The organism is Tsukamurella strandjordii, assembly GCF_039525985.1.
In the GTDB taxonomy this organism is placed as follows: domain Bacteria; phylum Actinomycetota; class Actinomycetes; order Mycobacteriales; family Mycobacteriaceae; genus Tsukamurella; species Tsukamurella strandjordii.
On the sequence record NZ_BAAAII010000006.1, the window covers coordinates 575,963 to 632,519 of the forward strand.

General features: G+C 70.0%; 52 protein-coding genes (1 of these 52 only partly in view). 29 read left to right on the forward strand and 23 right to left on the reverse strand.

Going from position 1 to position 56,557, the window contains the following annotated elements; all coding sequences use genetic code 11:
- Positions 1-174: 174 nt before the first annotated feature.
- A complete protein-coding gene (locus ABD108_RS13935; protein ID WP_343930576.1) occupies positions 175-819 on the forward strand; it encodes a LysM peptidoglycan-binding domain-containing protein in 645 nt (214 codons plus the stop codon).
- Between the two features lie 233 nt (positions 820-1,052).
- Complete coding sequence (nrdR, locus tag ABD108_RS13940; RefSeq protein ID WP_220659623.1) at positions 1,053-1,523, forward strand: transcriptional regulator NrdR; 471 nt, start codon at positions 1,053-1,055, stop codon at positions 1,521-1,523.
- Positions 1,524-1,535: 12 nt separating this feature from the next.
- Here nrdR and hrpA read toward each other — a convergent pair whose 3' ends face one another.
- Entirely contained in the window at positions 1,536-5,483 is a 3,948-nt protein-coding gene (hrpA, locus tag ABD108_RS13945; protein ID WP_343930578.1) for an ATP-dependent RNA helicase HrpA, read from the reverse strand.
- A gap of 19 nt (positions 5,484-5,502) precedes the next feature.
- Between hrpA and ABD108_RS13950 the strand changes: the two genes are divergently transcribed.
- From ABD108_RS13950 to ABD108_RS13960, 3 genes are all read left to right on the forward strand, one after another.
- Positions 5,503-6,756 (forward strand): aminotransferase family protein, encoded by a 1,254-nt coding sequence (locus ABD108_RS13950; protein ID WP_343930579.1) that lies wholly within the window; start codon positions 5,503-5,505, stop codon positions 6,754-6,756.
- Between the two features lie 87 nt (positions 6,757-6,843).
- The gene (locus tag ABD108_RS13955; protein WP_220659141.1) at positions 6,844-7,191 is read left to right on the forward strand and encodes a DUF485 domain-containing protein; all 348 of its coding nucleotides are present in this window, start codon (positions 6,844-6,846) and stop codon (positions 7,189-7,191) included.
- A gap of 29 nt (positions 7,192-7,220) precedes the next feature.
- Positions 7,221-8,825, forward strand: a complete 1,605-nt coding sequence (locus tag ABD108_RS13960) for a solute symporter family protein (protein ID WP_374758747.1) — start codon at positions 7,221-7,223, stop codon at positions 8,823-8,825.
- A gap of 72 nt (positions 8,826-8,897) precedes the next feature.
- On the opposite strand, the gene ABD108_RS13965 is transcribed toward ABD108_RS13960, so the two are convergent.
- A complete protein-coding gene (locus ABD108_RS13965) occupies positions 8,898-9,566 on the reverse strand; it encodes a hypothetical protein (protein WP_343930580.1) in 669 nt (222 codons plus the stop codon).
- Between the two features lie 82 nt (positions 9,567-9,648).
- On the opposite strand from ABD108_RS13965, the gene ABD108_RS13970 reads away from it, so the two are divergent.
- Together ABD108_RS13970 and ABD108_RS13975 are read left to right on the forward strand one after the other, a co-directional pair.
- On the forward strand, positions 9,649-10,566 hold the full coding sequence (locus ABD108_RS13970) for a hydrogen peroxide-inducible genes activator (protein ID WP_220659138.1): 918 nt from the start codon (positions 9,649-9,651) through the stop codon (positions 10,564-10,566).
- A gap of 23 nt (positions 10,567-10,589) precedes the next feature.
- Entirely contained in the window at positions 10,590-11,159 is a 570-nt protein-coding gene (locus ABD108_RS13975) for a cysteine hydrolase family protein (RefSeq protein ID WP_220659137.1), read from the forward strand.
- On the opposite strand, the gene ABD108_RS13980 is transcribed toward ABD108_RS13975, so the two are convergent.
- Entirely contained in the window at positions 11,125-11,868 is a 744-nt protein-coding gene (locus ABD108_RS13980; protein ID WP_343930581.1) for a LysR family substrate-binding domain-containing protein, read from the reverse strand. The two genes, ABD108_RS13975 and ABD108_RS13980, sit on opposite strands and share 35 nt — an antisense overlap.
- Positions 11,869-11,897: 29 nt before the next feature.
- Here ABD108_RS13980 and ABD108_RS13985 point away from each other — a divergent pair, with 29 nt between their 5' ends.
- Positions 11,898-12,284 (forward strand): DUF5997 family protein, encoded by a 387-nt coding sequence (locus ABD108_RS13985; RefSeq protein WP_220659135.1) that lies wholly within the window; start codon positions 11,898-11,900, stop codon positions 12,282-12,284.
- A gap of 45 nt (positions 12,285-12,329) precedes the next feature.
- On the forward strand, positions 12,330-12,791 hold the full coding sequence (locus tag ABD108_RS13990; protein ID WP_220659134.1) for an SRPBCC family protein: 462 nt from the start codon (positions 12,330-12,332) through the stop codon (positions 12,789-12,791).
- A gap of 1 nt (position 12,792) precedes the next feature.
- On the opposite strand, the gene ABD108_RS13995 is transcribed toward ABD108_RS13990, so the two are convergent.
- The 5 genes from ABD108_RS13995 to ABD108_RS14015 all read right to left on the reverse strand — a co-directional run bounded on the left by ABD108_RS13995 (position 12,793) and on the right by ABD108_RS14015 (position 18,773).
- The gene (locus tag ABD108_RS13995; RefSeq protein WP_343930582.1) at positions 12,793-15,288 is read right to left on the reverse strand and encodes a DEAD/DEAH box helicase; all 2,496 of its coding nucleotides are present in this window, start codon (positions 15,286-15,288) and stop codon (positions 12,793-12,795) included.
- A gap of 48 nt (positions 15,289-15,336) precedes the next feature.
- Positions 15,337-16,311 (reverse strand): alpha/beta fold hydrolase, encoded by a 975-nt coding sequence (locus ABD108_RS14000; protein WP_305110806.1) that lies wholly within the window; start codon positions 16,309-16,311, stop codon positions 15,337-15,339.
- Positions 16,312-16,382: 71 nt separating this feature from the next.
- Positions 16,383-17,312 carry an alpha/beta fold hydrolase gene (locus ABD108_RS14005; RefSeq protein ID WP_343930583.1) on the reverse strand — a complete coding sequence of 310 codons (930 nt, stop codon included), beginning with the start codon at positions 17,310-17,312 and terminating at the stop codon, positions 16,383-16,385.
- Entirely contained in the window at positions 17,309-18,244 is a 936-nt protein-coding gene (locus tag ABD108_RS14010; RefSeq protein ID WP_220659130.1) for a proteasome assembly chaperone family protein, read from the reverse strand. Before ABD108_RS14010 ends, ABD108_RS14005 begins: the two co-directional genes overlap by 4 nt.
- A 103-nt stretch (positions 18,245-18,347) precedes the next feature.
- Positions 18,348-18,773: a MarR family winged helix-turn-helix transcriptional regulator gene (locus ABD108_RS14015; RefSeq protein ID WP_220659129.1), complete on the reverse strand. Its 426-nt coding sequence runs from the start codon at positions 18,771-18,773 to the stop codon at positions 18,348-18,350.
- A gap of 58 nt (positions 18,774-18,831) precedes the next feature.
- Between ABD108_RS14015 and ABD108_RS14020 the strand changes: the two genes are divergently transcribed.
- Positions 18,832-19,635 (forward strand): alpha/beta fold hydrolase, encoded by an 804-nt coding sequence (locus ABD108_RS14020; protein ID WP_343930584.1) that lies wholly within the window; start codon positions 18,832-18,834, stop codon positions 19,633-19,635.
- A 1-nt stretch (position 19,636) separates the two neighbouring features.
- Here the strand turns inward: ABD108_RS14020 and ABD108_RS14025 are convergent, their stop codons facing one another.
- The gene (locus ABD108_RS14025; RefSeq protein ID WP_255585887.1) at positions 19,637-21,526 is read right to left on the reverse strand and encodes an APC family permease; all 1,890 of its coding nucleotides are present in this window, start codon (positions 21,524-21,526) and stop codon (positions 19,637-19,639) included.
- A 252-nt stretch (positions 21,527-21,778) separates the two neighbouring features.
- Between ABD108_RS14025 and ABD108_RS14030 the strand changes: the two genes are divergently transcribed.
- Positions 21,779-22,828: a DUF4192 domain-containing protein gene (locus ABD108_RS14030; RefSeq protein ID WP_343930585.1), complete on the forward strand. Its 1,050-nt coding sequence runs from the start codon at positions 21,779-21,781 to the stop codon at positions 22,826-22,828.
- Between the two features lie 19 nt (positions 22,829-22,847).
- Here the strand turns inward: ABD108_RS14030 and galE are convergent, their stop codons facing one another.
- Both galE and ABD108_RS14040 read right to left on the reverse strand, forming a co-directional pair.
- Entirely contained in the window at positions 22,848-23,831 is a 984-nt protein-coding gene (gene galE, locus ABD108_RS14035) for a UDP-glucose 4-epimerase GalE (protein WP_343930586.1), read from the reverse strand.
- Positions 23,832-23,838: 7 nt separating this feature from the next.
- Positions 23,839-24,522 carry an iron-dependent transcriptional repressor DtxR gene (locus tag ABD108_RS14040; RefSeq protein WP_220659124.1) on the reverse strand — a complete coding sequence of 228 codons (684 nt, stop codon included), beginning with the start codon at positions 24,520-24,522 and terminating at the stop codon, positions 23,839-23,841.
- Between the two features lie 199 nt (positions 24,523-24,721).
- Here ABD108_RS14040 and ABD108_RS14045 point away from each other — a divergent pair, with 199 nt between their 5' ends.
- Positions 24,722-25,954: an acetoin utilization protein AcuC gene (locus tag ABD108_RS14045; protein WP_343930587.1), complete on the forward strand. Its 1,233-nt coding sequence runs from the start codon at positions 24,722-24,724 to the stop codon at positions 25,952-25,954.
- Positions 25,923-28,679 carry a bifunctional acetate--CoA ligase family protein/GNAT family N-acetyltransferase gene (locus ABD108_RS14050; RefSeq protein ID WP_305110801.1) on the forward strand — a complete coding sequence of 919 codons (2,757 nt, stop codon included), beginning with the start codon at positions 25,923-25,925 and terminating at the stop codon, positions 28,677-28,679. Before ABD108_RS14045 ends, ABD108_RS14050 begins: the two co-directional genes overlap by 32 nt.
- 55 nt (positions 28,680-28,734) lie before the next feature.
- Here ABD108_RS14050 and ABD108_RS14055 read toward each other — a convergent pair whose 3' ends face one another.
- The 3 genes from ABD108_RS14055 to ABD108_RS14065 all read right to left on the reverse strand — a co-directional run bounded on the left by ABD108_RS14055 (position 28,735) and on the right by ABD108_RS14065 (position 31,696).
- A complete protein-coding gene (locus tag ABD108_RS14055; protein ID WP_220659121.1) occupies positions 28,735-29,727 on the reverse strand; it encodes a sigma-70 family RNA polymerase sigma factor in 993 nt (330 codons plus the stop codon).
- A 111-nt stretch (positions 29,728-29,838) separates the two neighbouring features.
- A complete protein-coding gene (locus ABD108_RS14060) occupies positions 29,839-31,323 on the reverse strand; it encodes a DUF7782 domain-containing protein (protein ID WP_344185247.1) in 1,485 nt (494 codons plus the stop codon).
- Positions 31,324-31,339: 16 nt separating this feature from the next.
- Complete coding sequence (locus ABD108_RS14065; RefSeq protein WP_220659120.1) at positions 31,340-31,696, reverse strand: DUF3099 domain-containing protein; 357 nt, start codon at positions 31,694-31,696, stop codon at positions 31,340-31,342.
- A gap of 38 nt (positions 31,697-31,734) precedes the next feature.
- Between ABD108_RS14065 and ABD108_RS14070 the strand changes: the two genes are divergently transcribed.
- Positions 31,735-31,971 carry a DUF3039 domain-containing protein gene (locus tag ABD108_RS14070; protein ID WP_220659119.1) on the forward strand — a complete coding sequence of 79 codons (237 nt, stop codon included), beginning with the start codon at positions 31,735-31,737 and terminating at the stop codon, positions 31,969-31,971.
- On the opposite strand, the gene ABD108_RS14075 is transcribed toward ABD108_RS14070, so the two are convergent.
- The gene (locus ABD108_RS14075) at positions 31,972-33,180 is read right to left on the reverse strand and encodes a YihY/virulence factor BrkB family protein (protein ID WP_343930589.1); all 1,209 of its coding nucleotides are present in this window, start codon (positions 33,178-33,180) and stop codon (positions 31,972-31,974) included.
- Positions 33,181-33,312: 132 nt separating this feature from the next.
- On the opposite strand from ABD108_RS14075, the gene ABD108_RS14080 reads away from it, so the two are divergent.
- Positions 33,313-35,004 carry a DEAD/DEAH box helicase gene (locus tag ABD108_RS14080; protein ID WP_220659117.1) on the forward strand — a complete coding sequence of 564 codons (1,692 nt, stop codon included), beginning with the start codon at positions 33,313-33,315 and terminating at the stop codon, positions 35,002-35,004.
- 76 nt (positions 35,005-35,080) lie between these two features.
- Here ABD108_RS14080 and ABD108_RS14085 read toward each other — a convergent pair whose 3' ends face one another.
- Complete coding sequence (locus ABD108_RS14085) at positions 35,081-35,290, reverse strand: DUF7455 domain-containing protein (protein ID WP_220659116.1); 210 nt, start codon at positions 35,288-35,290, stop codon at positions 35,081-35,083.
- 152 nt (positions 35,291-35,442) lie between these two features.
- On the opposite strand from ABD108_RS14085, the gene ABD108_RS14090 reads away from it, so the two are divergent.
- On the forward strand, positions 35,443-36,327 hold the full coding sequence (locus ABD108_RS14090) for an EamA family transporter (protein WP_343930590.1): 885 nt from the start codon (positions 35,443-35,445) through the stop codon (positions 36,325-36,327).
- On the opposite strand, the gene ABD108_RS14095 is transcribed toward ABD108_RS14090, so the two are convergent.
- A complete protein-coding gene (locus tag ABD108_RS14095) occupies positions 36,280-37,065 on the reverse strand; it encodes a rhomboid-like protein (protein ID WP_343930591.1) in 786 nt (261 codons plus the stop codon). The two genes, ABD108_RS14090 and ABD108_RS14095, sit on opposite strands and share 48 nt — an antisense overlap.
- 43 nt (positions 37,066-37,108) lie before the next feature.
- Between ABD108_RS14095 and ABD108_RS14100 the strand changes: the two genes are divergently transcribed.
- The gene (locus tag ABD108_RS14100; RefSeq protein WP_343930592.1) at positions 37,109-39,307 is read left to right on the forward strand and encodes a M13 family metallopeptidase; all 2,199 of its coding nucleotides are present in this window, start codon (positions 37,109-37,111) and stop codon (positions 39,305-39,307) included.
- On the opposite strand, the gene eutC is transcribed toward ABD108_RS14100, so the two are convergent.
- From eutC to ABD108_RS14130, 6 genes are all read right to left on the reverse strand, one after another.
- Positions 39,308-40,093 (reverse strand): ethanolamine ammonia-lyase subunit EutC, encoded by a 786-nt coding sequence (eutC, locus tag ABD108_RS14105; protein ID WP_343930593.1) that lies wholly within the window; start codon positions 40,091-40,093, stop codon positions 39,308-39,310.
- Positions 40,090-41,505: an ethanolamine ammonia-lyase subunit EutB gene (locus ABD108_RS14110; RefSeq protein ID WP_343930594.1), complete on the reverse strand. Its 1,416-nt coding sequence runs from the start codon at positions 41,503-41,505 to the stop codon at positions 40,090-40,092. Before ABD108_RS14110 ends, eutC begins: the two co-directional genes overlap by 4 nt.
- A gap of 164 nt (positions 41,506-41,669) precedes the next feature.
- Complete coding sequence (eat, locus tag ABD108_RS14115; RefSeq protein WP_344186198.1) at positions 41,670-43,109, reverse strand: ethanolamine permease; 1,440 nt, start codon at positions 43,107-43,109, stop codon at positions 41,670-41,672.
- A gap of 148 nt (positions 43,110-43,257) precedes the next feature.
- A complete protein-coding gene (locus ABD108_RS14120) occupies positions 43,258-43,428 on the reverse strand; it encodes a hypothetical protein (RefSeq protein ID WP_343930595.1) in 171 nt (56 codons plus the stop codon).
- 79 nt (positions 43,429-43,507) lie between these two features.
- Positions 43,508-44,665 carry an acyl-CoA dehydrogenase family protein gene (locus ABD108_RS14125; protein WP_343930596.1) on the reverse strand — a complete coding sequence of 386 codons (1,158 nt, stop codon included), beginning with the start codon at positions 44,663-44,665 and terminating at the stop codon, positions 43,508-43,510.
- Positions 44,666-44,704: 39 nt separating this feature from the next.
- Positions 44,705-45,319: a TetR/AcrR family transcriptional regulator gene (locus ABD108_RS14130; RefSeq protein WP_220659109.1), complete on the reverse strand. Its 615-nt coding sequence runs from the start codon at positions 45,317-45,319 to the stop codon at positions 44,705-44,707.
- Positions 45,320-45,492: 173 nt separating this feature from the next.
- Between ABD108_RS14130 and ABD108_RS14135 the strand changes: the two genes are divergently transcribed.
- The 12 genes in view from ABD108_RS14135 to ABD108_RS14190 are tightly spaced (at most 26 nt apart) and all read left to right on the forward strand, a layout consistent with a single transcriptional unit that may run on beyond the window.
- The gene (locus ABD108_RS14135) at positions 45,493-46,710 is read left to right on the forward strand and encodes an acetyl-CoA C-acetyltransferase (protein WP_343930597.1); all 1,218 of its coding nucleotides are present in this window, start codon (positions 45,493-45,495) and stop codon (positions 46,708-46,710) included.
- A complete protein-coding gene (locus ABD108_RS14140) occupies positions 46,710-47,465 on the forward strand; it encodes an SDR family oxidoreductase (RefSeq protein ID WP_343930598.1) in 756 nt (251 codons plus the stop codon). The genes ABD108_RS14135 and ABD108_RS14140 overlap by 1 nt, the downstream gene beginning before the upstream one ends.
- A 4-nt stretch (positions 47,466-47,469) precedes the next feature.
- Positions 47,470-48,273, forward strand: a complete 804-nt coding sequence (locus ABD108_RS14145; protein ID WP_343930599.1) for an SDR family NAD(P)-dependent oxidoreductase — start codon at positions 47,470-47,472, stop codon at positions 48,271-48,273.
- The gene (locus ABD108_RS14150; protein ID WP_220659105.1) at positions 48,273-49,262 is read left to right on the forward strand and encodes an NADPH:quinone oxidoreductase family protein; all 990 of its coding nucleotides are present in this window, start codon (positions 48,273-48,275) and stop codon (positions 49,260-49,262) included. The genes ABD108_RS14145 and ABD108_RS14150 overlap by 1 nt, the downstream gene beginning before the upstream one ends.
- A complete protein-coding gene (locus ABD108_RS14155; RefSeq protein WP_220659104.1) occupies positions 49,259-49,933 on the forward strand; it encodes an HAD family hydrolase in 675 nt (224 codons plus the stop codon). Before ABD108_RS14150 ends, ABD108_RS14155 begins: the two co-directional genes overlap by 4 nt.
- Entirely contained in the window at positions 49,930-50,685 is a 756-nt protein-coding gene (gene fabG, locus ABD108_RS14160) for a 3-oxoacyl-ACP reductase FabG (RefSeq protein ID WP_220659103.1), read from the forward strand. The genes ABD108_RS14155 and fabG overlap by 4 nt, the downstream gene beginning before the upstream one ends.
- A gap of 23 nt (positions 50,686-50,708) precedes the next feature.
- Positions 50,709-51,161 carry a MaoC family dehydratase gene (locus ABD108_RS14165; RefSeq protein ID WP_220659102.1) on the forward strand — a complete coding sequence of 151 codons (453 nt, stop codon included), beginning with the start codon at positions 50,709-50,711 and terminating at the stop codon, positions 51,159-51,161.
- Positions 51,161-52,177: a phosphotransferase family protein gene (locus ABD108_RS14170; protein WP_343930600.1), complete on the forward strand. Its 1,017-nt coding sequence runs from the start codon at positions 51,161-51,163 to the stop codon at positions 52,175-52,177. Before ABD108_RS14165 ends, ABD108_RS14170 begins: the two co-directional genes overlap by 1 nt.
- A gap of 1 nt (position 52,178) precedes the next feature.
- Positions 52,179-53,402 (forward strand): acyl-CoA dehydrogenase family protein, encoded by a 1,224-nt coding sequence (locus ABD108_RS14175; RefSeq protein WP_343930601.1) that lies wholly within the window; start codon positions 52,179-52,181, stop codon positions 53,400-53,402.
- Entirely contained in the window at positions 53,399-54,586 is a 1,188-nt protein-coding gene (locus ABD108_RS14180) for an acyl-CoA dehydrogenase family protein (protein WP_220659099.1), read from the forward strand. The genes ABD108_RS14175 and ABD108_RS14180 overlap by 4 nt, the downstream gene beginning before the upstream one ends.
- The gene (locus tag ABD108_RS14185) at positions 54,583-55,668 is read left to right on the forward strand and encodes an acyl-CoA dehydrogenase family protein (RefSeq protein WP_343930602.1); all 1,086 of its coding nucleotides are present in this window, start codon (positions 54,583-54,585) and stop codon (positions 55,666-55,668) included. Before ABD108_RS14180 ends, ABD108_RS14185 begins: the two co-directional genes overlap by 4 nt.
- 26 nt (positions 55,669-55,694) lie before the next feature.
- A protein-coding gene (locus ABD108_RS14190) for a phosphotriesterase family protein (RefSeq protein WP_343930603.1) crosses the window boundary here: on the forward strand, positions 55,695-56,557 show its 5' portion. 112 nt of this gene lie beyond the right edge of the window; 863 of the gene's 975 nt are visible here — the first part of the coding sequence; its start codon is at positions 55,695-55,697; its stop codon lies off the right edge, out of view.

The window sequence follows — 56,557 nt, forward strand, 5'->3', positions numbered from 1 at the left end:
CGGCGGCGTGTCTTCCCATCGATCATCGGCTGTGATAGAAATCGAACAGAGGTTCTTTCGAACGTTTGCACGCATTCTGGTGTGACTGGTGGGGCTGGATTGAAAACTTGTCAGTCCCCCTCGGTAGACCAGTGAGTGAGCAGACGCCAGTCAGTCGCCAACAGAGGAGTAATCATGACCGCGATCATCGATCGGGAGATCATCGAGGCAGGCCGCAGCGCATCGGAGCGCCCCGGGTTGGTGGGCCACGGTACGGCCGCGAGTCCGCGCCGTCGCGGTGCCGCGCAGTCGCGCGGTGTCTCCCCGCGCCTCGCGCGCAGTCGCTCGTCCGAGGCCGTGGCTGACTCGACCACCGTGTCGAACGCGCCGCGTTCGGTGGATGTTCGAACGGAGCCGGAGGCGCCGTCGGCGATCCGCGTCGTGGGTGCCCGCGGCGCCGGAAATCGCTCCATCGAACGCGTTCGCGTGCGTCGGGCGCCGTCGCGCCCCCGCGGCTCCTCGCAGGCCGACGGCTGCGCCCGGCGCACCGCCCGTCCCACCGTGCTGGCCTGCCTGCTGGCCGCGGCGGGCACCTTCGTCGGTGTCCTGCTGCTGTTCGGCGGCACCACCGCGGCGCCGGAGGCCGCGCCCGTCGCAACGGGCACCCCCGCGGTCACCTCGATCGTCACGGTCCGCTCGGGGCAGACGCTCGAGCAGATCGCCCGGGAGATCGCGCCCGAGCGCCCGGCCGCCTCCGTGGTCGCCGAGGTCTCCCGGATCAACGGCATCACCGACGGGCGGGTCCGGGCCGGGCAGACCCTCGTGACCCCGCGCTACTGACCACCGAAACTGCCCGGAACCACCACTTTTCCCTCGAAAGGCGAGAGATGACCACCATCACGGCGATGTCCGGATCCGAGCGAAGCGCGCGGGTGGTGCACCTCGACAACGTGGTGCGCCTGCCCCGGCGAGTATCCTCGAAGGCAACAACGCGGGGTGTGCCCGTGGTCGAGGCCACGGTGCTGCAATTGCCCCAGCGGTATGCCGATGTCTGGGCCGAGGGTGGTGAACCGATGCATTGTCCGTTCTGCAAGAACGAGGACACCCGCGTGGTGGACTCGCGCGTCTTCGACGACGGGCAGGGCATCCGCCGCCGCCGCTCCTGCAACGAGTGCGGCCGCCGTTTCACCACCGTGGAGAGCGCCGTGCTGGCCGTGGTCAAGCGCAACGGCGTCACCGAGCCCTTCAGCCGCGAGAAGGTCATGAAGGGCGTGCGCCGCGCTTGCCAGGGCCGTGCCGTCGCGGAAGACGATCTGCAGAAACTGGCGCAGCAGGTGGAGGACGCCGTCCGCGCCTCGGGCGTCGCCGAGGTGCCCTCCAACGAGGTCGGTCTGGCCATCCTGGGCCCCCTGCGCGACCTCGACGAGGTGGCCTATCTCCGGTTCGCCTCGGTGTACCAGGGCTTCACCTCGATCGATGACTTCGAGAGCGCCATCCGCGATCTGCGCACCCGCGCCGCGGCCGGGCCCACCGACGCCGCCTGACGGTCCGTCCCCTCAGCTCAGCGCCGCGATCGCGGCGAGCACCTTCTTCTCCGAGACCGATCCGGCGGTGCCCAGCGCCTGCGCGAACAGGCTCACGCGCAGTTCCTCGATCTGCCAGCTCACCCGGTCCAGTGCGGCATCGCGCCGGTGCTCGGGCAGCGTCTCCAGTTTCGCGGTGAGAGCGCCGTACACACGGTCGAGAGTCGTCAGCCCCCTATCGTCCCGATCGATCGACGCGGGCAGCGCCGCCCATCGCGCCGCGGCACCCGCGATGTAGCGCGGCAGGTGCTGCAGATGGTCGCCGGAGGTCGCTGCGATGAAGCCGGGGAACAGCAGCGCATCGAGCTGCTCCGCGATGTCGTCCGCGGCGTCCCGCAGTGCCGACGGCGGATTGGCGACCGCCCCGCGCACCTCGGTGGCGGTGGACACCGCCTGGGCGACCCACGCGAGGTACTGCTGCTGCGTCTCGCCGAGCCGTCCCCGCACTGTAGCGCTGAGCGCGGCGAATTCGTCCGGGGTCCATGCCGTGCCGGCCTGCGCCCGCAGATCCGAGATCGCCCTGCGCCGGCAGTCCTCCAGCAGCGCCATCGGCGTCTCGTACGGGCTCTGCGACAGTGCCATCCGCTCGCGTTGCGTGAGCCCCTGCAGGGCCGATTTGTGGGCCGGGGGAAGGGCGTTCGCGAGCAGCACATCCAGGCCGGCCGCCATCAGGCGGCTCTGCTCCGCCTCGTCGGCCACCACGCGCACGCCCGCCCGGTCACCGTCGGGATACAGCGAACCGAACCCGGACACCCGGCTGCCCCGTACCTCGGTGTCGATGCGCCGCGGCACGTCCCCGAGGGTGTCGGACGTCCACTCGCGTGCGGGGGCGCGTTCGTACGCGCCCGCGCGACTCGACAGATCCTCCTGGACGGCCGTGCCGAGCCGGCGCTTGAGCGCCTCCAGGTCTTTCCCCGAACCGAGTACGGCACCGTCGTCGCCGACCACCACGAAGGTCACCCGGAGGTGGTCGGGCAGCTGTTCGGGGGAGAAGTCGCCGGGCCGGATCACCGTGCCGGACAGCTGCGTCAGCTCCCGGGCCAATCCCTCGGTGAGGGGTTCGGCGCGCGGTGTGAGCCGTGCCAGGGCGGCAGCCGCGAAATCGGGCGCGGGCACCACCTCGCGCCGCAACTGCTTCGGCAGCGTCTTGATCAGCGCGGTCGCCAGCTCATCGCGCATCGCGGGCACCAGCCACTCGAAGCCGTCCGCGCGGACCGTCGCCAGATCCTTGACCTCGATCCGCGCGGTCACACCGTCGTCCGCGGCGCCCGGTTCGAAGCGGTACTTCAGCGGCACCTCGATCCGGCCCTGCAGCCACGCCGTGGGGTAGGCGTCCGCGGTGATGCCCGCGGTGCCGTCCACCAGCAGATCGTCCTCGGTGAAGTCGAGGAGATCGGGGTCCTCGCGGGAGGCCTTCTTCCACCAGGAGTCGAAGTGGCGCGAGGAGACGATGCCCTCGGGCACCCGCCGGTCGTAGAAGTCGAACAGCGCGTCCTCGTCGACCACGATGTCCCGGCGGCGGGCCTTGTCCTCCAGGTACGAGGCGTCGTCCAGCAGCGCGCGGTTGCGGGCGAAGAAGCCGTGCCGGGTACGCCACTCGCCCTGGACCAGGGCGTGGCGCAGGAAGATCTCGCGCGCCGCGACCGGATCGACCGTGCCGAAGCTCACCGTGCGGTCCGCGACCAGCGGCACGCCGAACAGGGTGACCCGCTCCTTGGCGAGGACCGCCTCGCGTTTGGTGGACCAATGCGGCTCGGAGTACTGATGTTTGGCCAGCGGGCCCGCCAGCTTCTCGGCCCATTCCGGCTCGATCTTCGCGACGGTGCGCGCGAACAACCGGGAGGTCTCCACCAGTTCACCGGCCATCACGAATCGCGGTGGCTTCTTGTACAGCGCCGAGGCGGGGAAGATCAGGAACTTCGCGTTCCGGGCGCCCAGGAACTCCTTGCCGTCGGTCTCCCGCAGTCCGATCTGCGAGAGCAGGCCGGACAGCAGCGCCTGATGGATCAGGTCCGGAGAGGGGGCCGGCTCCCGCCCGATCGACTCCAGCTTCCAGCCGAGGTCGCGGCAGATCTGCCGGAGCTGCCCGTGCAGGTCCTGCCACTCGCGAATCCGCACATAGTGCAGGAACTCCCGCTGGCACTCGCGCCGGAAGGCGCTGGAACTCAATTCGGTGCGGCGATCGCCCAGGTGCCGCCACAGGTTCAGGTACGACAGGAAATCGGAGGTGGGATCGGCGAACCGGGCGTGCTTCTCGTCCGCAGCCTGACGGTGCTCGGCCGGTCGCTCGCGCACGTCCTGGATCGACATGCCCGCCACGATCACCAGTACCTCGGGGAGCACACCGAATTCGCGCGCCGCCACCAGCATCCGTGCCATCCGCGGGTCCACGGGGAGATCGGCCAACTGCCGGCCCGTGGGGGTGAGGCGCTTGTGGCCCTCGTGCGAATCCTGCAGCGCGCCGAGTTCTTCGAGCAGGGCCACGCCGTCGCGTACGGCCCGCTCGTCCGGCGGCTGCACGAACGGGAAGGCCGAGACCTCGCCGAGGTCGAGCGCCGTCATCGACAGCACCACCGACGCGAGGTTGGTGCGCAGGATCTCCGGATCGGTGAACATCGGGCGGGCGTCGAAATCGTCCTCGGCGTAGAGCCGGATGGCGATGCCGTCCGAGGTACGGCCGCAGCGGCCGGAGCGCTGCTGGGCCGAGGCCTGGGAGATCGGTTCGATCGGCAGGCGCTGCACCTTCGTGCGTAGCGAGTACCGGGAGATGCGCGCGGTGCCGGTGTCCACCACGTACTTGATGCCGGGCACCGTGAGCGAGGTCTCGGCGACGTTGGTGGACAGCACGATCCGGCGGCCGCTGTGCGGCGCGAAGACGCGGTGCTGTTCGGCGGCCGACAGGCGCGCGTAGAGGGGCAGGATCTCGGTGCCGGGCGGCACGTGCGCGCTCAGCGCCTCCGCGGCGTCCCGGATCTCGCGCTCGCCGGAGAGGAAGACGAGCACGTCGCCCGACGATTCTTTGGCCAGCTCGTCGACCGCGTGCACGATGCCGGTCACCTGATCGGCCGGGTCCTCGCCGTCGCCGGTCATCTCGTCGAGCGGGCGGTACCGGACCTCCACGGGGTACGTGCGTCCGCTCACCTCGATCACCGGGGCGGGTGCACCGTCGGGCGTGGCGAAGTGGGCCGCGAACCGCTCGGGCTCGATGGTGGCCGAGGTGACGATCACCTTGAGATCGGGCCGCCGCGGCAGGATCTGCTTGAGGTAGCCGAGGATGAAGTCGATGTTGAGGCTGCGCTCGTGCGCCTCGTCGATGATGAGGGTGTCGTAGTCGCGCAGCAGCCGATCGCGGGTGAGCTCGCGCAGCAGGATGCCGTCGGTCATCAGTTTGACCGAGGTGGCGGGGGACACCTTGTCGGTGAAGCGGACCGCGTAACCCACCGCCTCGCCGAGCTCGGTGGCGGTCTCCTCCGCGATGCGCTCGGCCACGCTGCGGGCCGCGAGCCGCCGCGGCTGAGTGTGGCCGATCATGCCCCGCACGCCGCGGCCCAGCTCGAGGCAGATCTTCGGCAGCTGCGTGGTCTTACCCGAACCGGTCTCGCCGGCCAGGATGATCACCTGGTTCTCGGCGATGGCCTTGGCGATCTCCTCGCGCCGGGCGCTCACCGGGAGGTCTGCGGGGTAGACGATCGCCGGGACCGCGGCTCTGCGCGTCTCGTAACGCGCCCGGGCGGTGTCGATGTCGCGGGCGATCCGCGGCAGGTCGGCGGGCTTCGAACGCTTGAGTTTCGCCCGCAGCCGGGTCTCGTCACGCAGCGTCACGGCCGGTTCCGTTTCGGTGCCGAGAGCGGCGTACAGGTCGCGCTTGGTAGGGGTGTCGGTCGGCGTTCCCCCGCCCGTGCCTGGAGCCTGCGTCGTCATTTGCTCTAGTTTATCCACTATGATCGGACAGGGACCCACGACCTCATCGGCACTCTGGCACGGCTTCGCGGACATGGGCGCCGTGGAGCGCGACGGCGCCTTCGTCTTCGCCCGCGGCGACGGCGCGTACGTCTACGACACCGCGGGGAACCAGTACCTCGACGCGACCGCCGGGCTGTGGTTCGCGAACGTCGGGCACGGCCGCGCGGAGGTCGCGGACGCCGTCCGCGACCAGCTCCTCAAGGTGGCGCACGTGACCGGATTCGGTGACGCCGCGACCGACACCACGGTGGCCCTCGCCGAACGCCTGCAGGGCATCGCGCCGGTGCCCGACAGCAAGATCTTCTTCACCTCCGGCGGCTCCGATTCGGTGGACTCGGCGATCAAGCTGGCCCGCCGCTACTGGCAGGAGAAGGGCAAGCCCACCAAGAAGCTCATCGTCGGCCGGTCCAACGCGTATCACGGCATGCACGTGGGCGGAACGAGTCTCGGCGGCATCCCCGCCAACGCCGAGGGCTACGGCGGCGTCCTGTTCGATGACACCGCGACGGTGGCCTGGGACGATGCGAAGGAGCTCCTGGGGCTCATCGAGCGGGTCGGCGCCGACAGCATCGCGGCCTTCGTCGCCGAGCCCGTGATCGGCGCCGGCGGCCTGCTGCCCCCGCCCGAGGGGTACCTGCGCGAGGTCCGCGACATCTGCCGCGAGCACGACGTGTTGTTCATCGCCGACGAGGTGATCACCGGCTTCGGGCGCATCGGCGGGGCCTGGTTCGCCTCGAGCCGGTTCGATCTGCAGCCCGATCTGATGACCACCGCAAAGGGCCTCACCAGCGGTTACGTGCCGATGGGTGCGCTGTTCGTGGCGCCGAACGTGGCGGAGCCCTTCTTCTCCGGCGGCGTGTGGTGGCGGCACGGCTACACCTACGGCGGGCACGCCGCGGCCGCCGCCGCCGCGATGGCGGTCCTCGACATCATGGAGCGGGAGAACCTGGTGGCCGAGGCCTTGCGCCTGCAGGACACGCTGCTCCGCGAGCTCGCACCGCTGGCGGACCACCCGAAGGTCAAGGACGTGCGCGGCGGTGTGGGCGCGGTGGCGGGTGTGCAGCTCAACGATCCCGCCGAGGCGATGGCGATGGTGAAGAAGCTACGCGCGCAGGGCGTCTCGGGGCGTGCCGCAGGCCTGGGAACGTTGCAGTACTCGCCGTCCTTCGTCACCACCGACCAGCAGGTGGCCGAGATCGCCGCCGCCACGCGGAGGGCGCTCGACGCCTGATCCGGGCGGGGTTGCACGGGGTTGCGGGTTGACGAATTGTTGACCAATCAATCCCCTGTGGTTTGTGAGCCGTGACACACTGCGGTCGTGAACGAAGAGGACACGGCCGCTGTCTATCAGCGCGCATACGACAGTCAGGAATTCCACGACCTCCGCCGCCGCCTGGCGCGGTTCGTCATCCCGGTGTCGGTGGCGTTCCTGACCTGGTACCTGGCGTACGTGCTGTTGGCGACCTACGCGCACGACTTCATGAGCCAGAAGCTGTGGGGCAACATCAACGTGGCGTTGGTGATCGGGCTCGCGCAGTTCGTGACCACCTTCGGCATCACGTGGGCGTACGTGCGCTTCGCGAACAACGAGGTCGACCCGCCCGCCACCAAGCTGCGCGAGGAGATCGAGGCGGAGCTCAAGGCCGTGGGCGGTGACGACGCGTGACCGGATTCCTCGCGTACGAGCCGCAGACCATCGAACCCGGTCAGCAGATCGGCTCGACCACGCTCAACATCATCATCTTCCTGCTGTTCATCGGCGTCACGATGGGGCTGGTGATCAAGGCCAGCCGCACCACGCAGAAGGCCACCGACTTCTACACCGGTGGCGCCTCCTTCTCGGGGCCGCAGAACGGCTTCGCGATCGCGGGTGACTACCTGTCCGCCGCGAGCTTCCTGGGCATCTGCGGCGCGATCGCCACCAGCGGATACGACGGCTTCCTCTACTCGATCGGCTTCCTGGTGGCCTGGCTCGTGGCCCTGCTCCTGGTGGCCGAACGCCTGCGCAACACCGGCAAGTTCACCATGGCCGACGTGCTGAGCTTCCGCTTGCGGCAGCGCCCCGTGCGCATGGCCGCGGCGCTCGCGACCCTGGCGGTCTCGCTGTTCTACCTGATCGCGCAGATGGCGGGCGCCGGCGGCCTGGTCTCGCTGCTGCTCAACATCAAGGGCACCACCGGGCAGGCGATCGTGGTCGCGGTCGTGGGTGTGCTGATGATCCTCTACGTGCTGGTGGGCGGCATGAAGGGCACCACCTACGTGCAGATGGTCAAGGCGGTGCTGCTCATCGCCGGCGCGCTGGTCATGTCGCTGCTGGTGCTGGCCGCCGTGAAGGGCAACTTCTCCGACCTGCTCGCGAAGGCGATCGAGGGCAGCCCCAAGGCGGGGGAGAAGCTCATCGAACCCGGGCTCAAGTACGGCAAGACGGAGACCACCAAGCTCGACTTCATCTCCCTCGCACTGGCACTCGTGCTCGGCACCGCGGGCCTGCCGCACGTGCTCATGCGCTTCTACACCGTGCCCACCGCCAAGGAGGCCCGCCGCTCGGTGACCTGGGCCATCGGCCTGATCGGCGCCTTCTACATCTTCACCCTGATCCTGGGCTTCGGTGCCGCCGCCTACGTGGGCCCCGACGTGATCGCCGCGGCTCCCGGCGGCGTGAACTCCGCCGCGCCGATGCTCGCCTTCGCCCTCGGTGGCGAGATCCTCATGGGCGTGATCTCCGCGGTCGCCTTCGCCACCATCCTCGCCGTGGTCGCGGGCCTGGCGATCACCGCGTCGGCGAGCCTCGCCCACGACATCTACAACGGCGTGATCAAGCACGGCCAGGCCACGCCGGAGGCGCAGGTGCGGGTCTCGCGGATCACCGTGGTGGTGATCGGCATCGTCTCGATCATCCTCGGCATCGGCGCGATGGGGCAGAACATCGCCTTCCTGGTGGCGCTCGCCTTCGCGGTCGCGGCCTCGGCCAACCTGCCGACGATCCTGTTCTCGCTGTTCTGGCGGAAGTTCAACACCACCGGTGCGCTGCTGTCGATGTACGGCGGCCTGATCTCGGCGATCGGCCTGATCATCTTCTCGCCGGCGGTGTCCGGGAAGTCCACGTCGATGTTCAAGAACGCCGACTTCGCGTGGTTCCCGCTGGAGAATCCCGGCCTGGTCTCCATCCCGATCGGCTTCGGGCTGGCGATCCTCGGCACCGTCTTCGGCAAGCCCGACACCGATCTCGCGCCGAAGGCGGTCGAGATGGAGGTGCGCTCGCTCACCGGAGTCGGCGTCGAGAAGGCCATCGACCACTGACGCAGCCCTGCAGTGAAGGCGGTGCCCGTCCCCTCTCGGGGCGGGCACCGTCGTCGGTGTGGAGCGGTGCCGTCAGGCCAGGAGTGAGTTGATCGCCCACCCGACGGCGGCGGCGAGCATCGCCGCGCCCAGGCCGGTGAGTATCGAAACGAGGCAGCCCTGCGGGCCGGTCCACCGCGGGCCCGGCGGATCCTCGCCCTCGGGTACCGGCACGGGCTCCTCACCGCAGACCGCTCGCCACAGCGGAATCGGTTCGAGAATCAGGTAGAGCGGCGCGCCCACCTGCCCGATCGTGAACAACCAGAACCACGCCCACCGGTTGCCGTAGCGGGGGCGCGAGGCGAGCATCGTCAGGAAGATCAGCGCCCACACCGTCGCCACGAGCACGCCGAACCACGTGGGGATACCGAAGGGCCACTGGATCCAGGAGTCCCGGTCCGGCGTCTCGACCTCGACGCCGCGGTCGGACATCTGCGCGCGGAAGTCCGCGGCGGGGGTCCTGCCGTCCTCGGTGACCTGCCCGGAGCGCCACTGGAACGGCCCCGTCGACCAGTCGGCCGTCGAGACGGTCCCGTCGGACCACCGGTCGGGGACCACCTGAACGACCTCGCCGCGGTCGAGGGCCGCCGCGAAATCGGCGTACGTCGCATCACGCGGGGTTCCCGCGGTGGCGGCGGCGAGTCCGCCCACCAGCAGGATCAGTAGTCCCGCGATGCGGAACACCAGTCGTGCAGTCGTCATCGGATTTTCCTCCCGTTCCCCGGGAGGGACCCTACCGCGCCGGCCTCAGGCGCAGGCGATCAAACACACTAGACTCATAGGTATGTCCGATCAGCCGTACCAGCCCACCCTCGCGCAGCTGCGCGCCTTCGTGGCCGTGGCGCGCTCGCGCCACTTCGGTACCGCGGCCGCGAAACTCGGTGTGAGCCAGCCCTCGCTGTCCCAGGCGCTGTCCTCGCTGGAGTCGGGCCTCGGGGTCCAGCTCGTGGAGCGCAGCACCCGCAAGGTGCTCATCACCGAGGCCGGAATGTCGCTGCTGGAGCAGGCTTCCGGCATCGTCTCCTCCGCGGCCGAGCTGGTGAGCTCCGCCGCCGGACTCACGGGTGAGCTGCGGGGCACCCTGCGCCTGGGCCTGATCCCCACCGTGGCGCCGTACCGGCTGCCCGCGTTGTTGCCGAAGCTGCGAGCGGAGGTCGAGGACCTCACCGTCACGGTGGTCGAGGACCAGACGGCCAGGCTGCTCGAATCCCTGCGCGCGGGCCGCATCGATGCGGCGATCCTCGCGTTGCCCGCGCTCACCTCGGGCCTGGCGGAGATCCCGCTCTACGACGAGGAATTCGTGCTCGTCGTCCCGCCGGACCATCCGCTCGCCGGCCGCACCGACCTCACCCCCGACGATCTCACCGGCCTCCCGCTGCTGCTGCTCGACGAGGGGCACTGCCTGCGCGACCAGGCGCTCGACCTGTGCCGGCAGGCCGAATCCGGCGTGGGCGTGATCGGTGACACCCGTGCGGCTTCGCTCGCCACCATCGTCCAATGCGTCTCCGGCGGGCTCGGAGTCACGCTGCTGCCCGAGCCCGCCGTGTGCGTCGAGCTGCGTGGGACCGACCTCGCCATCGCCCGGTTCGCGGCTCCCGCGCCCGGCCGCCGGATCGGGCTGGTGTACCGGGCGTCCACAGCGAAGACCGAGGGTTTCGCCAAGCTCGCGGAGATCGCGCGCACCGCCACCACGACGGGGTGACGCAGCGGCACTACCCTGGCGGCATGGCATTCGAACGTCCGGTACTGCTCCTGATGGACTTCCAGCGCGGCATCGTCGACGGTGCGGAACGCGCCGGCGGACTCGCCCTGGGACAGGCGGAACGTGCGCTGAGCGCGGCCCGTGACCACGGGATGCCCGTGGTGCACGTGCGCGTCGCGTTCCGGCCCGACTATCCGGAGATCTCGCCCGCCAACCGGGCTTTCGCGCCGATCGTGCAGACCGGCGACTCCATGACGGAGGCCTCGCCGCTCACCGCGATCGTCACCGAGGTCGCGCCCCTGCCCGGCGAGCCCGTGGTCACCAAGCGGCGGTTCGGTGCGTTCAGCGGCAGCGATCTGGACGCCGTCCTGCGTGGTCTGCGCGCCGATCAGTTGGTGCTCGCGGGGATCAGCACCAGCGGCGTCGTCCTGTCCACGGTGCGCTACGCCGCCGATCTGGACTACGGCCTCGTCGTGCTGTTCGACGCCTGCGCCGACCACGACCCCGAGGTGCACCGGGTGCTGATGCGCAAGGTCTTCCCCCGGCAGGCCGAGGTGATCACCGTCGACGAGTGGATCGACGCTCTCGGCTGACACCGCCCTTGCCGCCGGACTTGCCCGGGTTCGCCTTCTTCCCGGCCGCGGCCCGCGCCGCCTGTTTGGCGAGCGTCTTCTCCCGCGCGGTGCGTTTGGGAGCGGGCTCGTCCCGGCCCCGCGACGACGACGCCCGGCGGCCGCGCACGATGCCGATGAAGTCGGCGACCGGCTCGGGCTGCTCGCCCTCCGCGACGGCGAGCGCGACCGGTGCGGGCGGCGCATCCGTGATCGGCCGGTAGGTGAGGTCCTTGCGGTGGTGCAGCCGGGCCAGCGATTGCGGGACCACGAGGGCCCCGAGCCCGGCGGCCACGAGTTCGATCGCCTCGGCGGTGGTGGCCGGCCGGTGCTCGACAGGGGCGCCCGGTGCATCGGGCCAGGCGAGCGTGTCGTCGTGGGGGAGCAGCACGGGTTCGCCGTGCAGATCCTGCAGCGCGATCTCGTCGACCGCCGTGATCACGTGATCCTTGGGGACCACCGCCACCGTCGCTTCCTCGTACAGCGGGATCACCGCGAGCCCCGCGACGTCCGTCGGCAGGCGCAGGAGGGCGAGGTCGACGGTGCCGGACCGCACCGCCTCGGCGGCGTCGGCCGCGTCGACCGCAACCAGTTCCAGCGGCGCGTCCGGGTGCCGTTCACCCCAGATGCGCACCCATTTGGCGGGGGTGGCGCCGGGCACATAGCCCACGCGCAGCGATGGCGAGGTCACGGATGTCAGGCTACCGATAGGCTGTGCACATGAGCAGGCCCAACGCGCAGTCCATGAAACCCGCCACCGCGGCGAAGAAGCTGGACGTGTACCTGCCGGCCACACCCGCCGAGTTCCAGGAGGGCACGCTGACCCGCGAGCAGTTGGCCGCGCTGCAGGCCGATCCTCCGGCGTGGCTGCAGGATCTGCGCAAGAACGGACCGCACCCGAAGAACCTGGTGGCCGCGAAGCTCGGTGTCTCGATCTCCGGCCTCGCGCGCGGCGGGATCGAGGAGGCGCTCACCACGGAGGAGATCGAGGCGCTGCTGGCGGAGAAGCCGGAGTGGCTGGTCGCCGAGCGGGATACGTACCAGAAGGTGCTCCGGGAGGAGCGCCGGGTGAAGTCCCTGCACGCGGAGCGCGCCCGCGAGCGGTAGTGCCGAACGGCCACGCAACCCGTCGCGCATGTCTACGGTGTGAACATGGAACGCTTCGTCGCCTCACGCACCATCCCGTCCGCCCCCGGCCAGGTCTTCGCGGTCCTCACCGACCCGGACCGGCATCAGTACACCGAGCCCGGGAGCTGGGTTCGCGGCGCCGTCGATGCGACGCCGATCGACCATGTGGGCCAGATGTTCTCGGTGAACATGTACCTGGAGCAGGCGGGCGGTGACTACGTCATGGAGAACAAGGTCACCGACTTCGAGCCCGACCGCACCATCGGGTGGCTCCCCGGCACCACACAGGACGGCCGGTGGCAGCCGGGCGGCTGGTGGTGGCGCTACGACCTCGCACCGTCGGGTGAGGGCACCGAGGTCACACTGACCTACGACTGGACCGACACCCCGCAGGCCTTCCGCGATCAGATCGGTGGCATGCCGCCCTTCCCGCCGGAGTTCCTCGACGAGTCACTCGCGGCGCTGGACCGACACCTGCAGTCCTGAGTCAGCCCGAGACCACGGCGACGTCCACCAGCACCACATCGCCGCGGTCGTCGGAGGCCGGCAGGTCGACGGTCGCGGTGATCGCCCATCCGTGATCGCCGTCGGGGTCGGCGATCGTCTGTCGTACCTTCCAGGCGCGGGGGAGCGCGGTGTCAAGCGAGAACAACTGCGGGCCACGGGCGTCCGGGCCCGTGTCGATGTCGTCGTACTCCTCGTAGTAGTCGTCGAAGGCCGCGTACCAGTCGACACCCGGGTCCATCTCGTCGAGCAGGTCGTACTCCTCCTCGGCCACCAACTGCACCCGCCGGAACATCGCATTGCGCACCATCACCGTGAACGCCCGCTCGTCCGCGGTGAGCGAGACCGACCGGGTGAGCTCCGGCGCCTCGACGTGCGCCCTCAGCGGATCCGGGGAGGTCATCTCCTCCCACTCGTCCACGAGCGAGCTGTCCACGTACCGCACCAGGGCGCCGAGCCAGGCGATGTAGTCCTCGAGCTCGGGCGTGCGCGCCGATTCGGGGACGGTGTGCCGCAGCGTGCGGAAGGCGTCGGAGAGGTAGCGCAGCACGGCCCCCTCGGACCGGCCGAGCTGGTACCGCGAGACGAAGTCGTTGAAGGTCATCGCACGCTCGATCATCTCCCGCACCACGGACTTCGGTGAGAGCTCGAACTGCGTCACCCAGGCGTGCCCGGCGGCGTACGTCGCGAAGGCGGGGACCAGCAGATCCTCCAGCGGCTTCGGGTAGGTGACGTCCTCCAGGAGCGCCATCCGCTCGTCGTAATCGATGCCGTCGGCCTTCATCTCGGCCACGGCCGCGCCGCGCGCCGCGTTCTGCTGTGCGCGCAGCACCGTCCGGGGATCGTCGAGCACCGATTCGATCACCGAGATCACGTCGAGCGCGTACTCGGGGGACTCCGGATCCAGCAGTTCGAGTGCGGCGAGCGCGAACGGCGCCAGGGGCTGATTCAGCGCGAAGTCCGGTTGCAGGTCGACGGTGAGCCGCACGTGCCGCCCGAACTCATCGGGTTCGTCGAGCCGCTCCACGACACCGCCGGCCTCCAGGCCCCGGAACAGCGTGATCGCGGTGCGGATGTGGCGCAGCTGGTTGCGTCGCGTCTCGTGGTTGTCCTCCAGGAGGTGGCGCATCGACTCGAAGCAGGGCTGCGGTCGCGCGATCACGTTGAGCAGCATCGAATTCGTCACCGAGAAGCGCGAGACCAGTGGCTCCGGCGCCGCGGCGACCAGCTTCTCGAAGGTGGGCTGGCCCCAAGAGACGAACCCTTCAGCGGGCTTCTTGCGCTGGATCCGCTTGAGCTTCTTCGGGTCTCCGGCGGCCTTCGCCTCCAGCCGTGCGTTCTCGATCTCGTGTTCGGGCGCGGCCACCACCACGGTGCCCATGGTGTCGAAGCCGGCGCGGCCCGCGCGGCCGGCGATCTGGTGGAACTCCCGCGCGCGCAGGTGCCGGGTCCGCGTCCCGTCGTACTTGGTGAGCCCGGTGAGGTAGACGGTGCGGATCGGAACGTTGATCCCGACGCCGAGGGTGTCGGTCCCGCAGATCACCTTGAGCAGGCCTTCCTGCGCCAGCTTCTCCACCAGACGCCGGTACCTCGGCAGCATCCCGGCGTGGTGAACCCCGACGCCGGCGCGGATCAACCGCGAGAGCGTCTTGCCGAATCCTGTGGTGAACTGGAAATCGCCGAGCGCGTTCGCGATCGCGGCCTTCTCCTCCTTGCTGCACAGCGGCAGTGACATGAGCGCCTGCGCGCGCTCGGCCGCGGCCTGCTGGGTGAAGTGCACCACGTACACCGGCGCCTGGTGGGTGGTGACGAGTTCGACGATCTGATCCTGGATCGGCATCGTGGAGTACGAGAAATGCAGGGGCACGGGCCGTTCGGCACCGGCCACCAACACGGTCTCGCGGCCGGTGCGGCGGGTGAGGTCCTCCTCGAAGAAGGTGGTGTCGCCGAGCGTGGCCGACATGAGCACGAACTGCGCGCGCGGCAGCTCGATCAGCGGCACCTGCCACGCCCAGCCCCGGTCGGGCTCGGAGTAAAAGTGGAACTCGTCCATCACCACCTGGGCGATATCGGAGTCAGCACCCTGGCGGAGCGCCAGATTGGCCACGATCTCAGCGGTCGCGCACACGATCGGGGCATCGGGGTTCACGGCGGCATCGCCGGTCACCATGCCCACGTTGGCGGTGCCGAAGACCTCGCACAGCGCGAAGAACTTCTCGCTGACGAGAGCCTTGATCGGCGCCGTGTAATAGGTACGGCGGCCCTGCGCGAGGGCGGCGAACTGCGCACCCATGGCCACCAGCGACTTACCGGAACCGGTGGGGGTCGCGACGATCACGTTCGCGTCCGAGCAGGCCGCGATCAGCGCCTCCTCCTGCGCCGGGTACAGCTCGATGCTCTTTCCATCGGTCCACTCGGTGAACGCCTCGAAGCACGCGTCCGCCGTCGGATCGGCGGGAAGGAGATCGGAGAGGTTCACTCCCGCAACTCTACGGGGCGGCGATCCCGGATCTCCGGGGTGCCGCAATCAGGTCGCGGCACTCACCCGGGTGGGCTCGGTGAGCGTGACCCCCGCGGCGGTACGGAGCCCGTCGCGCAGGTGCGTGCGCGCCAGCCGCGCCGGTTCGGTGGTGGCGAGGAAGTCCGTGAGCACGGCCAGGAACCGATCGGGCGCCTCGACCATCGGGAAGTGCCCGACGCCCTCGAACAGCTCGATGCGCGCATCCGGCAGCGTCCGGCTGAGCACCTCGGCGTGCGCCACCGGGATGATGGAGTCGTCGCTGCCCCAGGCGATGAGGGAGGGCACTCGCGCGGTCAGATAACAGCGATCGCGCATCGTCACCACCTGTCCGCGCAGGTCCACCACCGACCGCAGCGTGCGAGCGAAGGCATTCGGTGCGTGCGTGTTCGGCATCCGGTCGAGCGCCAGGCGCAGCTGCGCGGCGTCGGACCGCGCGCTCGTCGGCAAGGCCGAGGCCAGGTCGAGGGCGAGTCCGAGCACCTGTTTCGCTCCGGGCAGCGCGGTGAGCGCGACCACCTGCTCGGACAGGGGCAGCGACAGCATCCGCAGGAGCGGCGAGACATCGTGATCCACCCCGCCCGGCGCCACGAACACCAGCCGTTCCACCATGTCCGGGAACTGATAGGCGAACTGTCCGGCCACCCCGCCTCCCAGGGAGTGCCCGATCACCGATGCCCGTTCGATCCCCAAGTAGCACAGCAGATCACGCATGCCGTTCGCGAAGGCGGCCACCGAATAATCGGCGCGCGGATGGTCGGACAGGCCGTGTCCGAGCAGGTCGGGCGCGATCACCGTGTAGCGATCGGTGAGCTGCGCCATCACCGGATCCCAGACCAGCGAGTTGTCCGCGATGCCGTGCAGCAGGAGCAGCACGGGCCCGCTGCCGCCCATGCGGTACGCCCGCCGATGGCCGTGGATCATGGCGAATCTCAGCTCGGGCGCGTACGGCCGCGAGCGGAAGGGCAGCACATCCGGACTCATCTCCGCCTCCTCGTCGCTGACTTCTCCAGGTCAGTGTCCGAGCGCGGAGTTACCGGCGTGGTCGCTGTGCGTTACGTGGTGGTTTCGATCTCGGCGTCCCACTCACGGTCGCGGCGCAGGGCCGCCTGCAGGTGGTCGCGGGACAGGTGAGCGGGCTCGGTGGACTCGAGGAAGTCGAGCAGGGTGGCCACGAAGCGGTCCGGATCGGCTCGGAACGGGAAGTGCCCGGCACCGTCGAAGATCTCCAGGCGCGAGGCCGGCAGTGTGGCGTGCAGCAGGTGCGCGTGTTCGACGGGGATGATCGGATCGTCGGAGCCCCACACGATGAGCGCGGGAACATCGGCGCCCAGATAACTGCGATCGAGCATGGTGACCACCTGGCCCCGCGGGTCGACCACGGCGCGCAGTGTGCGGGCGAAGGCCCGCGGTGTACCGGCGTGGGGGAGACCGGCGAGCACGCGCACGCATTCGGCGTTGTCCACGAAGGTCTTGAGCGGCACCTTGCCGAGCAGGTTCAGTGCGGCGCTCGCCACCGGCAGCGCACCGGGCGCAGCCATCGCGCGGATCGCCAGCTCCGACATCGGCAGCGAGGCGGCGCGCAGCACCGGGGACACCGAGCGGGTGACCCCGCCCGTGTTCACGAAGACCAGCCGCTCGACCACCTCGGGGTACTGGTAGGTGAACTGTCCGGCGATGCCGCCGCCCAGCGAATGCCCCACCAGCGTGGCACGGTCGATGCCCAGGTACAGCAGCAGATCCCGCATGGCGTTGGTGAACGCGGGCAGCGAGTAGTCCGCCCGCGGCCGGTCCGACCTGCCGTGCCCCAGCAGGTCGGGCGCGATCACCGTGTAGTGCTCAGCGAGCCGGTCGAGGATGGGCTCGAAGGTCGACGAATTGTCGGCCATGCCGTGGATCAGCAGCAGGGCGGGACCGCTGCCGCCGATCCGGTAGGCCCGGCGATGCCCGTGGATCAGCGCGACCCGCTGCTGCAGGGCGCTCACGAAGCCGGCTCGTCGCCCTCGTCGCCCGCCTGCTCGGCGAGGAAGGCCTCGAACTCGCTGGCCAGATCGTCGCCCGTGGGGATGGCCTCGCCGTCGGCGATCAGCAGCTCGCGCGGCTGCGGCGCGTGCGCGGCCTCGTCGTACTGCTGCTCCAAGGCTTCGACCACCTGGGTGATCTCGGCGCTCGAGGAGACCTGTGCATCGATCTGCTCGCGCAGCTCGGCCGCCTCCGCCGGCAGTTCGCCGTCCGGCAGCTGCAGGTCGACGGTGTTGCGCAGCGCGCCCAGCATGCCGAGCACCGCCTCGGGGTAGTCGTTCTGGGCCAGGTAATGCGGCACGTGCACCGACAGGCCGACGGTGTCGTAGCCCTTGTCCGCCATCCGCAGCTCCAGCAGGCCCGCGGCGCTACCGGGCATCCGCATCGTGCCGTCCCAGGAGCGCAGCTCCTTGCGCAGCTCGGGATTCGATCCGTGACCGGTGATCGACACCGGGCGGGTGTGCGGCACGGCCATCGGGATCGCGTGCAGCCCCACCACGGTCTTCACGCCGAACCGCTCGGCGAGGCCCGACACGGCGCTCACGAAGCCCTCCCAGCGCAGATCGGGCTCGGCGCCGGCGAGCAGCAGGAAGGGCTTCCCGGCGCTGTCGCGGACCGCGTACAGGTTCAGCTCGGGCTCCTCGACCTCGGTGAACCGGTCCTCGAAGGTCATCATCGGCCGCCGCGACCGGTAGTCGATCAGCTCGTCGACGTCGAACGAGGCGACCAGCTCGGTCGTGAGGTTCGACTTCAGGTGCTCGCGCAGCAGCTTGAGCGCGTGGCCCGCGTCGGCGTAGCCATCCAGGGCGTGCACCAGCACCGGCCCGTTGCCGTCCGTATCGGAAACGGCCGGGCCGGGGAACTCCAGCTCGTACATGTGCGACTGCTCGTCCATCCCGCAACCTCCTACCGTGCGCCCCGTGCGGGGTCCCACCAGTTTTTCACGTGTGACAACCCGTCGTACGGTGTGTCGATTCCCCGCCCGGCGGTGTTTCTGCTCACGGCGAAACCGCGGCGGCCAGGAATCGGTGCACCGCGGCGGCCTCGGCGGGGCTGAGCTGGGCCGCGGCCTCCCGCTGCGGTCCGAGGAAGCCGTTGAAGAAACTCTCGCCCAGACGCTTCGCCGATGCGGTAACCCTGAGCCGTACTCGCCGGCGATCGGCAGGATCGGGCTCGCGCTCGACCAGGCCCGCCGCCGTCATCCGGTCGATGAGGGCGGTGCAGGCGGCCGAGCTGAGATGCAGCCGGGAGCCGAGCACGCCGGGCGTCGCCGGTGCCTGCGCGCGTTCCAGGTCCAGCAGGGCGATGAGCGCGCGGATGTCGGTGTCGCCGAGGCCGTGCCGCCTGCCGAAGTCCGTGATCTCCCGGTTCCAGTGCAGCGCCGCCTCGCGCAGCGCGTGGACGAGGTGCTCGTTGTCGCTCACGCGCCGAGATTACCAGCTATCTTGATAGTCAAATATCTCGGTGATCGAGAGGAATGGCATGGGATCCGAATTCACCGACGCCTACGACGCCGTGCTGGGGGACTGGGGCGTGCCCGTGCGCAGGCGCACCGTCGACGGGGACCTCGCGCGCACTGCGGTACTCACCTGCGGCCCGGACGATGCGCCGCCCCTGCTGTGCCTGCCGGGCGGCGGTGATACCGCGGCCGTGTGGTTCGCGCAGGCTGCGGATCTGGCACGGCGATTCCGGGTGATCGCACCCGACCTGCCGGGCGACGCGGGCGGGAGCGAGCGGCGCGCCTTCCGCTCGCGGGCGGATTGGCCGGCCTGGATCGGCGAGGTTCTCGACGGCGTGGGCGCGCCGTCCGCCGCGGTGCTCGCGCACTCCTACGGCGCCCAGATCGCGGTCGCCCATGCCCTCGTGCACCCCGACCGAGTGCAGACGATGACCCTGCTCGACCCGACCGATGTCTTCGCCCCCATGAGACCGAGCATCCTGCTGCGGGCACTCCCGCTCCTGCTGGCACCGTCGGGCTCGCGACAGCGCGCGCACGCGGTCTGGGAGACACGGGGCCACTGGCCGCCCACCGCCGAGTTCGGTCGCCTCGCCACAGCGGCGGCCGACGGCCCGCGCAGGACCTACTCGCCTCCGCGCCGGCCCGCAGCGGAGGCACTCGACGCGCTGGAAGCAGTTCCCGGCGGGGTCACGGTGGTGTTCGCGCTGCGCAGTCGGTACCACGATGCGCCGCGCCTGGCCGCGACGGTGGCCGAGCGGTATCCGTGGATGGACGTGCGGACCCTGCCCGTGGCGCACCACGAGCTGCCCTTCGCCTACCGGCCCTGAATCAGGAGACGTGCACGGTGGGCCGCTGTTTGGCGTCGTGCTCGGCCTGCCGCAGCACCTCGTGGCAGACCGCCGCGACCTCGCCCGTGCCCTCGACGAGGTACTTGCCCATGTTGAGCACGGGGTTCATCTCGGACCACTGGAAGTAGACCTCGGGTACCACGCCGGTCTGATCGCGGATGTAGAGCAGCACCGCGGCGATGGTGTTCGGGATGCTGCCCGAGCGCACCTTGAGCAGCCGGTACCCGAACTTCTCGATGCCCCGGACCTCCAGGTCCTCCTCGAAGTCGGAGGAGTCGCGCGGCCACACCTCCAGCAGGATCACCCGCGACCGACCGGGGATGTGGCCGAACTTGCGCTCGGCGCGCACCTTGTCGCGGTACTCCTTCTTCGTGTCCACATCGGGTTCGTGCGCCACGATCCGGATCGCGTGCTGCGCGTTCGCGTCGTCCCGGATGAACTCGAGCGCCTTGTCGTCGAAGCTGATCGACGAGGCGCGAAGTTCGAACGAGCGGCGCACCCGGGAACCGATCGAGACCAGCGCGATGGCGAGCGTGAAGAGTGCGGCGATCCGCACACCGTCGGGACGCTCGATGATGTTGTCGATCGTGGTGTACACGAAGACGGCGGCGATCAGCCCGAACATCCAGGTCTGCGCGGTCTGCCGCTTGCGGCGGGCGGAGATGGTCACGGCCACGGCGGCGGAGGTCATCAGTACCAGGACGCCGGTGGCGTAGGCGCCGCCCTGCGCGTTCACATCGGCCTCGAAGATCAGCACGATCACCAGCGCGGTCACGGTGAGCACCACGACCAGCGGGCGCACCGCGGAGGCCCAGCGCGGCGCCATGCCGTAGCGCGGCAGGTACCGCGGCACGAGGTTGAGCAGGCCCGCCATCGCCGACGCTCCGGCGAACCAGAGGATGGCCACCGTCGAGATGTCGTAGACCGTGCCGAAGGTGTTGCCCAGGTAGTCGTGCGCCAGGTAGGCCAGGGCGCGACCGTTCGCGTTGCCGTCCGGGCCGAACTCCTTCGCCGGAATGAGCAGGGTGGTGGCGAAGCTCGACGTGGCCAGCAGCACGCTCATGATGACGGCGGCGGTGGTCAGCAGCCGTCCGGTGTCGCGGATCCGCTTGGCCGGGTACTCGGGCGGATCGTTCGGGTCACCCTTGATCTGGGGCATCACCGCGACGCCGGTCTCGAAACCGGAGAGGCCGAGGGCCAGTTTGGGGAAGACGATCAGCGCGACCGCCACCACCATGAGCGGGTTGGAATTCTCCGACCACAGCAGGTTCTGCCAGTCCAGCACGAACTGCGGCCGCTCGATGATGTGCCACAGCGACACCGCGATCACGACCACGTTGAGCGAGAGGTACACCGTGACCAGCAGGACCGCCGTGCCGATCGCCTCGCGGAAGCCCTTGAGGAAGACCAGTCCCAGGGCCAGTACCAGTAGCAGCGTGATCGGAATGTTGGCGCCGTGCAGGAACTGCGGCGCCAGGGGGTTCTCGACGATGTGCTCGGCGGCGTCCGACGACGACAGGGTGATGGTGATGATGAAGTCGGTGGCGGCGAAGCCGAGCAGCACGAGGACGAAGAGTTTGCCGCCCCACCAGGGCAGCAGCCGCTCGAACATGGCGAGCGAGCCCGCACCGTTGAAGCTCTCCCGCGCCACCCGCTTGTACACGGGGAGGGCGCCGAAGAGGGTGAGCGCGATCAGGACCAGCGTGGCGATGGGGGAGATCACGCCGGCGGCGATGAAGGCGATCGCCGGCTGATAGCCGAGGGTGGAGAAGTAGTCGACACCCGTCAGGCACATGACCTTCCACCACGGCTGGGGGTGTTCGGTATCGGACGCGTGCGGGCCGACGTGGGTGCCGGCGCGTTCGGACATGCCGCTGAGGAACCAGTCGCGGGTGCGGTCCGAGAACCGGGGTAGGCCAATCACGCGGTACACAGTAGACCTCGGTGGGAGGCGGCGGGGGAGCTGCGGCGGGTGCGTGTCCGGTACGGCCCACTTCGATCGGCGTCGCAGGTCGGGGGCTGTGGACGGACGGCGCGACCGGGCGACATTTCGTACGCATTGCTGGGGATGGCCGGCGGCGGCGACCGGTGCGGGGTCGGCGTCCTCGGCCAGTCTTCGACCATGACGACCTTCCGCAGTTCCCACGCCCTGCCCATCGACAGCGTCGGCGAGCTCCTCGCCGCGGTGCCCGCCTTCCTGGGCTTCGTCCCCGAGCGGTCCGTGGTGCTGCTCGTGCACGACGAGGTGACCGGCCGGATCGGTGCCACGGCGCGCACCGATCTCGGGCTCACGCGTGCGGGCACCCTCCGGGTGGACTGCGGGCGGCACATCGGGCACGCCCTCGCGATGCTCCGCACCCAGGGGGCCGACCGGGTGTACTGCGTGGTGGTCGACGACCGCCGCCTGACGAAAGCGATCCCCGCGCTGGTCAGCAGTCTGGAGGGGCACCTGCGGGCACCCACGTCCCTCGATACCGACATCGTGCTGGCGGACCTCTTCTTCGCCACCACCCTGGGCGACGGTGCGCGATGGCTGTGCAGGCACGGAGAGAGCGGGCGCATCGCCGATCCGCGCACCTCGCCGGCGGCGCTCGCCGCGGCCATGGAAGGGCGGCCCGTCCGATCATCACGCGCGGAGCTCGTGGCCCTGGTCGCGCCGTCGGGCCCGGGGATCGGTCTCGACGAGTGCATCGGGGTGGCGGAGGCCGAAACCGGCGGAGATCCCACGGAACTCCTCGGCGCCCTGCTCGCCGCGATCATGACCTCGGCGGCGCTCTCGGACGCCGATGTTGCGCTACTGGGCGGCGCCCTGCTCGACGTGCGGGTCCGGGACGCGGCCTTCGGGCTCAGCCTGACGGTGGTGGCCGACGAGGCCCGCGCGCTGTTCGCGGAGCTCGCGCGCCGTCTGACGCAGACGCCGCGCGCTGCCGCGGCCACGCTGGTCGCGGCGTCGGCGTACACGCGGGGCGATGGCCCGCTCACGGGGATCGCCTTGGACGCGGCCCTCGCGGCGGATCGCGGCTACCGCGCCGCGCGACTGCTCGCGCGCGCCTTCGAGGGCGGATTGAGCCCGCGTGCCCTGGCTGCCGCGGCGGAATCGGGCGAGCACGTCGCGCGGACCCTGGGCATCGCCCTACCGCCGCGGGACACCGAGTTCCCGCTCGCGGGATGAGAAGTGCGCGATGCCGGGGTCAGCGCCGGGCGGCGTGGGCGCGATCGCCCAGGGCCTGAGTGAACTCCCAGGCGTCGGAGACGATGCCGCGCAGATCAGTGTGCTGTGGGCGCCAGCCGAGTTCGTCGTGGGCCCGCTGCGACGATGCCACGAGCACGGCGGGATCGCCCGCACGCCGCTCGGCCGCCACCTCGGGGATGTCGCGGCCCGTCACCTCGCGGCAGGTGTCGATCACCTGACGCACCGAGAAGCCTTCGCCCGAACCGAGATTGAAAACGTCGTGCGCGCCGGTACGGGCGTGATCGAGCGCGAGGAGGTGCGCATCGGCGAGATCCTTGACGTGCACGTAGTCACGCACCGCAGTGCCGTCGCCCGTGGGGTAGTCGGCGCCGAAGACGGCGATGTCCGGACGCTGCCCCAGCGCGGTCTGCAGCACCAGCGGGATCAGATGCGTTTCCACCTCGCGGTTCTCGCCGATCCCCGCGTAGCTTCCCGCCACGTTGAAGTACCGCAACGAGACGGCGGCCAGCCCGTAGGCGGTGGCGTACGACGAGATGGCGGCGTCGATGGCGAGCTTGGTGGCGCCGTAGGTGTTGGTGGGCGCGGTGCGCGCGTCCTCGGTGATCGGAACCGATTCGGGCTCACCGTAGGTGGCGGCGGTCGACGAGAACACCAGCCGGGGCACACCCGCGGCGAGCATCGCGTCCAGCAGCGACAGCGTGGTGACCACGTTGCCCTGCCAGTAATTGTGCGGATGCTTCACCGACTCGCCGACGAGCGACTTGGCCGCGAAATGCAGCACCCCGTCGAACTCGCCGTCGATGAGAATCGGACGGGCCGCCGTCGCCACATCGCCCTCGACGAAGGTGGCACCGGCGGGGACCGCCTCGCGGTTGCCGGTGCTCAGATCGTCGAGGACCGTGACCTCATGCCCCTGCTCCAGCAGGACCTGAGTGCACACACTGCCCACATACCCGGCGCCGCCGGTCACCAGAAGACGCATCGAGCGACTACACCGCCTCGGCGAAGACGGCGTGCGCCATCTCGTCGGACAGCTCGAAGTCCTCGTGACCCGCCACGGAGATCACCACGGAGCCGCGCTGCACGGTGACGGCGACGCGAGCGTCGGGCACCACACCCGCTTCCCGGAACCTGCTGATCAGGTCGTTATCGGCCTGCACGTGCTCGGCGAGCCGCTTGATCACCACGGCGGTGGGACCGCCCTGCGGCAGATCGGTGAGGCGCGCGGGACGAGCGAGCTCGCCCACGGTGGTCACGCCCAGATCGGCGAGCCCGGGGATCGGGTTGCCGTAGGGCGAGGTGGTGGGGTTGCCCAGCACCTCGAGCAGACGCCGCTCGACGTCCTCGCTCATGACGTGCTCCCAGCGGCAGGCCTCCGCATGCACGTTCTCCCACTGCAGCCCGATCACATCGACCAGCAGGCGCTCGGCGAGCCGGTGCTTGCGCATCACGGCGATGGCGAGGCTGCGGCCCTTATCGCTCAGTTCCAGATGACGGTCGCCGGCCACGCGGACGAGTCCGTCGCGCTCCATCCGCTGCACGGTCTGCGACACGGTCGGACCGCTCTGATCGAGACGCTCCGCGATGCGTGCGCGCAGCGGCACCACGCCCTCTTCCTCGAGTTCGTAGATGGTGCGCAGGTACATCTCGGTGGTGTCCACCAGATCGTTCACGAATCCAGCTCCTTCTCGTCGCGATCAGCTTAACGGAGACGCAACGCCATTCCCTCCGACTAAAGGTTACCTAACTTAGACGTGTCACAGCGCCCGGATATTCCCCGGCGCGCCGGGGGCCTCCGCAGCGGGGGCGTGTGCTGCGTCGCATGCGGGGTAAACCGGTATGCCCGGATCATCGCGCCGATAGGCTCGAAGCATGGCACGGTTCCCCGACTCCCAGGTGGTCTGGGATCCCTCGGTACTCGAATACCGCTTCTCCCACTCGCACCCGATGGACCCGGTGCGGCTGCGGCTCACCATGGAACTGTCCCGGATGCTCGGCGTGATCGACGGAGCCGAAGTGGTGGCGCCCGCCGGTTTCGACGTGGCCGATCTCGCTCGCGCACACACCGACGACTATCAGGCCGCCGTCCGCGTGGCCGGTTCGGGCCGCTCCCGCATCGATCTCACCGGGTTCGGGCTCGGCAACGACGACAACCCCGTCTTCCTGCACATGCACGAGGCCGCGGCATCCATCGTCGGCTCCACCCTCACCGGTGCCAAGGCGATCGCCTCCGGTGCCGCCACCCGCGCCGCGAACATCGCCGGCGGCATGCATCACGCGATGCGCACCCACGCGTCCGGTTTCTGCGTCTACAACGACATCGCCATCTCGATCTCCTGGCTCCTCGACAACGGATTCGACCGGATCGCCTACATCGACGTCGACGCCCACCACGGCGACGGTGTGCAGGCGGCCTTCTGGAACGATCCGCGGGTGCTGACCATCTCGGTGCACGAGGACCCGCAGCACCTGTGGCCGGGCACCGGCTTCCCGTCGGAGCTCGGCGGCCCCGAGGCCCGCGGCACGGCCGTCAACGTGCCGGTGCCCGCGTTCTGTCCGGACGGGCTGTGGCTGCGCGCCTTCCACGCGGTCGTCCCGTCGGTGGTGCGCGAGTTCCGGCCGCAGCTCATCGTCAGTCAGTGCGGGTGCGATTCGCACGCGGCCGATCCGCTCACCGATCTCTCGCTCTCCGTGGATGGTCAGCGGGCCGCGATGCTCGCGATGCGCGATCTGGCCGATGAGGTCTGCGACGGCCGCTGGCTCGCGGTGGGCGGCGGCGGTTATCAGCTGGTGTCGGTGGTCCCGCGGGCCTGGACGCACCTGCTGGGTGCGGTGGTCGGTGTCGACGTCGACCCGGCCACGCCGATCCCCCAGGAGTGGAAGGACCTCGTGGCGCAGATCCCCGCCGATCGCCTCGGTGGCGAAGCGGGGCCGATCCCGGACACCATGGGGGAGGGCGGCGACACCCACTACACACCGTGGGAGCCCTCGTCCTTCGACCCGACGGCGCCGAGCATCGACGCCGCCACCGACCGCTTCATCGCCCGTGCCCGATCAGCGGTCTTCCCGCTCCATGGACTGGACCCGGAGGATCCCCGTGACTGACCAGAACCCCGGGGCGCCGGCCGATCCGGCGCCGTCGAACTCCGTGCCCCACAAGGAGGTCGAGGTGCAGGCACCGTCGGGCGGACGGACCGGACCGTACGAGTTCCCGGCGCACTGGGTGGCCGATGTGCTGGCCTCCGACGGCGGCGTGGTGCACCTGCGTCCCGTAGTGCCCGACGATGCCGACGCCATCGTGGCCTTCCACGCGGGGCTGTCCGAGCGCACCCGGTACCTGCGCTACTTCGGCCCGTACCCGGTGATGCCGCCGCGCGATGTGGCACGGATGACCACCGTCGACCACCACCAGCGGGTGTGCCTGCTGGCGCTGCTGGGCGACAAGATCATCGCCGTGGGCCTGTACGAGGGCCTCGCCGATGCGGGCAAGCCCACCTCCGCCGAGGTGGCCTTCGTGGTGGCCGACGAACACCAGGGCCGCGGTCTGGGGCCGATCCTGCTCGAACACCTCGCCGGTGCCGCGGCGGAGTGCGGGTTCCACCGGTTCGAGGCCGAGGTGCTGGCCGAGAACCGCTACATGGTCAGTGTCTTCAAGGCGGCCGGCTACGAGTTGCGCCGCAGCTTCGACGGCAGCGTGGTGCACGTGGAGTTCGGCATCGACCCCACCGAGGCCCTGATCGCCGTGCGCAACGCGCGCGAGCTGGCGTCCGAGGCGCGCAGCGTGCGCAATGCCCTGCAGCCCACCTCGATCGCCGTGATCGGCGCCTCCGCCACCCCGTCGAAGGTGGGACACGCGGTGCTGCGCAACCTCATCGCGGGTGACTTCGCCGGCCCGGTGTACCCCGTGCATCCCGAGCGCCGCTCGGTCGCGGGTATCCGCGCGTACGAGTCCGTGCGCGACATTCCCGACCAGGTCGATCTCGCCGTGGTCGCGGTGCCCGCCGACAACATGGACCAGGTGCTCGACGACTGCCTCGCGAAGGAGGTGCGGACGCTGCTCGTGGTCTCGTCCGGCTTCTCCGACGCCGGCGGCCGCGGCACCGAATCCGAGCAGCGGCTGCTCACCGCCGTGCGGTCGCACGGTATGCGGCTGATCGGCCCGAACGCGCTCGGCGTGATCAACACCGACGGCGAGGTGCGCCTGAACGCCACCCTCGCGCCGGTGGTGCCCGGTCCCGGCAACGTGGGCTTCTTCTGCCAGTCCGGGGCGCTGGGGATCGCGATCCTCGACACCGCCACCAAACGCGGCGTGGGCCTGTCCACCTTCGTCTCCGCCGGTAACCGCGCCGATATGTCCGGCAACGATGTGCTGCAGTATTGGGACACCGACCCGGCCACCGAGGTGGTGCTGCTGTACCTCGAGAGCTTCGGTAATCCGCGCAAGTTCGGGCGGATCGCGCGCCGCCTGTCCCGCCAGAAGCCGATCGTCGCGGTGCATCGCGGTGGCGTCGACTACGACCAGCGTCGCCGGGCATCCGAGGCGCTGTTCGAGAATTCCGGTGTGGTGCAGGTGGATTCGATCCCGGAGCTGTTCGACTGCGCCACCTTCTTCAGCTACCAGCCCTTGCCCGCGGGACCGCGGGTGGCGGTCATCGGCAATTCGACGGCGCTGGGCGTGCTGGCCACCCACACCGGCATGCGCCTCGGACTCGATGTGGCCGAACCCGTCGATCTGGGCGCCGCCGCGACTCCGGAGGAGTTCGGCGCGGCCATCGACGCCGCGCTCGCCGACGATGCGGTGGACGCGATCATCGCCGTTTTCGTCCCACCGGTCGAGGCTCCGCCCGAGGCGCACGCCGCGGTCCTGTTGGAGGCCTCACGCCGCCAGATCAAGCCGATCGTCTCCACCTTCCTGGCCTTCGACGGCGTCACCGAGCTGCTCGCCGTGACCGACGAGGACGGGGTGCGGGTCCGCGGTTCGGTGCCCTCGTACCCCGAGCCCGAGCGCGCGGCGCGGGTCCTCGCGAACGGCTGGAAGTACGCGCAGTGGCGCGCACGGCCCGTCTCCGATGTGGCGCGCCCCGACGGCACCGACGCCGAATCCGCCCGCACCATGGTGCGCGAGCTGCTCCCGCCGGCGAACGGCGACGGCGGTTCGGTGACGCTGACCTTCGAGCAGGGCGCAGAGCTGCTGCGGCTCTACGGCGTCGAGGTGGTGCCGTTCGACGTGGTGGCCTCGCCGGAGGCGGCCGTGGCGGCCGCCGACCGGCTCGGCTACCCGGTAGCGGTCAAGGCCATGGGCGACCGGTGGCGGCTGCGTGCCGATCTCGCCGCCGTGCGGCTCGATCTCAGCGGGCCCGAGGCCGTCGCCGCGGCCTTCGCCGAGCTCGCGGAGCAGACGGGGGAGCGCACCCTGCACGTGCAGCGGATGGCGGCCAAGGGGATCGGCTGCGCGCTCGGCTACGACAACGATCCCAGGATCGGGCAGATGCTGTCCTTCGGCCTGAGCGGGGCGGTCCCGGAGTTGTTGGGCGACCGCGCGTACCGCCTGCTGCCGCTCACCAACGCCTCCGCGCACGATCTGCTCTCGGCACCGAAATCGGCGCCCCTGCTGGACGGATTCGCGGGCGAGGCCGGCGTGGACCGCGTGGCCCTCATCGACGTGATGACCAGGATCGCGGCGCTGGCCTACGAGGTCCCGGAGATCCAGAGCATCGACTGCCAGCCGATCCTGGCCACCACCACCGGCGCCTCCGTGTTGTCGGTGGTGATCCGGATCGGTCACGCGAACGATGTCCTGGCCCAACAGGCGGAACCGCGCCGGCTGTGAGCCGACGCGGTTCCTTCGGTGATGGTTCTTCGGTGACGCCCGAGCGGGTGTCGCCCTAGCTGGCGTAGGCGCGCAGCCGGTCGGCACGCTCGCCGTTGCGCAGCTTGCTCATGACCTCGCGCTCGATCTGGCGGACCCGCTCGCGCGAGAGGCCGAACAGCTTGCCGATCTGGTCGAGGGTGCGCGGCTGACCGTCGTCCAGGCCGTAGCGCAGCCGGATCACCTGCTGCTCACGCTCGTCGAGCGTGGCGAGCACCGAGCGGACGTCGCTGTGCATGAGCGTCGAGATGACCGCCGACTCGGCCGAGGCGGCCTCGGCGTCCTCGATGAAATCGCCCAGCGGGGCCTCCTCATCGGAACCGACGGGCATGTCCAGGCTCACCGGATCACGCGAGTGATCCATGAGATCGGCGATCTTCTCGGCGGGGATGCCCGACTCGGCGGCCAGCTCGGCATCGGTGGCCTCGCGGCCCAGCTGCTGGTGCAGCTCGCGGCGGATGCGTGCCAGCTTGTTCACCTGCTCCACGAGGTGGACGGGCAGCCGGATGGTGCGCGACTGATCGGCCATGCCGCGGGTGATCGCCTGGCGGATCCACCAGGTGGCGTACGTCGAGAACTTGAATCCCTTGGCGTAGTCGAACTTCTCCATCGCGCGGATCAGGCCGAGGTTGCCCTCCTGGATCAGGTCCAGCAGCGGCATGCCGCGGCCGGTGTAGCGCTTGGCCAGCGACACCACGAGGCGCAGGTTGGCCTCCAGCAGGTGCTGGCGCGCGGCCTGGCCGTCGCGGACGATGAAGGCCAGGTCACGCTTCTTCGACGCCGACAGACGCTTCTTGGTGTCGAGCAGGTGCTGGGCGTACAGCCCGGCCTCGATGCGCTTGGCCAGCTCGACCTCGTCCTCCGCGGTGAGCAGTGCGGTGCGGCCGATGCCGTTGAGGTACACCCGCACCAGGTCGGCTGCGGGGCTCTGAGCGTCGAGATCGGCCTCCGTCAACTCGGGACGGACACGCTCGGCTGTGGGGGCAGTGGTGCTGAAGCGGTGTGCCATGGTGGCTCCTCCTAATCGCCGGTACATCTGTTCAACGGACGACCGGCGCGGAGAGTTCCCGAGGCACACCGTGTTGACCTGCGCAAATGCAGAGTCGATCTAAGAAGTTGCTTAAAGAAATGTGACAAAGCCATGACGGTGCAGGTCGGCCAGGAGCCGGTGGGCCGGATCCCGCAGGCCTTCCTCGCCCGTCGCGGCCTCGAGCAGCTCGACCAGATCGTCGGTCGTGAGCCCGCCGAGGCAGCCGGCCAGTAGCCGCGCCGCCGCATCGTCGATGTCATGGGTCCAGCGCGGGCCGGACATCCGCGTGACCCGCACCGCCGCCTCGTCCCAGCCCTCGTCGCCGGCCACGGACACCCGCTCCAGCGCCACATCGGGCATGAGCCGGGGTCGAGCCGCCCCGAGGTCGGCATCGTGCAGCCACGCCATGCGGGCGAAATGGCCGGGCACCTCGGCTCCCAGCGGATCGTCGAAGGGCTGCGAGAGTTCCTCGCACACCACCTCGGACGGACCGTCGATCGCCCGGAGGTAGACGAAGCCGAAACCGATGCCGGTGACCGCGGCATCCGCCAGATGCGCCAGCCACCGATCCGATTTGGCCCGTCCCTCGCCGACGCGGGGGTCGAGCCCCTCGTCGCGCAGCCAGGTGCCCACGTACAGCGCGGGATCGGCCACATCGCGCTGCAACACCCACGCCGCTACGCCCTCGGACGGCAGCCACGAGGCCACCCGCGCCTGCCAGGACTCGCCCTCGCGATGCACCCAGGAGGCGAGCAGCGCCGCGGTCCCGCCGGGCGCCAGATGCTCCGGTGCGCCGCGGACCACCAGTTCCGAGGCGCCGTCGAGATCCAGGCCGGAGTCCCGGTAGGTGTGGTCGACCCTGCCCTCACCCACCACGAACGGGGGATTGGCCACCAGCAGGTCGAAACGTTGCCCGGCGACCGGTTCGAACCAGCTCCCGGCCCGCACGTCCACCTCGACGCCGTTGAGGGCAGCCGATGCGGCGGCGAACCCTGCCGCCCGCTCGCTGATGTCGGTCGCGACCACGTGATCGGCGAAACGGGCAGCGGCACAGGCGTGCACGCCGCATCCGGTGCCGAGGTCCAGCACGGTGCCCACCGCTGCGCGCGGCGTCGCGCGCAGCAGCGACTGCGAGGCGTGGCCCACGCCGAGCACGTGCTCGCGGTGCTGCGGGTGCGGCCGCATCAGGCCGTCGAGATCGGAGACGAACCACTGGGTCGCGCCGTCCGGCAGATCGAGCGGGCGCAGGCCCAGCGCGGCGCGGACCGCGGACGGATCGTCGGGGTCGGCCTCGAGAAGTCCCGCGGCCACGGCCTCGTCGGCCGTGACGGGATGCAGGGCACCGTCGACCTGCGCACCGGGCACTGGCGCCGCGGCGAGGAACAAGCGGGTCAGGACCGCGAGTGGTGCGGGGCCGGCGGCCGCGGCCAGGACCGGGCCGGGTTCGCCGCGCGAGAGGCACCCGAAGACGTCGTCACCGAGCAGATCGCGGACGCCCGATTCGGTGAATCCGGCGGAGGCCAGGGCGGGACCGAGCCGTTGGCACAGCGGTGCCAGCGCAGGGGAGAGGTGCATCGGGGCGGGGTGGGACTCACTCACCGGGGACGGTGACGGTCTTGATCGGGTGGCCCTGCAGCGCGAGACGCTCGTTCTTGCGGGCGGTGAACCGGCCGGGCTCGCCCCGGCGCCGCTTGGGCCGATCGTTCGCGCGGATGACGGCGATCCACGGGATCGGGATCGAGACGGCGATGATCGCGAGCGCGATCGGCCAGTTGCCGGTGGCCGAGTACACCCACGCCGAGATCACCAGGGCGGGAATGCGGAAGGCCATGATCAGCAGGTAGCGACGGACCCGGCGCCGGTGCTGCTCCTCGTAGGAGTCCTCGGCGTTGGTGATCACGTACGCACCCCGATGGGTGGACGCGCCCGTGTCCTCGCTTTCAGTCACCCTCCGATCGTCCCACTGGTCCTGGCAGAATGAAAGTCATGAGCACGAAGACCCTGGAGAAGCCCGATGTCGACGTCGATGCCGACACCGGCACCGACGACGACACACCCAAGTTCTTCCACTACGTGCGCAAGAACAAGATCGCCGAATCGGCGGTGATGGGGAACTTCGTGGTCGCGCTGTGCGGCGAGACCTTCCCCGTCACCAAGTCGGCGAAGCCCGGTTCGCCGGTGTGCCCGGAGTGCAAGAAGATCTACGACCGCATGAAGAAGTAGTCAGCGCGGTTCGACCTCGCGCGGCGCACCCGCGGGTTCCCGCGGCGGCGGCCGCCGGGTGATCTCCCGCGCCTCCGGCGGAGGCCCCGGCGGGGGCCCGGGGAGTGGCTCGGGGTCGGGTTTGCGCTTCGGGCGGCGGATCGGATCGGTCGCGCGCCGCAGCCCCTCCGCCGCGACGCGGCCGGGATTGTCGATGCCCACTTCCTTCATCGTCCCCGTGACCCACTCGCGCAGCTGGTCGGTCTTGACCTCGCGGGCGGGCCACCGCGCCTGCAACGCGGCGTTGAACTCGGCACCGACCATCACGGCGAAGCCGAGGAAGAACGTGAACAGCAGGAAGGCGATGGGGGTCGCCAGCGCGCCGTAGGAGTAGCCGCGGGTGGCGATCACACTGAGGTACACGCGCAGGCCGGTGGAGGCCACCAGGAAGATGAGCGCCGCGAAGGCCGCGCCCGGAACCTGCCGGTACCAGGGCAGCGGCCGGGGGAGCGCCTGCCGGTACAGCAGCGCCAGCGCACCGACGAGGAGTGCGACCACGAACGGCAGGTAGCCGATGTCGATCAGCCGGCCGACCGCCGGATGCCAGGACGCGGGCAGGTACTTGACGATCAGCGTGGGCCCGAGCGCGACGAGCGGCAGCGTCAGCACCGCGATCACCAGGAACTCGATGTACAGCAGCACCGCGAAGAAGCGCTGGTGCACCGGGTTGCGCACGGTGTGCTGGTCGTGCGCCATGCAGATCGAATCCACGAACGACGACAACGCGGACGATCCGGCCCACAGGGCGATGATGAAACCGATCGAGACGATGTCGAAACGGCCCTCGCGGAGCACGCCGTCGACCATCGGCCCGATGATCTCCTGCACCACGCTGTCGGTGAACACCGAGGTGCTGAACGACAGGATCTTGTCGTGGATCACGTTGATCGTGTCGGGGCCGAACAGGTTCGCCACGTAACCGGTCAGGCCGAGCAGGCCCAGCAGCAGCGGCGGGAGCGAGAGGGTCTGCCAGAAGGCGGCCTGCGCGCTCTGCCCGATGATCGAGTCGTCCCAGGACTTGACGATCGTCCGCCAGAAGATCCGCAGCATCGACCGGATCACCGCGAGCGCACGCGTGTGCAGCGGGGCCGCCCGGGGCCGATCGAGGTCCTGGGTCTGCGGCCCCGCGGCCGGCGGTGCGGGCACCGGAGCGGGCTGGTCGTCGTCCATCACCCTCCAGTCTTCCCCACCTGGCCCGATTGCGCCGTAACCGGATCGGCCGCGTGTTGCCGGTAGACTCCCTCGGGTCTGAAAGTCGAAATGCTGCGCCCTCGGGGGCGTCGTTGAGGGGTGCGTTTTTCCATGGCGGGTTCACTTCGTGTCTGGCAGCGCCGTGCGCTCACGAAGTATCTGACCGCGAAGCCGCAGGACTTCCTGGCCGTGGCCACCCCCGGTGCCGGTAAGACGACGTTCGCCCTGCGTGTGGCGGCGGAACTGCTCGCCGACCGCACCGTTGAGCGGGTCACCGTGGTGGCCCCCACCGAGCACCTGAAGTACCAGTGGGCAGAGGCGGCCTCGCGCAACGGCATCAACCTCGACCCGAACTTCACCAACTCCGGCGGCAGCACCTCGTCGGACTTCGACGGTGTCGTGATCACCTACGCACAGGTGGGCATGCACCCGTTCAAGCATCACGCGCGCACCAGCGCCTACAAGACCCTCGTGATCCTGGATGAGATTCATCACGCCGGCGACGCGAAGAGCTGGGGCGAGGGTGTGCGGGAGGCCTTCGAGCCCGCGACCCGGCGGCTGGCGCTCACCGGTACCCCGTTCCGCAGCGACGACAACCCGATCCCGTTCGTGACCTACGAGCCGGAGTTCGGCGGCGGCCAGCGGTCCAAGGCCGATCACGTGTACGGCTACTCCGACGCCCTCGCCGACGGCGTGGTGCGGCCCGTGGTCTTCCTGGCCTACTCCGGGCAGGCGAGCTGGCGCACCAGCGCGGGTGAGGAGTTCACTGCGCGGCTCGGCGAGCCGCTGAGCAAGGAGCAGACGGCGCGCGCCTGGCGCACCGCTCTGGACCCGCACGGCGACTGGATCCCCGCGGTGCTGCAGGCGGCGAACACCCGGCTCGATCAGCTGCGCACCACCATGCCCGACGCCGGCGGTCTGGTGATCGCCACCGATCAGAGCACCGCGCGTGACTACGCCGAACTGCTGCAGGACATCACGGGCGAGCAGGTCACCCTGGTGCTGTCCGACGATCCGACCGCATCGAAGCGGATCAGTGCCTTCTCGGCGAGCCGCGACAAGTGGATGGTGGCCGTGCGGATGGTGTCCGAGGGTGTGGACGTTCCGCGGCTGGCAGTGGGTGTGTACGCCACCAGTGCCTCGACGCCGCTGTTCTTCGCGCAGGCCATCGGCCGCTTCGTGCGGTCGCGGACGAAGGGCGAGACCGCCAGCGTCTTCCTGCCCTCGGTGCCGGTGCTGCTGGACCTCGCCTCGAAGCTGGAGGAGCAGCGCGATCACGTGCTCGGCAAGCCGCACCGCGACTCCGACGGGCTCGACGACGCACTGCTGATCGACGCGAACAAGCAGAAGGACGAGCCGGGCGAGGAGGAGAAGGCCTTCGTCTCCCTGCACGCCGACGCCGAGCTCGACCAGCTCATCTACGACGGTTCCTCGTACGGCACCGCCACCTTCTCGGGCAGTGATGAGGAGGCCGACTACCTGGGGCTGCCCGGACTGCTCGACGCGGACCAGATGCGGGCGCTGCTCAAGCAGCGGCAGAAGGAGCAGGTGGACACGCGGTCCGTGGAGGCCGAGCGTCCTGCGCCCCCGGTCGAGGTGGCCGAGCGGGCCACCGCCGGCGAGCAGCTCTCGGCGTTGCGCCGCGAGCTGAACTCGTTGGTCGCCATGCACCACCACCGCACCGGTAAACCGCACGGCGTGGTCCACAACGAACTGCGCAGCCGGCTCGGTGGCCCGGTCACGGCGATGGCCTCCGCGGAGCAGCTCCGCGAGCGGATCGCCGCCCTGCGCACCTGGCGCTAGCGACCGGCCCGGCGCCGAAGACGGCAGTGCCCGGCGACCGAAGTCGCCGGGCACCAAGCCTTTTCACGCCGTCGCGTCAGACGCCGACGGGTTCTCCGCCGGTGACTGCGGCACCCTGGGATTCGAGCTTGTCGCGGTGCTCAGCGAAGTGATGCCCGCAGAACAGCAGCTCGAACCCCGACGGGAGTACGGCGCGCACCTGTGCGGCCGCGGCGCACCGATCGCACCGGTCGGACGCGGTGAGCGGAGCCTCGGTGGCAACCGTGGCGGTGTCGATGTTCGTCATGACTCCTCCGTTCTACGAACCGATCACTATCCCCTGCGGAGGCGGAGCGAACTCCCTCTCCGTGGCTTTTCTACATCTAGATATACGTCTGACGATACCGAATTGTTCCCGCCGAGCGGGGGAGGCGGGGCTCACACTCGTAAGGTGGCGGCGTGCCCCGTCAGCTGATCCCCGCGATGTTCATCGTCGGCGCGGTCAGTCAGTACGTGGGCGCGTCGCTGGGTGTCGGATTGTTCGAACAGCTCTCCCCGGCCGCGGTCGCCTGGCTGCGCGGCGCCGGCGCCGGATTGATCCTGGTCGCGGTGCTCCGGCCGCGTCGCGCCGACTGGTCGCGCACGAGACTGCGTGCCGCGGCCGGCTTCGGCACGGTGACGGTGCTGATGAACATCGCCTTCTACGAGTCGATCGCGCACATCGATCTGGGGACGGCCGTGGCCATCGAGTTCCTGGGCCCGATCGCCGTCGCGGTCGCCGGATCGCGGCGCGCCGTGGACCTGCTGGCCGCGGCCGCCGCCCTGATCGGGGTGGTGTGCGTGGCCGGGGTGAACATCGGCGGCGTCTCCGGGGTCGATGGTGCCGTGGGTGTCGCGTGCGCGCTGGTCGCCGCCGCGCTGTGGGCCGGGTACATCGTTCTCGGTAAGCGGGTCGCCGATGCCGGGGGCGGCATCGAGGGGCTGGGCGTGGGCCTGGCGGCGGGCGCGGTGGTGCTCGCCGTCCCCGCACTGGGCTTCGATGTGGCCACCCGCCCCGAGTCCTTCCTGGGTTGGGAGGTCTGGGTCTTGGGCCTGGGGCTCGGCCTGCTCAGCTCCGTGATCCCCTACGCGCTCGATCAGGTGGTGCTGCGCCGCATCGGGCGTGCCCGCTTCGCCCTCCTCCTGGCCCTGCTGCCGGTGACGGCGACGGCGGTCGGAGCGGTCATGCTGGGCCAGCGCCCCGGCTGGCTGGAGGCGGTCGGTATCGCACTGGTCGTGGCCGCCATCGTGGTCACATCACGGGACGTCGCCGAGGCCGCCCCGGCCGGGGGCGCAGGTGGCTGACGGCGCCCGGTACCGCCAGGTGGCCGCACGGCGCCGGACGGCGGGTATCCGGGTGACGGGCCAGAGCAGATAGCCCAGGACCACCGCACGCAGGTGTCCGAGCGTGGCGTACAGCCCGAAGAAGGGCAGCGAGAGCTGCACCGCGATCGGCAACGCGACCATGGCCACCAGGCGCCATCGCACGCGCGCGATCCGGTACACCAGGAGCCCGGCGACGCACAGGCTGCCGTAGCTCACCCCGACGTCGACCATGCCGCTCACGTCCACGTCGTCGGTGAGCAGCCCGTGCGCCACCAGCCTGCCCGCGGAGAAGACGGCCACCAGCGAGGCCACGGCGCTGCCGGTGAAGTACACCGCGACCAGTCCGGCGTGGCCCAGCCACCGCTCCGCGGGGCCGAGCACCAGGATCGTCATCACCGTGGCGAAGACGATGTCGACCGGTTCGATCCACAGCGCCGAGGTGACCAGCGATTGCACCGGGTGGTGCGCGAACTGGGTGAGATTGGTGCTGTGCGCCAGCAACACCTCGGTCTGCACCGATTCCGGCAGCCCGATCAGCATGATCGAATTCACACACACGATCAGCCAGATGAAGGTCGCGGCGGGACTGGCGCGCACCCACGCGACGGCGGCCCACCCCAGTGCCTGCAACCGAGCGGCGCCGGGCCCGCCGCGTCGCACCTGCCACGCGCAGGCGCCGAGCACGGCGAGGACCGCGACGGTGACCGCGAGATCCATGTCGTTCAGTGTGACACCGCCGCTGTTCCGGTTAGATTCAGGTATGCACCGTGACGATCCGCAAGGCCACGTCCATCCGCCCCGCCCCGATCGAGACCCGTTCGGACAGCCCACCTCCGGATTCAATCGCCGACGTTTCCTCGCGGGGTTCGGAGTCCTGGCGGGCGCCGGTGTGCTCGCCGCGTGCGGTGTGCAGACGCCCGGCGGCGGACCGTCGACCTCCGCGCGGCCGAACCGGCCCCTCGCCGGCCCCGACCTGTCCGGGGTCGCGCCCGGCGTGCGCGTGCAGGACGATCTGTACCGGCACGTCAACGGAGCCTGGTACGACGGTTTCCAGATACCGGGCGACAAGGCCCAGTACTCGACCTTCGACGATCTCTCCGATCGGGCGCAGGAGCAGCTCAAGGCCATCATCGAGGGCATCAAGGATCCGCGGCCGCGGGGCGACGAGGCGAAGATCCGGGACGTCTACGAGGCGTACATGGACACCGCCCGGATCGACCGCGACGGTGCCGATCCGATCAAGCCGGACCTCGACGCCGTCGACAAGGCGGCCGATAAGGCGGCTCTCCTCGATGTGATCGGCGCGCACCAGAAGCAGGGCGTCTCGGGTCTGGTGGGCTACTACGTGGACACCGACCAGAAGGACTCGTCCAAGTACGCACTGAGCCTGGTGCAGTCCGGCATCGGGCTTCCCGACCAGGCCTACTACTCCGATCCGAAGTATGCGGAAGCCCGCGACAAGTACCGCGCCTACCTGGAGAAGATCGCCTCACTGGCAGGGCTCTCCGACGCCCCGGGCGTGGCCGCCCGCGTGCTGGCCTTCGAGACCGCGGTGGCCAAGGGACATTGGGACAAGGTGCGGTCCCGCGATGCGACCGCCACGTACAACCCGCAGCCCTGGTCGCAGCTGGCCACACTGGCGCCCGGATACGACTGGGACCGGTGGCAGAAGGCCGTGGGGATCAAGGCCGACGATGCGAAGAACGTGATCGTGGCCCAGCCCAGCTTCCTCACCGCGGTCGCGAAGCTGTGGGCGGACACCGATCTCGGGACGCTGAAGGATCATGCGCGCATCCAGGTGATCCGCGGGTACGCCGCGGTGCTCTCGGCGCCCTTCGCCGAGGCCAACTTCGACTTCTACTCGAAGACCCTCCGAGGTGTGGAACAGCAGCCGGAGCGATGGAAGCGCGGCGTGAGCGCCGTCGAGTCCGCGGTCGGCGAGGCGCTCGGAAAGCTCTATGTGGCCAAGCACTTCCCGGCCGATTCCAAGCAGCAGGCCGAACAGCTGGTCAACAACCTCAAGGGTGCCTACCGGGCCAGCTTCGCCGATCTCGACTGGATGACGCCCGCCACGCGCCGCGCCGCCGCGGCCAAGCTCGACAAGATCCGCACCAAGATCGGCTACCCCGACACGTGGCGCGACTACTCCGGGCTGAAGACGGACCCGAAGTCGGTGGTGGCCAACGCCCGTGCCTCCGCCGAGTTCGACAACGCCTACCAGCTGGCCAAGCTCCCCAAGCCGGTGAACCGCGACGAGTGGTTGATGACGCCCCAGACGGTGAACGCCTACTACAACCCGGGGATGAACGAGATCGTCTTCCCGGCGGCCATCCTGCAGTCGCCGTTCTTCTCGCCGGATGCCCAGGCCGCCGTCAACTACGGCGGGATCGGGGCGGTGATCGGGCACGAGATCGGCCACGCCTTCGACGATCAGGGCGCGAAGTACGACGGTGACGGCAACCTCAAGGACTGGTGGGAGCCCGCCGACCGGGCGGAGTTCGACAAGCGGACCAAGGCGCTGATCGCGCAGTACGATGCGCTCGTCCCCGCGGGACTGGCGCCCGAGAACAAGGTCAACGGCGGATTCACGGTGGGGGAGAACCTCGCGGACCTCGGCGGCCTGTCGATCGCGGTCGCCGCCTACCGGATCGCGGTGGCCAACCGTGACCCCGGTACCGAAGCGGCATCCGGGAGCTCGTCCTCGGCCGCCGCACCGTCGAGTACGGCACCCGCTGCCGGTCCGGACCTGACGCCGCTGTTCCTGAGCTGGGGCCGGATCTGGCGCGCGAAGACCAGGCCCTCGGCCGCGGTCCAGGCCCTGGCGACGGATCCGCACGCGCCCAACGAGTTCCGTGCCAATCAGGTGGTCAAGAACATCGGTGCCTTCGCCGATACCTTCGGTGTGGGACCGGCCGACAAGGAGTGGCTGGATCCGAAGGACCGGGTCCGCATCTGGTGATCAGCCCAGGGCCGGCGAACCTGGCCCGGACAGTTCGGCCCGCGAGGTGTCCTTGAGATCGACGCCCGACCTGCCGAGGCGTCGGGCGCCCACCACCAGGGCGGCGGCGATCCGCGCGGCGTCGGTGTAGCCGAGCCCCTCCGGGGGATGGATGTTCGAGATGCAGTTGCGATGCGCGTCCGTGACGCCCTGCCCGAAGTCCTCGGGATCGGCGCGGTGGGTGAGGTAGATCCCCAGGCTGTCCGCCACGGAGAGCCCGGGTCGCTCGCCGATCAGCACCAGCAGGGTGCGCACGCCGAGGGCGCGGGCCACGTGGTCGCCGAGCGCCACCCGCGCCTGCGTCGCGATCACGGGGGTCGCGACGGCGATGTCGTCGGGGAGTGCGGTCAGGATCGCCTGCGCCAGTGGCACACCGTGATCGGTGAGGGCACGCGGCGACAGACCGTCGGCGAGCACGATCGCCAGGTCGGCATCCGCGCGGGCGAGGTGCGCGACATCGGCGGGCGCGCGGCCGAGATCGGGGCGGCGCAGGTACTCGCCCCGATCCGCGGCGCGACTCACCACCGCGTGCGGTTCGCCCAGGCCCAGCGTGCGCACCCGCTCGGTGAAGGCCGCCACGTCGAGCGGCTGATGCACCGCATCGCGGGCGGTCGCGTGCGCCGCCGCGAACTCCAGCACCCGACGCGTGGGCAGGGCATCGCCGGTGCGTCCCAGGCCGATCCGGGACTGCGTGGTGGTGCGCAGGGCGTCCCAGAAGTCGCCGTCGCGGCGCTCCGGTGTGCTCATCGTCGTGTCCCCGCTGTGAGCTCGCGCAGGGGTGAGGTCTCGACCGCGATGTCGCGCAGGCCGCCGAGCTCGTCGGTCATGCCCTGGCTCGCCAGCCACGCGTCGAACTCCGGTGCGGGGCGCAGCCCCAGGGCCCGGCGCACGTAGAGCGCGTCGTGGAAGGCCAGCGACTGGTAGCCCAGCATCACATCGTCCGCACCCGGCACCGTGATCACGAACGAGACCCCCGCCACGGCCAAGAGCGTGAGCAGGTCATCCATATCGTCCTGGTCGGCCTCGGCGTGATTGGTGTAGCAGACGTCCACGCCCATCGGCAGGCCCAGCAGCTTGCCGCAGAAGTGATCCTCCAGCCCGGCCCGGGTGATCTGCTTGCCGTCGTAGAGGTACTCGGGGCCGATGAACCCGACCACCGTGTTCACCAGCAACGGATCCACGTGCCGGGCGACGGCGTAGGCACGTGTCTCCAGGGTCTGCTGGTCCACCGGCGCACCGCCGGTGCCCAGGTGCGTCCCGGACGACAGGGCGGAGCCCTGGCCGGTCTCGAGGTACATCACGTTCTCGCCGACGGTGCCCCGCTGCAGTTCCCGGGCGGCGGTGTTGGCCTCCTCCAGCAGTGAGATCGACACGCCGAAGGCGGAATTGGCAGCCTCCGTGCCTGCGATGGACTGGAAGACCAGGTCCACCGGTGCACCCTTCTCGATCAGGCCCAGTGTGGTGGTCACGTGGCTGAGTACGCAGGACTGGGTGGGGATCTCGAACCGGGTGCGCACCTCGTCCAGCAGGTGCAGCAGGTCCGAGGTCGCGTGCGGGGAGTCCGTCGCGGGATTGATCCCGATCACGGCGTCGCCGCAGCCCAGGAGCAGCCCGTCGAGGGTGGCGGCGGCGATGCCCTGCGGATCGTCCGTGGGGTGGTTGGGTTGCAGCCGGGTCGCGACGGTGCCGGGCAGTCCGATGGTGGTGCGGAAGGCCGCCGTCACCCGGACCGCACGCGCCACGGCGATGAGGTCCTGGTTGCGCATCAGCTTGCTCACGGCGGCGACCATCTCCGGAGTGAGTGCCGGAGACAGGGCGGCGAGGCGGTCCCCGGCGTCGGGGGCGACGGCGATGCGCAGCAGCAGATCCCGCAGATCGCCCACGGTGAGGTGGGCGATCGGGGCGAACGCAGCGCGGTCGTGCGTATCGATGATGAGCCGGGTCACCTCGTCGGACTCGTAGGGCACGACGAGCTCTTCCAGGAGGGCCGTGAGCGGGACGTCGGCGAGTGCCCACTTCGCGGCGGCCCGCTCGGCGTCCGAGTGTGCGGCGCACCCGGCGAGCTCGTCGCCCGAGCGCAGCGGGGTGGCCTTGGCCAGCAGGTCTGCCATCGAGGTGAAGGTGTACGTCACCCCGCGGACGGATTGCGTGCGGATCATGGTGCTCCGTTCGGCGATGATCGGGTGCGGCGTCGGCTTCCATTCAACGCGCCGCACGGCGGTGTGCGGTGGAGTTCGCCCGCGTGCTCAGAAGACCGTGTCGGGGATCTCGCCCAGCGGCGCGCCGTCGGCTGGTCTCCGGTCGATTTTCGTGGGGCCGTGGGCTACTTGAGGTCGCGTTCCGCGTCGGCGAGTGCCGCGAACTCCTCGTCGGGCGAGTTGGCCACCAGGTGGTGCCGGCTGTAGACGCCGAAGTACACCAGGAAGGCGGCGAAGGCGGCCAGGGTGAGACCCGCGGCGAAGGGGTCCACCAGGAAGGTCGCGACCACGGCGATGCAGGCCACGATCAGCGCGAACGAGGTGGTGACGACGCCGCCGGGGGTGCGGTAGGGCCGCGGCATATCGGGCTCGCGGCGCCGCAGCACGATGTGGCTCACCATCATCAGCACGTAGCTCACCGCGGCCCCGAAGACGGCCATGTTCAGCAGGGTCGCGCCCTCGCCGATCAGCGACAGGACGAAACCGATCACGCCCGGCACGATGAGCGCGAGCACCGGAGCCTTGCGGGCGTTGGTGATCGACAGGTTCTTGGGCAGGTAACCGGCGCGCGAGAGGGCGAAGGTCTGCCGCGAGTACGCGTACATGATGGAGAAGAAGCTGGCCACCAGGCCGGCCAGGCCGATGTAGTTGACCACCTTGGCGGCGCCGCTGTCGCCGAGCGCCTCGACGAGCGGATTGCCACTGTCCGACAGTGCGTTCGCGCCCAGTGCCCCGGTGGCCAGGAGGAAGACGGTGGCACCGGTGACGATCAGGATGAGCATCGCGACGATGATCCCGCGGGGCACGTTCTTCTCGGGCTCGCGGGCCTCCTCGGCCGCCAGGGGAACGCCCTCGATGGCGAGGAAGAACCAGATCGCGAAGGGGAGTGCGGCCCAGATTCCGAGGTAGCCGTGGGGGAGCCAGCTCGATGCTCCTGCGGCGTCGGTAGCGGCGATGTCGGTGAGCTTGGAGGCGTCGAACCGGCCGATCGCGGCGACCGCGAAGACCACGAGTCCCACCAGCGCGATGGCGGTGATCACGAACATCGCCTTGAGGGCCTCGCCGGCGCCGGTGAGGTGGATGCCGATGAAGAGCGCGTAGACGAACAAATACACCCACCAGCCGTCGGTGATGCCGAACAGGTTCAGCGATTGCACGTAGCCGCCGATGAAGGTGGCGATCGCCGCCGGGGCGATGGTGTACTCGATGAGAATGGCGGTGCCGGTGGCGAATCCGCCCCACGGCCCGAGCGCCCGCCGGGCGAAGGTGTAGCCGCCGCCCGCGGCGGGCAGGGCGGAGGACATCTCGGCCATGCCCAGCACCATCGCCAGGTACATGCCCGCGATCACCACGGAGGCGATGGCCAGGCCGCCGAATCCTCCCTGCGCGAGGCCGTTGTTCCAGCCGGCGTAGTCGCCCGAGATCACGTAGCTCACGCCCAGCCCGGCGAGCAGTACCCAGCCCGCCGATCCGGAGCGGAGCGTGCGTTTGGCGAGGTACGCGTCGGATTCGAAGGATTCATCCACCCCGTCGTGGTGGACGGTGCGCTGCGGTTCTGCGGTCACGTGCTGCCTCTCTTTCCTGAGCAGCCCATCGAACCGCCTCGGTGTTGCCGCATCGTTGCCGCGGAGTTTCCGAGATGGTCGTGGGTTGTGACGCAGGACACTACGAGGGTGGGAGTTGCACGGGGGTTGCAGCGCTCCGTCGGGCGGCTCAGTGCACGTCGACGATCGACCTCTTGTCGTAGAAGTGCAGGACGTAGCGGCATTGCAGGCAGATCATGAGGATCATCTTGTGATTGGTGTAGCCCCATTTGGAGTCCTGGCGCGAGACCTCGCGCTGGAACTCCTCACACTCGCACAATGGGCATCGCAAAGTAGGCATGTGGCGAGGTTAATCCGCGGTCGACGACATCGCCCGGCATCCGGGGAGGTGGATGCCGGGCGGATTCGACGAGGAGCGGCTACAGGCCCATGTCCTTGGCGATGATCGACTTCATCACCTCGGACGTACCGCCGTAGATGCGGTTGACCCGGTTGTCGGCGTACAGCCGGGCGATCGGGTACTCGTTGATGTAGCCGTAGCCGCCGTGCAGCTGCAGGCAGCGGTCGATCACATCGGACGCGGCCTCGGTGCAGAACAGCTTGAGCGAGGCGGCGTCCGCGGCGGTGAGCTCGTGCGCGTCGTGGAGCTCGAGTCCGCGGTCGACGCAGGACTCCATCGCGTCGACCTTCGCCTTGCACGCGGCCAGTTCGAACTTGCTGTTCTGGAACGATGCCACCGTCTTGCCGAAGATGGTGCGGTCCTCGGTGTAGGCCTGGGCGAATCGCACGGCGGCCGCGGCCTGGGAGTACGCGCCGACGGCGATGGACAGGCGCTCCTGCGGCAGGTTCTGGCCGAGGTAGGAGAAGCCCTTGTTCTCCTCGCCGAGGAGGTCCTCGACGGGCACCTGGACATCGGTGAAGGACAGCTCGGCGGTGTCCGAGGTCCGCAGGCCGATCTTGTCGAGCTTGCGGCCCACGGCGTAGCCGGGGAGCGTGGTGTCCACCACGAACAGCGAGATGCCGTAGCGGCGATCGTCGTCCTTCGGCGGCGCCGTGCGGGCGCACACGATCACCCGGTCGGCGTTGACGCCGCCGGTGATGAAGGTCTTCGCACCGTTGAGCACGTAGTGCGTGCCGTCGGCCGAGAGCTTGGCGGTGGTCTTCATGCCGGCCAGGTCCGATCCCGTGCCGGGTTCGGTCATGGCGATGGCGAACATGGTTTCGCCCGAGGCCATGCCGGGCAGCCAGCGCTGCTTCTGCTCGTCGGTGGCCAGCCCTGTGAGGTAGGGGAGGCACAGCGCGATGTGCACGCTGGAGCCGCCGAAGGAGACGCCGGCGCGGCCGAGCTCCTCGCTGATCACGGCCTGGTACTTGAACGACTCGATGCCGGCGCCGCCGTACTCCTCGGGCACCTCGATGCCGAAGACGCCGAGCTCGCCGAGCTTGAAGTAGAACTCCTTGGGCACGATGCCGTTGGCGTACCACTCGTCGTAGTGGGGTACGACCTCGGACTCGATGAAGGCGCGCAGCGTCTCGCGGAAGGCCTCGTGATCGGCGGTGTAGACGGTACGACGCATGGTGAATCTCCTTGTTCGATAACTGAAATCGGTTGCGATTTACGTGCTTGACGGTGATCGCGTCGCGCCCACGGTACGGAGCGCGAGATCGGCGTAGTACGCGCCGATCTGTTCGGGGGTGATATCGCCGCCGTCGTGATACCACCGGGCCACGTCGATGCCGCTGGACAGCACGGCGGTGGTGGCCAATCGGGGTTCGTCGGTGTCGAAGGAGCCGTCCTGCACGCCGGCGTCCACGATGGCGCGCAGCCGGCGGGTGATCTCCCGGCGTTGTTCGCCGACCTCGGCGCGGTGGTCCTCGGTGAGCGCCTCGAGCTCGTAGTTCACCACCCGCGCGCTGGTGTGTTGCGCGGCGTGGTGGCTGGCGAAGGCGTACAGCACCGCGTGCAGGCGGTCGGCCGGTGCGGCGGAACGGTCGTCGACCGAATCGATCAGGTCGATGATCAGCTGGTGCCCGTGGTAGGAGAGCTGGTACAGCAGTTGCTCTTTCGACTTGTAGTGCACGTACACCGCGGCGGGGCTCATGCCCGCGGCGGCGGCGATGTCGCGCGTGGTGGTGCCGTGGAATCCGCGTTCGGCGAAGGCCTCGGCTGCGGCGGAGAGCAGCCGGGCGCGCGTCGCATCGGCGCGGGACGGTGCGTCGGCGTCGGTCATGGGTGCGGTCCTTTTCGGCTTCGTCCACCGTACGTACCGGTGGCTGCATAGGGTGAGCTATGCCACATTCGCCGGTCGATTGACGATCGGCTCTCAGTGGTGCACAGTGGAGACTACCTCGTTCGCTAAGCGAGCGCTTAGTCAGCATCGTAGTCATTACCCAGGAGGATGCAATGCCCGAAGCCGTCATCGTCGCCACCGCGCGGTCTCCGATCGGCCGTGCCGGGAAGGGGTCGCTCAAAGACGTCCGCCCGGATGATCTCTCGGTGCAGATGGTGCGCGCGGCGCTGGCCAAGGTGCCCGAGCTCGACCCGCGCGAGATCGAGGACGTGCTCTTCGGCTGCGGCCAGCCCGCCGGTGAGTCGGGCTTTAACATCGCTCGCGCCGTCGCGGTCGAGGCGGGACTCGACCACGCGCCCGGCGTCACGGTGAACCGCTACTGCAGCTCCAGCCTCCAGACCACCCGCATGGCCTTCCACGCCATCAAGGCCGGGGAGGGCGAGGTCTTCCTCTCCGGTGGCGTCGAAACCGTGAGCCGCTACGTCAAGGGCAACGCCGACGGCCTTCCGGACACCAAGAATCCGATCTTCGCCGACGCCGAGGCGCGCACCGCGAAGTTCGCCGAGGGCGGCCAGACCTGGGCCGACCCGCGGGACTCGGGCCTGGTGCCTGACCTGTACATCGCGATGGGCCAGACCGCCGAGAACGTGGCGCAGTTCAAGAACGTCAGCCGCCACGATCAGGACGAGTGGGGTGTCCGCAGCCAGAACCGCGCGGAGATCGCCCTCGCCGCGGGCTTCTGGGACAAGGACATCACTCCGGTCACGCTCGCCGACGGCACCGTCGTCAGCAAGGACGATGGTCCGCGTGCCGGCGTCACCTACGAGGCCGTCAGCCAGCTCAAGCCGGTCTTCCGGCCCGACGGAACCGTGACCGCCGGCAACTGCTGCCCGCTCAACGACGGTGCCGCGGCCGTGGTGATCATGTCCGACACCAAGGCGAAGGCCCTCGGCCTCACCCCGCTCGCCCGGATCGTGTCCACCGGTGTCACGGGCCTCTCGCCCGAGATCATGGGACTCGGCCCGGTCGAGGCCTCCAAGCAGGCGCTCGCCCGCGCCGGCATGTCCATCGGCGACATCGACCTCATGGAGGTCAACGAGGCCTTCGCGGCCCAGGTGATCCCCTCGGTGCGCGATCTCGGGATCGACGCCGACAAGGTCAACGTCAACGGCGGCGCGATCGCCATCGGCCACCCGTTCGGAATGACCGGCGCGCGCATCACCAGCACGCTGATCAACTCGCTCGCCTGGCACGACAAGCAGTTCGGCCTCGAGACGATGTGTGTCGGCGGCGGCCAGGGCATGGCCATGATCATCGAGCGGCTCAGCTGATGGCGGGGCGTTTCGACGGCAGGACGGCCATCGTCACCGGCGCCAGCCGGGGCATCGGACTCGCCATCGCGCAGCGGCTCGTGGCCGATGGCGCGAAGGTCGTGATCACCGCCCGCAAGCAGGAGGCGCTCGACGCCGCGGTCACCGAACTCGGTGGTCCGGATGTCGCGATCGCCGTCGCCGGCTCGGGCGACGATCTCGCGCACCAGGACGAGGTGATCGCGACGGCGATCGAGACCTTCGGCAGCGCCGACTTCTTCGTCAACAACACCGGCATCAACCCGGTGTACGGCCCGCTGATGGATCTCGATGTGGCGGCGGCCCGCAAGATCATGGAGGTCAACGTGATGTCCACGTTGTCCTGGGTGCAGAAGGTCAACGCGGCGTGGCAGCGGGAGCACGGTGGCGCGATCGTCAACGTGGCCTCCGTGGCGGGTCTGCGGCCCGCGCCGGGCATCGCGTTCTACGGCGTCTCCAAGGCGGCGGTCATCCACCTCACCGAGGAGCTGGCGGTCGAGCTGGGCCCGGACATCCGGGTCAACGCCGTCGCCCCCGCAGTGGTGAAGACCCGCTTCGCGACCGCACTGTACGAGGGGCGTGAGGAGGAGGTCGCATCGGCCTATCCGCTCAAGCGGTTGGGGGTGCCCGAGGACATCGGGTCGGTCGTGGCCTTCCTGCTGTCCGACGACGCCGCGTGGATGACGGGCCAGACCCTCACCATCGACGGCGGCGTCCTGCTCACCGGAGGAGTCTGATCCCATGACCGGCTTCGACCCCCGCAACGCCGGGGTGGTGGTGACCGGTTCGGGCGCGGGTATCGGCGCGGCACTCGCGAGCGCGCTCGCCGCGGCCGGCGCCCGCGTGGTGGTGGCCGACCTGGACGCCGACGGTGTGACCCGCACCGTCGACGCGATCACCGCGGCCGGCGGCACCGCCTACCCGGTGCCCGGCGATGCCGCCTCCGAGGCCGGCGTCGCGGCGCTGGTCGCGACGGCGCGCGAGCGGCTCGGCGCGATCGACGCCTGGTTCGCCAACGCCGGCGTCGATCGCGGCAGGGGAATCGAAGCGTCCGAGTCGGATTGGGACCTGTCCTGGCAGGTGAACGTCATGGCGCACGTGCGCGCGGCGCGCCTGCTGGTCCCCGACTGGGCGGCGGCGGGCCGGGGCCGATTCGTGGTCACCGCATCGGCCGCCGGTCTGCTCACGATGCTCGACGCTCCCGCCTACTCCGTCACCAAACACGGGGCCGTGGCCTTCGCCGAATGGCTCTCGGCCACGTATCGGCACCGGGGCGTGGTGGTCCAGGCCATCTGCCCGCAGGGCGTGCAGACCCGGATGCTCGACGATTCCGGCCCGCTCAAGGACCTGCTCTCCCGCGACACCGCGCTCACCGCGGAGCAGGTCGCCGAGCAGACGGTGGCGGCCCTCGCGGGCGACGAACTGCTGATCCTGCCGCACCCCGAGGTGCGCGACTACTACCAGGCCCGCGCGGCCGCCCCCGATCGGTGGCTCGCCGGGATGAACAAGATCCAGCGGCGGCTGGAACAGAAGGAGGGCCGGTGATGAGGGCCTGGCAGGTACCGGAACTGGGCGAACCCGCGGCGGTACTGCGTGCGGTGGATCTCGAGGTCCCCACCCCGGGGCCCGGACAGGTCACCGTGCGCACGCTGGCCACGGCGGCGAACTTCCCGGACGTGCTCATGTGTCGCGGGCTTTATCAGATCAAACCCGATCTGCCCTTCACCCCGGGCGTGGAACTGTGCGGCGAGATCGTCACCGTCGGTGAGGGAGTCGACGGCTTCGCCGTGGGCGACCGGGTGCTGGGCGGCGTCGCGCTGCCGCACGGGGGCTTCGCCGAGTACGCCGTGATGAACGCCGCCGAGACCTTCCCGGCACCGTCCTCGCTCGATGACGCCCAGGCCTCCTCCCTGTTCATCGGCTACCAGACCGGGTGGTTCGGCCTGCACCGCCGGGCTCAGCTGAAGGCGGGGGAGACCCTGCTCGTGCACGCCGCCGCGGGCGGGGTGGGCAGCGCCGCGATCCAGCTCGGCAAAGCCGCCGGCGCCACGGTGATCGGCGTGGTCGGCGGACCCGCGAAGGCCGAGGTGGCCCGCGCGCTCGGCGCCGATGTGGTGATCGATCGGCACACCGAGGATTTCGTCGAGGTGGTCAAGGCGCAGACCGGCGGTCGCGGCGCCGATGTCGTGTACGACCCGGTGGGCGGTGAGACCTACAAGCGGTCCACCAAGTGCATCGCCTTCGAAGGGCGCATCCTGGTGGTCGGCTTCGCCGGCGGCACCATCCAGGAGGTGGCGCTCAACCACGCGCTCATCAAGAACTACTCCATCGTGGGACTGCACTGGGGCCTGTACAACCGGTTCGACCCCGCCGCCGTGCGCGCCTGCCACGCCGACCTGACGGCGCTCGCCGATGCCGGCAAGGTGGCCCCGCTGGTCAGTGAGCGACTGTCCTTCGACGAGGTGCCGGACGGCCTGCAGCGCCTCGCCGACGGCAGCACCGTGGGCCGCGTCGTCTACCAGGCCGACCGGTGAGCCGCGCGGTGGACGCGGTGCTCTTCGACTACGGCGGGGTGCTCACCACGCCGATGGGTGAGAGCATCCGCGCCTGGATCGCCGACGAGGACATCGATCCCGCCGTGTTCACCGCCACCCTCAAGGCCTGGCTCGGCCGCGATGCCGCCGAGGGGAGCCCGATCCACCGGCTGGAGACCGGGGACCTGCCCGAGGAGGAATTCGATGCGCTGTTCGCCGCGGCGCTGCGCACCCGCGACGGAGGGCCCGTCAACCCCGACGGCGTGCTCCGCCGCATGTTCGCCCGCGTCGCCGCCGATCCCGCGATGTGGCGTCTGGCCGAGGATCTTCGTGCGGCGGGAGTCGCGGTGGGTGTGGTCTCCAACAGCTGGGGCAGCGGGAACCTGTACGACCGCGACCGGCTCGCGGAGCTGTTCGGCGCGGTGATCATCTCGGAGGAGGTGGGCCTGCGGAAGCCGGACCCCGCCATCTTCGAACTCGCGCTCGGCCGGCTCGGCGTGCCGCCCGGCCGCGCAGCCTTCCTCGACGACGCCGTCCCCAACGTCGACGGCGCGGCCGCCCTCGGGCTGCACGCCGTGCACCACACCGACGCCCGCACCACCCGCGAGGCCCTGGCCGCCCTGATCCCGGGCCTCGCAACCGAACCCACATCCGAGAAGGAGAACGCATGACCACCCAACGTGTTGCCATCGTGACCGGTGCCGCCCGCGGCATCGGCGCCGAGGTCGCCCGCCGGCTCGCCTCCGACGGTCACAAGGTGGCCGTCCTCGACCTCGACGAAGCGGCCTGCGCGACGGTCGCCGCGGAGATCACCGCCGCCGGTGGACAGGCGCTCGGCGTCGGCGTCGATGTGGCCGACGAGGAGAAGGTCGCCGCCGCGGTGACCCGCGTGGCCGAGGAACTCGGCGCCCCGACGATCCTGGTGAACAACGCCGGCATCCTGCGCGACAACCTGCTGTTCAAGATGTCCGTCTCGGACTGGGACCAGGTGATGGCGGTGCACCTGCGCGGCGCCTTCCTCATGTCGCGCGAGGTGCAGAAGTACCAGACCAAGGAGGGCTGGGGCCGCATCATCAACCTCTCGTCCACCTCCGCGCTCGGCAACCGCGGCCAGGCCAACTACTCCGCCGCCAAGGCGGGCATGCAGGGCTTCACCAAGACCCTCGCCTTCGAACTGGGCAAGTTCGGCGTCACCGCGAACGCGATCGCCCCCGGCTTCATCGCCACGGACATGACGGCCGCCACCGCGGAGCGGATCGGCGTCGCCTTCGAGGACTTCAAGACCGCCGCGGCCAAGGAGATCCCCGTGCAGCGGGTCGGTGAGCCCGCCGACATCGCGCACACCGCCAGCTTCTTCGCCAGCGAGGGAGCCGGATTCGTCTCCGGTCAGGTGATCTACGTGGCCGGCGGGCCCAAGGACTAGGCGCGGGACTGAGGAGCGAAGACATGGAGATCCTGAACGGACCGGACGAACTGCAGGCCGCTGTCGGACGCCACCTCGGCTACTCCGACTGGGTCACCGTCGACCAACAGCGGATCGACTTGTTCGCCGAGGCGACCGGCGATCACCAGTGGATCCACGTCGACCCCGAACGCGCGGCCGCCGGCCCGTTCGGATCGACCATCGCGCACGGCTACCTCACCCTCTCGCTCATCCCGATGCTGGTGTGGCAGGTGTACGAGGTGCGCGGCGCGAAGATGGGCGTGAACTACGGCAGCAACAAGGTGCGCTTCCCGCAGCCGGTGCCCGTCGGATCGCGATTGCGCGCCGGAGTCGAACTGGTCTCCGTTGCCGAGGGCGGCGGTGGCTACCAGGTGGTCACCCGCGTCACCGTGGAACGCGAGGGCGGCGATAAGCCCGCCTGCGTGGCCGAGACCGTATCGGTGGTGGTCTTCTGATGGCGGAGCAGCACCCCGGACTCGATCTCGACGTCCTCGGCACCTGGCTGCCGCAGCACGTCGACGGCGCCGGGTCGGATCTCACCGCGGAACTCATCGCGGGCGGCAAATCCAATCTCACGTACCGCATCTCGGACGGGACATCGAACTGGATCCTGCGCCGCCCGCCGGTGGGCAAGCTCCTCGCCACCGCGCACGACATGGGCCGCGAATACACGATGATGTCCGCCCTCGCGGGCACCGGCGTGCCGCTCCCGGTGATGTACGCCTTCTGCGACGACCCCGATGTGCTCGGCGCGCCGTTCTACATCATGAGCGAGATCGACGGCGTGCCCTACCGCCGCGCGTCCGAGCTCGAGGAGCTGGGACCCGAGCGCACCCGGGCGATCTCGGAGCGCCTGATCGACACCCTCGTGGTGCTGCACAGCGTCGACCCCGCGACCGTGGGCCTGTCCGACTACGGGCGGCCCGAGGGCTTCCTGGGCCGGCAGGTGGAGCGCTGGAACAAGCAGTTCGCCGCCGCCCACACCCGGGACCTGCCGAAGGTGGACCAGCTCTACCGCGCCCTCAAGGCGCGGGTACCGGCCGATGCGAAACCCGGCATCGTGCACGGCGATTACCGTCTCGACAACGTCCTGGTCGACCCGCAGGACCACCCCGCCGCCGTCGTCGACTGGGAGCTCGCCACCATCGGCGACTCACTGACCGACCTCGCGCTCATGGTGGTCTACGGACGCCTGGCGAAGGTCTCCCGCGAGACCGTCGCCGATGTCACGGAAGCCCCCGGCTTCCTCACCGAACAGGAGATCATCGACCGGTACGCGGCCCGGAGCGACCGCGATCTGGGCGATTTCGGTTTCTACCTCGCACTCGCCGCCTTCAAACTGGCCGGCATCGTCGAGGGCATCCACTACCGCTACGTGAACGGGCAGACCGTGGGCGCGGGCTTCGCCGAGGCCGGCGACGCCGTGAACCCGCTGCTCGACGCGGGCCTGCAAGCACTCGAGGAGAACTGACATGGAATTCGGCTACGACGCCAAGACACAGGAGCTGATCGCCGAGGTCACCTCCTTCATGGAGAGCCACGTGTACCCGGCGGAGGAGACCTTCCACCGCCAGCTCGGTGAGCTCGACAACCGGTGGGCCTGGGACAGCGTCCCGATTCTGCAGGAACTGCGCGCCCAGGCCCGCAGCCGCGGGTTCTGGAACTTCTTCCTGCCCGGCGAGGGCGGCGCCGGCCTGACCAATCTCCAGTACGCGCCGATCGCCGAGATCTCCGGGCGTGCACTGCATCTGGCGCCCGCCGTCTTCAACTGCGCCGCGCCCGATACCGGCAACATGGAGGTCCTCAACGAGTTCGGCACCGCGGCGCAGAAGCAGCAGTGGCTCACCCCGCTGCTCGACGGGTCCATCCGTTCCGCTTTCGCGATGACCGAACCCGATGTGGCCAGCTCGGACGCCACCAACATCGGCTTGTCGATCGTGCGCGACGGCGACGAGTACGTGATCAACGGCCGTAAGTGGTGGATCACGGGCGCCATGAACCCGAACTGCAAGATCTTCATCGTGATGGGCAAGACCGCCCCCGATGCCGAGCGGCACCGGCAGCAGTCGCAGATCCTGGTGCCGCGCGACACCCCGGGCCTCGAAGTGCTCCGCGGCATGCAGGTATTCGGCTACGAGGACAACAACCACGGTGGCCACGCCGAGATGCGCTTCACCGACGTGCGAGTGCCGGTGAGCAACCTGATCGGCGAGGAGGGCGGCGGTTTCGCCGTTGCGCAGGCCCGTCTCGGGCCCGGCCGCATCCATCACTGCATGCGCTCGATCGGTGTGGCGGAGCGCGCCGTGGAGCTCATGTGCGATCGCGTCTCCAGCCGCACCGCCTTCGGCAAGCCGCTCTCCGAGCAGGGTGTGATCCGCGACTGGATCGCCGAATCGCGGGTGCGGATCGAGCAGCTGCGACTGCTGGTTCTCAAAACCGCGTGGCTCATGGACACCGTGGGTAACCGCGGCGCGCACACCGAGATCCAGGCGATCAAGATCGCGACTCCGCAGACCGTGCAGTGGATCCTGGACAAGGCCATTCAGGCGCACGGCGCCGGCGGGCTCTCGCAGGACTTCACCCTGGCCGAGTACTACGCCGGCATCCGCACCCTCCGGTTCGCCGACGGGCCCGACGAGGTGCACAAGAACTCGCTCGCGCGCGCCGAGCTGAAGAAGCGGGCGGCGGCGAAGTGACCGCGCCGGGCGCGGAGGACCTGGCACAGCGGATCGAGGACTTCCTCGCGGCGCACCCGCCGGCCACGACGGACCCGCTGGAATTCCTCCGCGCCCGGTACGACGCCGGACTGGCGTGGGTGGCCTACCCGGAGGGACGCGGCGGTCTGGGCCTGTCCCGCTCCCTGCAGCGGGCCGTGGACGCGCAGTTCGCCGCGGCTGGGGCACCCGACAACCGCAGCCACGTGAACGGCATCGGGCTCGGTATGGCGGCGCCCACGATCCTGTCCTTCGGGACGGCGCAGCAGATCGACCGCTTCCTGCGCCCGTTGTGGACCGGCGAGGAGATCTGGTGCCAGCTGTTCAGCGAGCCGGGCGCCGGCTCCGACCTCGCGGGCCTCGCCACCCGCGCGGTGCGCGACGGTGACGACTGGGTGGTCACGGGCCAGAAGGTGTGGACCTCGGGCGCGCACAACGCGCAGTGGGCGATCCTGGTGGCCCGCACCGATCCGGATCAGCCGAAGCACAAGGGGCTCACCTACTTCCTGTGCGACATGTCCGATCCGGGGATCGATGTGCGCCCGCTTCGGCAGATCACCGGCGAGGCCGAGTTCAACGAGGTCTTCCTCACCGGCGTGCGAATCCCCGACGCGCACCGCCTGGGGGAGGTGGGCCAGGGCTGGCAGGTGGCGAACGCCACGCTCAACAACGAGCGGGTCGCGATCGGCGGCCGGGCCGCGCAGCGCGAGGAGGGCATGATCGGTGTGGTCGCGACCACCTGGCGCGAGCGCTCCGATCTGCGCACACCGGACCTGCACGACGACCTGCTGCGCCTGTGGGTCGACAGCGAGGTCGCCCGCGTCACGGCGCTGCGGCTCGGCCAGAAGCTCGCCTCGGGCCAGCCGGGCCCCGAGGGCGCGGCGATGAAGCTCTCGTTCGCGCGGCTCAACCAGAAGCTCTCCGGGCTCGAATTGGAGTTGCTCGGCGAAGACGGCCTGCGCTACGGCGATTGGACGATGGTGCGGCCCGACCGAGTGGACTTCTACGGCCGCGACGCCGGGTACCGCTACCTGCGGGCCAAGGGCAACTCGATCGAGGGCGGTACCTCCGAGATCCTCAAGAACATCGTGGCGGAGCGGGTCCTGGGCCTGCCACCGGAGCACCGCGTCGATAAGGACCTGCCGTGGAAGGACGTGCCCAAATGAGCTTCACCCCCGATCTTCTGCTGACCGATGTCGAGGAGGACCTGCGCTCGGCGGTCCGCGATCTGCTCGAGCGGCGCAGCGCACCGTCGCACCTGATCGCCGCCTACGACGGTGCCCCCGTGCCCGGGATCGACGCCGAGCTCGCCGCGATGGGGGTGGCCGGGCTGCTCGTCCCGGAGCGGCTCGGCGGGGCCGACGCCGGAGTCGCCGTCGCGGGCGTGGTGGCCGACGAGCTGGGGGCTGCGGCGGCATCGTCGTCGTTCCTCACCTCCGCGGGGATCGCGACCACCGTGGCGCTCGCCGCGGGCGCGGACGACCTGGTTGAGCGGCTCGCCTCCGGTGCGGCCACCGCGGCTCTGGTCGTGCCCTTCTCCGTCGACCCGCACGGACCGCTCACGGGTGGTCCGGTGGCCGGCGGGGCGCTCACGGGCACCGTCCGCTCGGTGGCGGGCGCGATCGGGGCCGACGTGCTGCTGGCCCTGGGCGACGACGGTGCGCTGTACGCCCTCGATGCCGCGCGGGCTCGCGTGGATCCGGTGTCCTCGCTGGACATGACCCGTCAGGTCGCGGACGTGACCTTCGACGGTGCCGCCGGCACGGTCCTCGCCGCCGATGGCACCGCCGCCGTGCGGGCGGGCCTGCTGACCGGCGCGGCGCTGCTCGCCGCCGAACAGGCGGGCGCGGCGCGGTGGTGCGTGGCGACCACGGTCGGGTATCTCAAGGAGCGCAAGCAGTTCGGACGTGTCGTGGGCGGCTTCCAGGCGATCAAGCACCGGCTCGCCGAGCTGTACGCCGATGCGGAATCCGCAGCAGCGGTGGCGCGGTCGGCCACCGTCACACTCGGCGAACTGGGCTCCGCGGACCCCGAGAGCGCGATCGCGATCGCCGTCGCCGCCGCCTACTGTTCGGACCTCGCCGTCCGTGCCGCCGAGGAGGCGGTGCAGCTGCACGGCGGCATCGGGATGACCTGGGAGCACCCCGCACACCTGTACCTCAAGCGCGCCAAGGCCGATCAGATCGGTCTCGGCACTCCCGGGCGGCATCGCGCCGCCCTCGCCACCCTGGTCGACCTACCGGCCTGACCACGTCACCCCGTCAGGAGCAGCACATGGTTCACACTGTCACCGGCGAGGTCGCGGCCGCGGACCTGGGCGTCACTCTGATGCACGAGCACGTCTTCGTGCTCACCCCGGACATCCAGCAGAACTATCCCGACGACTTCGGCGACGAGAACGCGCGGATCGACGATGCGGTCGCCCAGCTCCAGAAGGCGTACGACGCGGGGGTGCGCACCATCGTCGATCCCACGGTGGTGGGCCTCGGCCGCTACATCCCCCGGATCCGGGCCATCGCGGAACGCACCCCGGTGCGGATCGTCGCGGCGACCGGCGTGTACACCTACCGCGACGTGCCGAGGTACTTCCTGTACCGAGGTCCGGCCCTCACCGCGATGACCGGCGTCGAATTCCCGGATCCGATGGTGGACATGTTCGTCCGCGACATCACCGAGGGCGTAGGCGGCACCGGGGTGAAGGCGGGCATGCTCAAATGCGCGATCGATCACCACGGCCTCACCGACGGCGTCGAGCGCGTGATGCGGGCCGTCGCCGCGGCGCACCGCACGACCGGTGTGCCGATCACGGTGCACACGCATCCCGGGTCGGAGACCGGACTGCTGGTCAAGCGGGTGATGTGCGACGAGGAGGGCGTGGATCCGGCGCGGATCGTGCTGGGCCACAGCGGTGATTCGACCGATGTCGACCACCTCGCGGCACTCGCCGACGCCGGCTTCACCCTCGGCTTCGACCGCTTCGGCATCAATCTGGAGACCACCTTCGAGGCGCGCAACGACACCCTGATCGAGATGGTGCGCCGCGGCTACGCCGAGAAGATCGTGCTCTCGCAGGATGCCTCCTGCTACATCGACTGGATCGATCCGAACGTCAAAGCCGCTCTCACGCAGTGGCACTA

Bases quoted from the DNA above. Each gene is read 5' to 3' on its own strand.
- ABD108_RS13935 (WP_343930576.1), top strand. From the start codon at position 175: ATGACCGCGATCATCGATCGGGAGATCATCGAGGCAGGCCGCAGCGCA.
- nrdR (WP_220659623.1), top strand. From the start codon at position 1,053: ATGCATTGTCCGTTCTGCAAGAACGAGGACACCCGCGTGGTGGACTCG.
- hrpA (WP_343930578.1), bottom strand. From the start codon at position 5,483: ATGACGACGCAGGCTCCAGGCACGGGCGGGGGAACGCCGACCGACACC.
- ABD108_RS13950 (WP_343930579.1), top strand. From the start codon at position 5,503: ATGATCGGACAGGGACCCACGACCTCATCGGCACTCTGGCACGGCTTC.
- ABD108_RS13965 (WP_343930580.1), bottom strand. From the start codon at position 9,566: ATGACGACTGCACGACTGGTGTTCCGCATCGCGGGACTACTGATCCTG.
- ABD108_RS13970 (WP_220659138.1), top strand. From the start codon at position 9,649: ATGTCCGATCAGCCGTACCAGCCCACCCTCGCGCAGCTGCGCGCCTTC.
- ABD108_RS13975 (WP_220659137.1), top strand. From the start codon at position 10,590: ATGGCATTCGAACGTCCGGTACTGCTCCTGATGGACTTCCAGCGCGGC.
- ABD108_RS13985 (WP_220659135.1), top strand. From the start codon at position 11,898: ATGAGCAGGCCCAACGCGCAGTCCATGAAACCCGCCACCGCGGCGAAG.
- ABD108_RS13990 (WP_220659134.1), top strand. From the start codon at position 12,330: ATGGAACGCTTCGTCGCCTCACGCACCATCCCGTCCGCCCCCGGCCAG.
- ABD108_RS14000 (WP_305110806.1), bottom strand. From the start codon at position 16,311: ATGAGTCCGGATGTGCTGCCCTTCCGCTCGCGGCCGTACGCGCCCGAG.
- ABD108_RS14010 (WP_220659130.1), bottom strand. From the start codon at position 18,244: ATGGACGAGCAGTCGCACATGTACGAGCTGGAGTTCCCCGGCCCGGCC.
- ABD108_RS14020 (WP_343930584.1), top strand. From the start codon at position 18,832: ATGGGATCCGAATTCACCGACGCCTACGACGCCGTGCTGGGGGACTGG.
- ABD108_RS14025 (WP_255585887.1), bottom strand. From the start codon at position 21,526: ATGTCCGAACGCGCCGGCACCCACGTCGGCCCGCACGCGTCCGATACC.
- ABD108_RS14030 (WP_343930585.1), top strand. From the start codon at position 21,779: ATGACGACCTTCCGCAGTTCCCACGCCCTGCCCATCGACAGCGTCGGC.
- galE (WP_343930586.1), bottom strand. From the start codon at position 23,831: ATGCGTCTTCTGGTGACCGGCGGCGCCGGGTATGTGGGCAGTGTGTGC.
- ABD108_RS14045 (WP_343930587.1), top strand. From the start codon at position 24,722: ATGGCACGGTTCCCCGACTCCCAGGTGGTCTGGGATCCCTCGGTACTC.
- ABD108_RS14050 (WP_305110801.1), top strand. From the start codon at position 25,923: ATGGACTGGACCCGGAGGATCCCCGTGACTGACCAGAACCCCGGGGCG.
- ABD108_RS14055 (WP_220659121.1), bottom strand. From the start codon at position 29,727: ATGGCACACCGCTTCAGCACCACTGCCCCCACAGCCGAGCGTGTCCGT.
- ABD108_RS14060 (WP_344185247.1), bottom strand. From the start codon at position 31,323: ATGCACCTCTCCCCTGCGCTGGCACCGCTGTGCCAACGGCTCGGTCCC.
- ABD108_RS14070 (WP_220659119.1), top strand. From the start codon at position 31,735: ATGAGCACGAAGACCCTGGAGAAGCCCGATGTCGACGTCGATGCCGAC.
- ABD108_RS14075 (WP_343930589.1), bottom strand. From the start codon at position 33,180: ATGGACGACGACCAGCCCGCTCCGGTGCCCGCACCGCCGGCCGCGGGG.
- ABD108_RS14080 (WP_220659117.1), top strand. From the start codon at position 33,313: ATGGCGGGTTCACTTCGTGTCTGGCAGCGCCGTGCGCTCACGAAGTAT.
- ABD108_RS14085 (WP_220659116.1), bottom strand. From the start codon at position 35,290: ATGACGAACATCGACACCGCCACGGTTGCCACCGAGGCTCCGCTCACC.
- ABD108_RS14095 (WP_343930591.1), bottom strand. From the start codon at position 37,065: ATGGATCTCGCGGTCACCGTCGCGGTCCTCGCCGTGCTCGGCGCCTGC.
- ABD108_RS14100 (WP_343930592.1), top strand. From the start codon at position 37,109: ATGCACCGTGACGATCCGCAAGGCCACGTCCATCCGCCCCGCCCCGAT.
- eutC (WP_343930593.1), bottom strand. From the start codon at position 40,093: ATGAGCACACCGGAGCGCCGCGACGGCGACTTCTGGGACGCCCTGCGC.
- ABD108_RS14110 (WP_343930594.1), bottom strand. From the start codon at position 41,505: ATGATCCGCACGCAATCCGTCCGCGGGGTGACGTACACCTTCACCTCG.
- ABD108_RS14120 (WP_343930595.1), bottom strand. From the start codon at position 43,428: ATGCCTACTTTGCGATGCCCATTGTGCGAGTGTGAGGAGTTCCAGCGC.
- ABD108_RS14125 (WP_343930596.1), bottom strand. From the start codon at position 44,665: ATGCGTCGTACCGTCTACACCGCCGATCACGAGGCCTTCCGCGAGACG.
- ABD108_RS14130 (WP_220659109.1), bottom strand. From the start codon at position 45,319: ATGACCGACGCCGACGCACCGTCCCGCGCCGATGCGACGCGCGCCCGG.
- ABD108_RS14135 (WP_343930597.1), top strand. From the start codon at position 45,493: ATGCCCGAAGCCGTCATCGTCGCCACCGCGCGGTCTCCGATCGGCCGT.
- ABD108_RS14140 (WP_343930598.1), top strand. From the start codon at position 46,710: ATGGCGGGGCGTTTCGACGGCAGGACGGCCATCGTCACCGGCGCCAGC.
- ABD108_RS14145 (WP_343930599.1), top strand. From the start codon at position 47,470: ATGACCGGCTTCGACCCCCGCAACGCCGGGGTGGTGGTGACCGGTTCG.
- ABD108_RS14150 (WP_220659105.1), top strand. From the start codon at position 48,273: ATGAGGGCCTGGCAGGTACCGGAACTGGGCGAACCCGCGGCGGTACTG.
- fabG (WP_220659103.1), top strand. From the start codon at position 49,930: ATGACCACCCAACGTGTTGCCATCGTGACCGGTGCCGCCCGCGGCATC.
- ABD108_RS14165 (WP_220659102.1), top strand. From the start codon at position 50,709: ATGGAGATCCTGAACGGACCGGACGAACTGCAGGCCGCTGTCGGACGC.
- ABD108_RS14170 (WP_343930600.1), top strand. From the start codon at position 51,161: ATGGCGGAGCAGCACCCCGGACTCGATCTCGACGTCCTCGGCACCTGG.
- ABD108_RS14175 (WP_343930601.1), top strand. From the start codon at position 52,179: ATGGAATTCGGCTACGACGCCAAGACACAGGAGCTGATCGCCGAGGTC.
- ABD108_RS14185 (WP_343930602.1), top strand. From the start codon at position 54,583: ATGAGCTTCACCCCCGATCTTCTGCTGACCGATGTCGAGGAGGACCTG.